A 40,883-nucleotide genomic window follows, 5' to 3' on the forward strand; every position below is an offset into this window, starting at 1 on the left:
TTTCAAGCGAGTTTCAACATGATATTTCTACAGAGAACATAAAATCTCAATTACAACAATCTTGTAAAAAGAAGACTATGAATGATATACCGTTATACTCTGATATAAATGAGAATGAACTTGCATTCATAAACAAAAACAAACCCAATAATGTAATAATTAAAGATGAATGGATTCGATATTACCCTAAACACGAAATTGGTTCACAAGTAATTGGGTATGTAGAAAATGACCTTAAGTCCAAGCATATGGCTGTTGGAAAAAGCGGGATTGAGCTGCAATATGAAAATGATTTAAAAGGAAAACCAGGCAAAACTCTTATTTTTAAATTGAATAATAAAAAGTTCTTATGGAACATTCAAAAAGTACAAAAAGGAAAAGATGTGCGACTAGCTTTAGACTCTGAGTTGCAGCAAAAGGCAGAAGAAGCATTAAAATCTCAAATTAAGAAAACACCTGATGCTAAAGCTGGTTATGCTATAGTGAGCGATGCAAAAACTGGCGCAATTTTAACTATGGCCAACTCGGTAGCTTTTAATCCAAATATATTAAATACACATGTATCTTCTAGAAAAGAAAACATTAAATCTCTTTCGCAAAATAAAGCAATTCAAAAATTAAAGTATGGTGAATCTTATGTAAATATGGCTTCTACTATAAAACCACTCACTATTTTAATTGGATTAAATGAAAAGCTTTTCCAACCAGAAGATACTTATTTAGATAAAGGTACTTTTCAGTATGATAATCAAAATAACATTACGAATGCGCCTGGAACACCAACAGGGGAGATTACACCGAGGCAGGCTATCATTAATTCATCTAACACATTTATGACAGCAAAAGTAGCTCTGCCCTTATTCAACCAAAATAATGGAAATATAAAAAAAGTGGCACATATATGGACAGATTATTTAATGCAATTCGGCCTACGTTCTAAAACTGGGATTGAATTACCCTTTGAAGAAGACGGACAATATGAATTCCATCCATCTAATAAATTTGAAAATGGGATTTCAGCTTTATTAAATGCCTCTTGGGGAGGAAATGAAGTGCATACTCCTCTTCAACTCGCTCAATATGCAGCAACTTTGGCAAGTAAAGGCGACAAATATAAACCTCAAATCGTAAGTGCGATTATTGGTCAAGATGGTAAGGAAACCAAAAAGTTTAAACCCATTTTAGAAAGTTCAAATCGTTACCCGATGAACTTTTGGAGTGTCGTGCAAGGTGGGATGAGTCAAAATATAGAGGAAATTAAAAAGTTGCCCTTTGACGTCGCAGGTAAAACAGGTATTACAGGTTTTCCAAATGAGCAAGCAAGAATGATAAATCACTCTCTTTTCATTGCATATGCTCCTACGGAAGATCCACAAATTGCCGTTTCTGTCGTTATCCCTGGTAGTAATTCAGAAAAAAACATTGCCGCTCTCGTTACATCAGAAATTTTAGAGTACTGGAATACTCTTCAAAACGAAAATAAAAATAAAGAGGAAGGTTCACTTTAATGAACCTTCCTCTTTTACCATATAGAATCTATATTTATTATTTTCCATATACCTTCATTATTCTTTTCGAACATAAATGAATATTTAATATCAGTTAAAACATACTCTTTCTGTACATATCCAGTATTACCGTTAATTGTAGATATTTTTATATATCCATTATTCTGTACTTTTTCTGGAATCCAAGCTTTTACCATTTCATTAGATACTTCATATAAAACTTGTGATTCTCGCTTTGGTTCAGCTAAAATTTTCGTTTTATTTCCAGTAACAGTTGCATATATAAAATGCGCTTGGTTTGGTTGGTTACTTTCTGTCAATCCACTTGGTACTTTATATACTTGCTTTGTATCTTTTGCAAACTCTCCTCCCATTGTAAGGGCGACTTGCAACTCATGAAAGATATCTTCATCAAACTTCAATTCATCCTTCCTATAACTCTTTCCTTTAAATAGAACTTCATCATTTAACGCTTTGTACAAGTTATTTTCATTTTTTGAGTTCGTACTTTGATATAGTTCATTCATAAATTGTTTTAATGATGGATCTTGAGCAGACTCATCTTTTGTTTTAGGCTTAATTTGAGTACTACTTTGTACCGGCGATTTATTATCATCAAGCCAAGGTTGTTGAACAATGAAAAATAACATTGTACAAACCAAAACAACTACAATAGGTAATGCTTTTTTACGAAATGGTCTTTTATGTTTTTCAAAATCCACTTCATTATTTTCATATATAGACTGCTTTATTTTAGAAATAAATTCTTCTTCATCTTTACGATTCTCCATTGGGCCTTTTTTTATTTTTCTATACCAGTCAGGATTTTGTTTATTGTTCATCACTACTACCCTCCCCTATTAATTTTGAAACCTTACTTCTCGCTCTACTTAATCTCGATTTTACAGTTCCAATGGATACTCCTAATGTTTCAGCCATTTCTTCATAAGATAATTCATATTTTGCATCCAATATAATTATTTCACGGTGCTTTTTAGGTAGTTCTAATACCACCTTCCACACATCATTCATTTCTTCTTGCTTAAAAAATTCTTGTTCTGCTGACAGGGATTGCTTATCGTCACTAAAAAATCCTATTAAAGATATCCTTTTAAAATAAGAGGATTTCAAATGGTTTATTGCCGTATTTCTTGTGATTTTTAATATCCACGTTTTAATAGATGACTCCTTTCGAAATGAATTCCAATTTTTAAACACCTTTATAAATACATCTTGCGTGATATCATCTGATAAGTGTGGATCTTTCGTAATAATAAATGAATAATTCCATACATCTTGCCAATAGTCTTTTATAACATAGTCCAGCTCATCATGATTACACTTTTCAATAAACGTCTGTTCCATTTCCACACCTCAAACTTATTTGAATAAACATAAAACTGCCCTCACTTTTTTATTATGGTTTCAATATATAGACAAAATACAAGTTTCATTTGTTCCATTGTTTATCTTTTTTCAGGGAGAATAATACTACTAAAAAACAAGTAAAGCATACAATGATAAAAATCCACTCACAATAATCTATTTTTTGAATTTAACGTAACACTCTACTTGTCCATTTCAATTTGCTATTCCCTTCTATTTACCATTAACAATGTCAACTTTTCTAGAATGACAGCAAAAAAGCATTCTCGATTAGAAAGAATGCTTTTTTGAAATTTAATTGTTCTATATTTCCCCCAATTTATATCTTTGAGTTAAGCAAACATGTAATAAATTTAGTGAAAAATTCACCTTATAATTAAGTATTATTTCTGAAATACATGTTTTATTTTTTCACCTGGAACGTTACTTCCTCCTCTTCCTTTTACATCTTCAATCATCATTGTAACAATCATGTCTGGCGCATTTGCATCGAAAGCTGCGAACCATCCCAGTTCTTTTCCGTCTGCTTCTTTCGACTCTTTCAGTTCTGCTGTACCAGTTTTACCAGCAAGCGTTACACCATCAACCTTTGCAATTCTTCCTGCGCCATCAGGGTCATTAATGACTTTAATTAATGCGCTCTTTAATATCTCTTGATTCTTTTTAGAAACCACATTTTCTTTCCAATTCCCTGCTACTTTTGCTTCTTTTAAAAGATGTGGCGACGGAATATTCCCTTCATTCACAATCGGTGCATATGTTAATGCTAAATGAAGTGGTGTCATTAGTACTTGTCCTTGTCCATAGCCCGTGTCTGCTAGTTGAATATCGTTTTTTATCCCATCTTTTGCAATGATTGAAATAGGAAGTTCGTATTCGATTGGTAATTTTTCATGAAATCCGTACTTTTTAAATTCATTTACATACTGATCTTTTCCCATTTTCAAAGCTTGTTGAGCAAAATAAATATTATCAGAGTACTTCATTGCCTTATCAAAATCAATTGGACTTGCATCCTTTACACGCGTTACATAGTAATTTCCCCAAGACGAATCTTTTGTCCACTTCGATCCTTGAATTTTAAATTCTTCCTTCGGATTTATTGTGTTTGTTTCCAAACCAATTGCACCTGTGATCGTTTTAAATACGGAACCTGGTACAAATGCTTGTGTAAAGCGATTCGTCATTGGTAGTTTCGAGTCGTTACTCCATGCTTCTCGTTGGGCTTTCGATGCTCCTCTAACTATTATATTTGGATTATAAGCAGGGCTACTTACAAGTGCGATTGTTTCACCTGTTTTAGGATTGACCGCTGCACTAGACCCTGCTTCAGTTTTCATCTCATTAAAGATTTTTTCTTGAATTGCAGCATCAATTGTTAACGTAACATTTTCTCCTTCTTTTGCTTCTTTTTTTGCTACGTTTTTAATCTCTTTCCCCTTCTCATCTTCTATAAATACGCGTCCACCCTTTTCACCACGCAATTTATTTTCTAACACTTTCTCTAAACCGGTCTTACCTACTAAATCATCTGCTTGATAACCTTGTTTTTGAAGTGATTTTAACTCCTCCGCATTCACCTTTCCTATGTATCCAGTTAAGTGTGCCGCTGCTTCACCTAATGGATACGTACGAATATTTACTGGGTGAGATGAAACTCCTTCTAATTCAATATAATCATTCTGTCTGGTTCCCTCTTTTAAAATACCAATTGGTACAAAGGAGTCTGGTTTTATCCATTTTGCTGTGAGCTTTTGTTCGACCTCTTCTATAGACATATCAAGTAATTGTGCTACTATTTCTTTCGTTTGCGCTGCTGTTTCGCCTAGTTTCTCTGGAATAATTCCAACCTCAGTCGCTTTACCATTCGTTGCAAGCCCTTTTCCATTTCGATCATATATTTCTCCGCGTTTTCCTTGCTCTATTTGCATACGTACTTTGTAATCTTTTTTCATTCCTGGAAAAATGAAGTCTGGCGTCCAATCTATTTTCCAAGACTCTTTATCTTTCACAAGTTTTGCTTCATGGATGAATGAAACTGATCCTACATCGGTATCCATCTTAACTTCAAAAAGAAAAAGCTCTTTATCTTTCGTATTCTCTCCTTTCATTTTAACTTTTAAATTCTTAGCTCCAATCCCCTCATAGATTTTTTGATATTTTTCTGTGAATTCTTTTTTAGAAATTGATTTTTTTGCATGATCTGATAAATGATCATACATATTTGTAAATTTTCTATCATTCCATAAATTGATATATTCTTCAAATGCTTGTTTTGGCGGTTCGTTTTTATTACATCCTACCAACATAACCGCGAAACAAACGAAAAGCAGCATCCATAATTTTTTCAATTCAATCTTCTCCCTTAGTTAAAAATGATGATTCCTTTCTTAATTTATTTAATAAAAAATGTTTTAACGCTTAATAGACAGTGAAAGTAAGGATATTGTTCCATATTTACAAAAAACTAAAAAAGAGTGATAAGAATTCCGTAAATTTGGAATCCTCATCACTCTCGTTTGATATTGTGCAAATCATGAATATGAAATAATAATTTCTAATTTTAAAAAATAATTTTAATTTTCCAACTAACGAGATAAAAATCATGTATTTGTTCTATTTTTAATAATTCATAAATTCGTTGAAATGTTCGCATCAAATTCATCTGATGTTTTGGTATCTATTTTTCTCCCATCAATTGTCATCTTTATTTTTTGTTTTTGGTTTGCTGTTACCACCCAAGCGTTCGGTAAATAACGATCTTCATGGGATAATGTAGACGGTGAATTTATAACCTTTCCTCCTAAATATAGCGTAGCAGAAGAACCTCCATCCATTGCCATTGCATTTATAGCTCCTTTTTCATATAAAATATCTTGACACTCTTTCAACGTAGCTCCTATACTATGTGTCTGTCTACCGTCAATAACTAGAAACATAATTGTACCATCTTCTTTTTGGGCCATAATACTTCTTGGAGCCGACCCCCAACTGCCGTCTCCTTCTGTAATCATTTTTTCTCCATTTACAATTAACTGTGGCATAAATCCAGCTGCGGAAACGACTTGTTTATCCAACAGTTGTTGGGTAGAATAATTTCCTGTTATCATTTGACCAAACTTTGTTAATCCCGTAATAATTGTAGGGGCATTTCTATCCATATTTGTATCAATAGCTTTCCCATTTTCTATCACAATTCCAGTAGCAACATTTCCTCCACCCCTTCCTGTTTCGTCAGCAAATCCACTTGCATTCACAGCAACAAGTGCATGATTACGTTTTGCCATTACACTAATTTTTTCTCCCCTGTTAGCACCCTGTGTTCCTTGATGGCTAACAAGTTTAACATTGAAAGGATTACTAATTGTTACTAACTTTCCTTCGAAAAGAAAGCGACTATCTTTATTACTTTTAATTGTTTCTACATCAATTTCTAATGGCTGATTTTTTAATTCTTCTAATCTTTTTCCTACTATTTTTTTATAAATATGCTCATCACTGTTTGACCATTTTGGATGATTAATTCTATCTTGCAGTTTATCTAGTTCCTTTTGGGATAGGAATGTATATTTCGCATATTGTGGATGCTGAGAAGTTAATATACTCCCAGCGATTGTTATACGAAGCTCTCGGCCATAGCTAGTACCAAATAGTATTCCTACGCCAATAATCATTAAAATAGAAAATAGAAGCAAAATTCGTTTGAAGATTTTTCTTAGATGTTTCATAGTTTTATCCTCCAGCATTCATTACATTCAATAAATCCATTAAAATATTATTTATCTAAAGACAAAAGTGATTGATTTCCTCATGCCTGAATTCCCCACTATGTTTTAGCAATTAAGGCAACATACTTATTCCGGATTTCGTTTTTTTAGTGTATATTTATAAATTTAATAACGTTTTTGCAACCATGAAGTAAATTATTAATCCTGTTCCGTCAACAAATGTTGTAATAAATGGACCTGAAACAACTGCAGGATCTAGTTTTAATTTTCTTAGAATTAAAGGTAAAACAGCTGCTACAAGAGAAGCCCAAATAACAATAAATAATAAAGTAATTGCTACAACTTGCGCAACTTCTGCTCCAACTCCTAACATATAAGCACGAATGAGCCCAGCTATCCCAAGTGCAAGTCCAAGAAGCATACCAATTGCAAATTCTTTTTTCATTACACGGAAAATGTCTTTAAATTTTAACTCTCCAATACCAATTGCACGAGTAATTGTTGCTACAACCTGTGTTCCTGTATTCCCTCCAGTACCTACTAATAATGGAACAAAGAAAGCAAGGGCAACTACAGTTTCAATTTCGTCTTCAAAATACTTTAATACTGTACCTGTATATGCCTCAGCAACAAAAAGAAGTAATAACCATGGTAGACGTTTTAGGAAAATGCTCCAAATACTAGCTTCAAAGTAAGATTGATTCAATGGTTCACTTCCGCCTAACTTTTGAATATCTTCTGTAGCTTCTGCTTCCATAACATTCATTACGTCATCAAATGTTATAATACCAATCATTTTATTATTTGCTGTTGTGACAGGTATTGCTGCTAAATTATAATTCAGTAGCTTTTTTACAACTTCTTGCTGGTCAACTTCAGCGTGTACTGAAATTACCTCTGGCATCATGATAGTAGATAATATCTCTTCATCTGCTGCTAGTAATAACTCATGTATGGAAACGATTCCCTCAAGATAACCATGACTATCAAGAACATAACTATAAGATATTGATTCTACATTTTCAGAATGTTCCCTAATGTACTTCAATGTCATTTTTACTGACCAATTTCCTCTAACTGCAACAAAATCACTTGTAACAAGACTTCCTGCCGTTTCAGGTTTGAAAGTCATTAATTTTTTTACGTTATGTTTTGTAATTTTATCTAGATACGCCATTAATTTAGCCTGTTCTTCCGGATGAACCGCTAGAAGTAAATCTACTAATTCATCAATCGGTTGTAAATTCAGTAACTTTTTAGCTTTATTTTCAGATAAGTGAATTAAGATATTATATTTTTCTTCTGCACTCATATATTGAAGAACTTTAGAGCTTTTTAATACAGGAATCGTATTTAGTAATATGACTTGATCTTCAATTGAAAACTGTTTTACTTCTTGCGCAATATCATACGACGGAAGACGTAAAACTTTCTCTGCATCCAAGTTATTTTTGGTTATAAGTAATTCCTTTAATAATTTCTTCATGTTAACTCCTCCTCATATTGCTAAGGGAGACTCTAGAGTTTCATGAGTGGTTTTGTTTTATTTTATCTGTCTTAAATTTTTTATTAGAGCAATAATAGTTACATTGCAATCAATTCATTAGTTAGAATTACCTCCTTTTTGAATATAGACAAGATAAAAATAAATAACATTAAACAGAAAAACCTTTACTCAAAAAGGAGTAAAGGTTTTTTCACAATACAAATAAATGATTATTAAGACAGCTCTGCCGAAATCACAGAGGTGCCTTTCTATCAAATCGTATACCACTCCCTCGTTGAGTTTTAGCACTGTATAGCATAGGTTTTTATAACCAGCTACATTAAGAAGGGCCTTAATCCGACCGTTCCTGTTGACCCATTGGCGTCTCTCGACATTTTTGGGCAGCAGCGTTTCTCTATACAGGAGCCTCACCTAACAAAGTTTATTGAATTACTTCAAAATTTAAACCAGAATTTAATATTTGTCAACTGACTTTCAATTCCATTTATAAAAAAATCTTTTATAGAAAATGAAATTATATTTTATTATAAATTTAAAATTCCCCTTAAAAAACATAGAATTCAAATAGATTTAATTCGAAGAAACGTAATAAAACATATGAAACTTATTATTTTTAATCAAATTCCAACTTTATAACAAAAGATGAATAATTAGTCATTCTGTATACAAAAAGAACATTCACAAAAAATCTTCTTTTATGATTAAAATCTTCTTTACTGTTTATCAAATTTATATGGTTAAACTACTTAATCAAACGATACACTACAAGTCAAAAATATGTACTTATACAGAATGATTACAGACATTTTTTTATATCATTTCTCAAAGGACTATAAAGCAATAAAACAAATAAAATTAGCAATATGGTTGCTTGACAAGCAAAAAAAATATATTTATGCTTGCTACACGAAACAAACACATAAAATTTATATTGCTTAACCTGTTAGGTGAGGCTCCTATGCAAACACAGGCTATTGCCCAAAAATGTCGAAAGACGCCAATGGGTAGAACAGGAATTGTCGGATTAAGGCTCTTCTTAAGATAGCTAAGTAATGAATTTTCATTACTTTACGTTGTATAGTGCCAAAGCTCTACTAGGGGGAAAAAGCCTTATTTAGTCATGCCATTTTGAATCCCTCTAGTTACATACTAGGGGGATTTTTGCGTAAAAAACAGGGAATAAGTGATAGAATCTTTCTAAACAAAAGTCATATTTAGTAATTGACGAGAACAAGATTCTATTCATTAGCAAATGTAATATTATGTTTTGTTTTAAATCAGGAGGATATTAAAATGAAAAAAATATTAAAACTCGATTATCTATTGCTCCTTCCTCTATTCATAACATGTACTTTAGGTATTATCATGATGTATAGTGCAAGCTCCATTGTCGCTGTCCAACATTACGGTTATAACAGTAGACATTTTGTTGATTCTCAATTAACAAAGCTACTTTTAGGAACAATAGGATTAATAATTTGTGCTTTACTCCCATATGAAATATGGAAAAAACGAATAGTCTCAATCTGTATTATGGTTGGGGGGATTTTTTTATTAATTATGGTTTTATGGAAAGGAAAAGTGGTAAATAATGCTCAGTCATGGATCTTTGGAATACAGCCAGCTGAATTTCTTAAATTAGGAACAATCCTTGTAACAGCCCGTTTTTTTGCATTGCGACAAGAACAAGCTAAAAATAACTGGCGTGGTATCGGAAAACTTTTATTTTTTTTAGCTACAATTTTTTTTCTTATCTTTAAACAACCAAATTTAGGATCTGCACTTTTAATATTAGGTATAGGTTTTAGCATATTTCTTTGTTCAGGAATAAATATAAATCTACTAATCAAAAGAACTACCATCGGTTCTATTTTATGGTTACCTATTTTATATTATTTGATTCAATATAGTTTATCAGCAGTTCAAAAGACACGTATTACTACGATTTTCAATCCCTTTCTTGATGCGCAAGGAAATGGATACCAGCTTGTAAACTCTTTTATTGCCATTGGCTCTGGAGGAAGCACTGGTCGTGGATTTGGAAATAGCATACAAAAAACAGGTTATCTTCCAGAACCACACACTGATTTTATAATGGCAATAGTTTCTGAAGAACTAGGATTTATTGGTGTATTTATTCTATTGGTTGGAGTTTTGACTATGGTACTTCGCTCCTTAAAAATTGCACAATTATGTGTAGATCCATTCGGCAGTTTTATAGCAATTGGTATAGGATGTATGATTGGTATGCAATCAGTTGTAAATTTAGGTGGTATTACGGGACTATTTCCTCTTACAGGTACTCCATTTCCATTTGTAAGTTTTGGTGGAAGTTCTTTAATGGTCAATTTAATAGCAATAGGAATATTGCTTAATATCTCAATTTTCAATAAAATAAGACTTTCTCCTTTTTAAAATCTATTGTACTATAGTCATTTTTGTTACATTTAGAGAGATTATACAGGCTTTCATAATGATTTGATCAAACTGTAGATTTATTAATTTTAGACGAACATTTAAAATATTTTATAGCATAGAATAGACAGTATACAGTAGACACCACTAATATCTACTAGGTGAATAAAAAAGAAGGAGAAAATAAATGACTCTAAATATAAATAGAGTATTCCCACGTAATTGGTATGCTGTGAGTTATGCAAAAGATATAAAAAAGATTCCAGTAAAAAAAAGATTTGCTGGCAAAGATTTTGTATTATATCGGGATGAAAAAGGCGAAGTTCAGGCTCTATCACCTTACTGCCCTCATCGTGGCGCTGACTTATCACTGGGACAAGTAGTAAATGGTAAACTAGTCTGTCCCTACCATGGTTGGGAGTTCGATAGTTGTGGTACTTGTGTAAGAATTCCATCCCAAGCCAATAAACCTATCCCGAAATTTGCTCATACCCTCTCATACCCTGTAAAAGAAAAGATTGGGTTGATTTGGATATATCCTGATAATGAGGAAACTCCACCTGAATGGCAAACTTTTCATGTAATGGAGAACACTCCTTTTAAACTCTCTTTCTTCCACGCCACTTGGAATGCACACCTTACTCGATCAATCGAATCTGTGCTGGATATTGCTCATCTTGCTTATGTACATAAAAAAACGATTGGTAGAAAAACAAAAGCCGAATCAACCAATTATAAGCTGGAGGGAACACTGGATCAGTTTATATTCTCAAATGGTGATGCTTACCTTGAATACAAATTCCCACATCAGTGGATGCTTCACAGTGGCAAACAGGAGAATGAGTCATTTATTCAGTACATTACGTTTACACCAATTGATGAAGAAGAGACATTAATTATGGGATATACCGGAAGGACATTTTTAAAGTACTTCCCTTTACTAGACCAAATTTTAGCTAAATTTAGTTTAAGAGTACTAAAAGAGGATCAAATTATTGTAGAAAGTCAACATCCTAGACCTATACCAGAAGCTTTAAAAATGGAGGCCCATGTTCATGCAGATATGGCTCAAGTTCAGTTTAGAAAACGTTGGTTTCAGTTTTTACAAAATGGGTCTTGTTTTTCACTTGATTAAAGGCACGTAACGCAGTATTAAATATAGGTGTAGTGATGTTGATAGACGTGGATGCTACCCCATCGCCATCAAGCTAAAATTTTATAGTACCCCCTGAACCCAATTTTGTACTAACTCTTAACAAAAAATCCCTTCAAAAAAAGAAAGGCGCCTATGCACCTTTCTTTTGTAATTCATTCTCACTCTCTTAGCATTCAGAATCCCTTATGAATCACTTTAATGCGTCATTGTACGGACCTAATTACTCTTTAAAAAAGTAATAATTTGTCTCCTTACTTTTCAGTAACATATTTCCTCTTATTATTAAAAATAAGTCGTTTCTGCTTAATATTTTTACTATAACTCTAACTAGTGCTAACCAAAGGATCATAATAAGCCAAATATAATTTATTAATCACGTTTAAAGTACATAAGTCTGCACTGATTGAAAATGCAGAACCAGCATTAATATCGTTTAGCGTATTCCTAATCCGCTAACGACTTAAATCACCTTATTTCACTCTCTTCGGTAAAGCTGAGCCTGAATGTTCAATTACTGAATGAACATAAACATTAATGTCAGCATTACTAAAATAATTTTCACCTTGATCCCAATTCTTACTTATTTTCTTCCATTCTTTATAATTATTCCGCTTATATACTTCTCCTAATGCTAATACATCCACCTTATATTTTTTTTGAACAACCTTTATTGATTTTTGAATCCTTTGATCCATCTCTTTTGAAATATCCTTCGTTAAGCGTTTTTTATCTCCATGCTCAAATGTTTTCAATTATTTTTGTTTCTCCAGATTTATTATAGAATCTTTCATCTAAAATTAGTCTGTTTTACCAGTTAACATAGAATTTGACAGACGAATAAATTCTTCTTTGCGATCTAAAAAAATGTATGTGCAATAAGAGTTATGTTTAACATTAACAAAACACTTAATATAACCAATAAACCATACACCCAAAATTTACTTCTTCATTGAAAAAACAACATTTTTAGCTAGATGTAGTAAGTTATTTTAGGATGAAAAATTTAAAATATCTATCTTTATATACAGTTCAATATATTACTACAATTTTAACAAAGGACCACAAGCAATTGTAAAAGAGAAAATGAAAAAACAACTTAAGTTTTACCCTATACAATCATTAAAATATATTAAATTTATTGTTGTATTAATTACCAATAAGAATTTCATAAAGAAAGCACAGACTTATTAAGGCACATATTTATCTAACCTACATAAAATAAAGATGTACAATTGCCTACTTTATGAATTTTTTATAATGATATATAGAAAGGATTCATTAAGTTATGTTTGTTGGGAAATAACATTTATATTTCTTCTAAAATAAACAGGGTACAAATTACACATATCAGCCTGTTTATTTTAGAGAAAAGTTGTTTATAAGTAGTTCTTTTCTTTAAAAGAAGGAACTACATTTTTTAAATTAAATTTCTACATGAATAAATTTAGCACGGGAAAGGAATTGAACTTATGTCTAATTTAAATTTCATTTCTGATCAATTTGCTGCAATTCTTAAAGGAAAGAGTAAAATAAATCAAGGTGGTTGTTCGGTGTCTTTTCACCGCAATTTTAAGGTCCTGGTTCAAGGAAAACCAAGTGCCTATGTAGTTCCCGTCGGAGTAAGTTTTGAATCGTTGGATCAAAATGGCAATGCATTAAATTTAGGAGAAATCGCGGTTCTACAAGAAGAGATCCCTGCATTTATGAAATCAATTGTACAACAAGGAATTATTGTCAGTGCTTTACATAATCACTGGTTATACATGAATCCCTTAATTATGTATATTCATATCCAATCGGTGGAGCACCCGTTACATTTTGCAAGAAAATTGGCAAATTCATTTTTATCGTTAAGCAGCTATCCTGTTACTAATAACGAAGGGCAATAATCAATGTTTTTGTTGTGTTCATTTATTATTATAGGAAGCACCACGTGTCCATTAACTTAAGTAACTTAAGTAACTTAAATACCCCTAAACAAATTTGATAAAAAATAATATTATTTTTTTATCATTTAAGATGAACTATAATCATTTGCGGAAGAATCACAACAAAATGTTCACTTGTATTTTTAGAAAAAACAGCCTATTCTTGATCCATTGGAGAAGTAATATTATCTTTATAAATATCTATATAGATATTTCCATTTACAGCACGTACAGCATATGTAACATCTTTGGAGCGAAGGTTCCTTTTTTTAGTTCATACTGTAATTCTAACTCCGTCTGATTGTTTTGTATTAAATTTTCTGTCATAATTTCCCCATCAATGATTAACTCTATAGGGAGCTTACACTCTTTTTTTGTCGGTATATTTAAATCTTGTTTTGTAACAGTACGATATTCTGGTTTTTTCAAAACAGATATTTTACCATTTGTTTCAACTACGACATAAAGAACTTCTTCAATATTAAAAATACCATTCTCTCTTAATTGTTGGTTTAAATAATCTAGAGAATAGCGCATTTTCCTCATATTATTTTCTAAATTTTTTCCATTTTCAATAATTACTGTTGGATTTCCTGCAAATATTTTTCTGCCTATTCGACTTTTCATGGATATATAACTAACCATTAAAATGATAAACAATAAAATAAGAAAAGCAATAGCTACATGATGAGTTTTTACATTTAAATTAAATGCCAAATTTGCAATAATACTTCCAATAGAGATAGCACCAATAAAATCAAAGGTATTCATTTCAGCGATAATTTGCTTTCCTAATATTTTAGCTCCGATAAATAAAATCGAGAAAGAGAACAATGTTCTCAAAATAATTTCTATATGTTCAGACACAAATAGCTTCTCCTTTTAAGATTAGGTGTTCGGATAATAACATTTTATATAAAGATAATATGTATCATTGTAAAACAATTTATTATGTTCAATACCAGTAGATAATTCATGCATATTAAAACAACGGAACTTTTTCACTTTTAAGAGAGAGAAAGGGAAAGGGAAAGGGAAAGGAAAAATAAAACTAAATATGTACAAAAATACATTAGATGAATTATGTTTTTTATTTCCATCAAGTTAAATATAACTTGACACTCCCCCTAAAGAACTAGGAGTGTCACAACATTTAAAGAACATATTTCCTTTCGAATCATTTATTTAGGATCAATATTTAACTTTTTCTTTCATTTTCAATCCCTCTGAAGCTCGATGATATTATGCATATTTTTAGATTTTCCATTTGTAGCTATATTGATTGAGACATTAAGATCTAATTCTTTATTTTGAAGTGGTATTTTCCCCTCTTTTTTATATCGTTTCCACAATTTAGAATTCTGACGATATAAGGTATGTGATAACTGATACATGTCAATCCCCTTTTCGATTCCTTTCTGGTACGTTTTTTTTATTTCTTTTTCAACTTGGCCTTCTGCAATTTTTTTTATATCCTTTACAGGCATAGGGTTTATTAATTGAAAAATATCAGCATCAAAATCGATATTCATAAGCATGCGTAACTTTCCATTTTTAATAAAATACTTTGTATCTACCTTTGGATTTTTCAATACTAGATGTCCAATGATCTTCTCGTTAAATTTTAATAGTAATGGAGCTCGTTTGGTATTTTCATCAGTCCACTGAACCCCAGCAATATCATGGTTCTTTAAATGATTTATATAGGATTTATTACTTATAAAACCATAACCACTAAATTTTAACATCGGAAATGATATATGCCCTTTTTTCCAATATGATTTAGTCGTAGCTAAGAAAGGAATACGAGTTGTCATCCCAGGTTCATAATAATTTCTTTGGAATTTATATAAAGGTAAAGGGTCTATTATTGTATATTGCTTGGTTATCTCTTTTGGTAAATTAATGATTGTATATAATTGAGAAATATTCAAAATGTTATTGTTAGATAATATGTTTTCTAAAGGTTCCTTAGTTCCAAATAACCACATAGTATCTCGAAATTGAAAAAAACGAGAAAAAAAATCATTAAATTGATTTATGTCACCATGTTTTAGAAATCTTTCTGTTACAACAATTGTTTTGAGATGCTCCCATGAAATTTCTTGCTGAGCACCCTTATAAAAATCAAATGCTGCCTCATCTAAAATAGGTCCTTTCCCCATTGCAATATAGGCCTGGCTATAATTACGGGTAGCGCTCCCTTCTTGTTTAGCTATGTTAGAAAAATTAATAAATTGCGGACGGATGATATAATTATTATCTTTAAAATCGATACCTAGACTATTTATATACAGAACGTGATGCAACTCTCTTTGATCCCAACACCCTGTTAGAAACATACACATCATAAAAAAAAATACAACTATTCTTTTATTTTTCTTCATCTGTACTCTCTCTTTTCCTTGTATTATCTTGAGTATGCAATTCTTCAGGTCTTTTTTTCATATACGTGAACGGAATTCTAAATGTGGCTGCTAACATACTTTTAAACACAGGGGGTGAGTACGGTGTAAAAAATGGAACTCCAAAAGAGCGTAAATTCACTACGTGAATTACCATCACAAGGACACAAAAGATAAATCCTACTATACCCAGTAAAGCAGATACTAGAAATACTACATATCGCAATATACTTATTATTCCTGTTACTGACTGATTAGTTAAAGCAAATGTCGAAACAACCGAGATTGCTATTATAATGACCATAGATGCTGAAACAATTCCTGCACTAATAGCAGCTTGTCCAATAATTAATCCTCCTACAACAGATAATGTTTGACCAAATACGGCAGGAACACGCAATCCTGCTTGCCTTAAAACTTCAAATAAGGTCATCATAATCAGCCCTTCTAAAGGAGCTGGAAAAGGAATCCCTTCTCTGGATAAGCTTAATGTAGCTAACAGCGTATAGGGAATCTGATCTGGATGATATGTAATTAGTGCTATCCAAATTCCTGGAAGAAACATAGAAATTGCTATCCCCAAAAGACTTACAAGCCGTACAAAGCTACCGAATATATAGAAAAAATCTTGATCTTCAGATGTATTCACAAAAAAAGGAAATGTAACTGGGGCAATAGTGGCTGTTGGTGACCCTTCGACTAATAAAATAAAACGCCCATACAACAAACAATTCACAGCATAATCAGGGCGCCCTGTATATTCAACTAATGGAAATACACTAAATTGATTATTTGTGATTAATTCTTCAATTTGTGCACTTGAAACAACCCCGTCTATTTTAATTTGTCTTAATTTTAATTGAACTTGATTAATGATATCTTGGGATGCGATATCTCTCAAATACATGAGTGCTACTTTAGTTTGTGTTCTTTCTCCAATTATAAATTCTTCATAACTAAGAGAACTCGTTTTTAGTCTTTTTCTAATTAATCCTATATTTGTGTTTAACTCTTCAACAAATCCATCCCGTCCACCTCGAATGGTCATCTCTGTATTTGTTTGTTCAACTGATCTTGTAGGTATTTTAGCAACATCAACTATATACCCTTGTTTAGATTCCTCAAAAATAATGAGGAGGTTACCTTTAAATATAATTTGAGAAATAATTTCATTCGAATTTACTATATCTAATTTCTTTACTGATAACTCAGAAATTAATCCTGTAAGGTTAAATTCTTCTATCGAATTATTTATAAGTTGTTTGCAAACATGGGATGATGTAGCTTGTTTTAATTTTGTATTGTCAATTAAGTTTTCACAATACATAAACAACACTGACCTCGTTTTTTCTTTCTCATCTAATTCACGCTTTATTATCTTTACGTCGTTGCATCCTTCAAACCACTTTAGTATTATCTTCTCGTTTAATTCTACTCTTTTGTTCATCTACGTTGTCTCCTTCAAACTCTGCAACCTTATATAAAATACATCCTCATACTCTTTCAAGGGATTTTTTTATATTTAGCAACCCATACAAACACAATTAATAAGATAGAAAACAAAAATAGCCCTAATGCTGAAACTGGTAAAACAATTTGAGATACAAACCAATAGAAACTAGAGTCACTAATAGGTAGTATACTTATTAATAAAATACATGAAAGGATTGCAACCATAACCCCATTTCTTGTTTTCCTATTTGAAATTGATAACAAATCTGGAATGAGAAATACAACAAGCGATAGACGAATAAAGATCCCTACAAGCCACTGATACACTGAGAGAAAGTCTAGATTTTCAATATACCTTCCTATTGACACAAGTCTCCATTCTTCAAATGCTGGATATCGTTGGTTTGCTGCTACGAAAGGACCAAATTCTATAATAGCTGCCATTACCGGGCCTATTGTGATACCAATAATTACAAGCCCCAAAGCAATCAGTTGATATAATTTGACTTTTGAACAAATGTGATGTTGTAAAAAAAGAATAAAAATTAACTCTAGAAATCCTGCTGCAGGATAAATCATCCCCCTTAATACTGGATTTATCCCATTTTCCATCATTGGTTGAAGTAAAGAATAGTCTTTATGCGGAACATTAGCAAACATTACAAAAAAACCAAGTAAAAATACAATAGGTAACAAAACACCTGTTGTAAGTGCAATAGATTGAATTCCTCTTGTAGCATTATAGAGACAAACCATTGAAAAAAGTATTCCTAATACAAAGTGAGGTGTTTCTGGTAAATAAAATGAGAAAAAGGTTAATGTTTCTTTTAGTGCAACGACACCAATTGTTATTAAATAAAGTACAACTATGAATATGATTGGATATATACTGAATTTCCCAAAATTATTTTTTAACCACAAAAATAAATGTTCATTTTTTATGTTTTTATAAATAATGAATATTAATGAGATCCAAATGATGTATATAAAGCTTACTACTATGATTGAAATCCACGAATCTCTACCTGAAGTATCTAATAACATAGGGATCATAATGACATGATTGATTATCCCGATACTACCAATAAGCATCATAGAAACTTGAAATAAAGTAATTGTTTGCTTAGTCATACTAACCACCATATTTTGTAATGAAGAAATATTACATATTATAACTGATACATTACATTTTTATTCCAAATGATTAGTTCTCAGAGGCGTACCATTAACATTTTAAAGAAAATAGATGCAAAGCAAAATTCTACATGAGAAAAAGTTGATTTTACTATTCTAAGTGATACGATTAGCATTAAAAATCTAATTAGTTTTGATAAAATATCTTTTGTTTACGTTGAAATGGATAGATTTTAATTTCGTCTGTATCTAAATTTTCATGAAATAGATGTATGGTAATAATATGTACCAGACTCCATGCACGTTGCGCTTGTATAAATAGTATTATCTAATGTATCTTCTTCCGTTATTACTCCTCCTTTTGGAACCTCACAATTTTACAAAATACGAAAAATAACCGATATACCCTCTTCTTCGTTATCTATACCCTGAATATTTTATTTACCATACGCTGCTCGTATAAACCTTGATGGTGGGGTGAAATCTCCATTAAGTCCCATTGAACCTGAACCTTGTCCAAAAGCACTTAATGGTATATCCCCCTCGCATGGCTGCGATTTAAGACCTATATATTGTCTTAAATTTTGTAAATGCCAATTAAACTCAGGACTATTAGTCACTACTCCTTGTCGATTCTAATACAATAGATTCACCCCATTTATCCGCTAAAATCCAATGTAATGGTGGAGTAACTCCTAAAGCAGGTAATGGTACCTCCCAAAAGGAAATACTAGCTACAAATTTCTTTAACTCTTCAACAGATTTGAATTGTGTCTTTCGAAACCAGAAGAAAAGCCAATAGATTTCTGAAAACTGGGCGTATGATTTGATATTGTAAAGCCCTCAGGCATCAATTTGTTCATCACCTATCATCATGTATCCCTTGGTTGAAACCATCAGCTTTTCTGTACCTCTTCCCAGTCGATAGCTCGAAAAGTTATGAGTGTTGAGCTCAACTTAACGACGACGAGAGCTGCTCCCCAATTAGTGATGAAACCCATTATCACATTTCGTATCATGTGGCATAGGTCCATCCAAGGAATCCAGAAAGGCAACGGCCTGTTTGAGGTTCCTCAAAAATAAATGCGCGAGATCCATAGAAAACCCGTTTCGAACCACAACGCGCATAATCGTCACTGCTTCTAGGTCTGGAGGCAATGGATATGCGGGTACTTGCCAGCCGAACACACGCAATTGTCGAGATAAATCATAAAGGTTCCAGTTTAATGTGTAACCTTTTTTCAGTTGCCAAGCGAAAACCGGAATATCCGAACCATCGGACAAAAGTTCGAACGGTTCCATCTCCTGAATTGCCTTGCTAAGAAAAAGAGCGACCTTCTGAGAAGCCCTTTGGACATCATAGTACCCACTTTTCCCCAAACGCAGGTAATTGTAATATTGTAGGAGCACTTGTGCGCCAGGACGTGAAAAATTCAGGGCAAAAGTCGGCATGTTTCCGCCTAAATAGGAGACGCGGAAGATTAAATCATCGGGGAGATCATCAGCTTCCCGCCAAATTATCCAACCCAAGCCAGGATAGACTAATCCATATTTATGTCCCGATACATTGATGGACTTCACCCTCGGCAACTGAAAATCCCAGACTAAATCTGGTTGAAGAAACGGTGCTATAAATCCGCCCGAAGCCGCATCTACATGCATAGGAATGTCGAGTCCCGTCCTCTCCTGTAAATCGTCCAACGCTTTTGCAATGGCGGCAACCGGTTCGTAAAGTCCGGTATAAGTCTCACCGAGAATCGGTACCACACCAATCGTATTTTCATCCACGGCTGCAAGGACCCCTTGAGGATCTAATCGGGGATGCTCAGGGCTAACCTTCACATAGCGTGGTTCAACCTCCCAATAGTTCGCAAATTTTTCCCAAACGACTTGAACAGCAGAACTAAACACAATATTAGGCCGATCCACCGGCTTACCCTCTCTTTTTCGTGCATTTTGCCAGCGTCTCTTTAACGCAAGCCCCCCGAGCATACAGGCTTCCGACGATCCAGTTGTTGAAACGCCCATAGTTGTAAGGGGGCTGGGGGAATGCCAGAGGTTGGCTAAAATGCGGACACACCGCTCCTCAATTTCAGCTGTCTGTGGATATTCGTCCTTATCAATTATGTTCTTATCAAATGCTTTAGCATATAAGTGCTCTGCGGTAGGTTCCATCCATGTACTAACGAATGTTGCAAGATTCAAGCGTGCATTGCCATCAAGAGTCATTTCATCATGGACGATCTGATACGCTGTTTCTGGTAACATGCCTTCATCAGGCATGTGAAAGCGCGGAACGACTGATTCTCCTTTGCGGGCAAAAAGAGGATTTATAGAAAATTCGGGAGGCAGCTCCATTTGCACGTGACGCGGTAGATATTGTGGATTATCTGGCATAACCTCTTTTCCTTCATATGTATCGTTTTGCACTTCTTCTTTTCGATCCTGCGGCATACTAGTCCCCCTTAATTAATGGTTTAACAAATATATTATTTACAAAAAAACATTTGCTAAACCAAGGGACAATTCTAATAAAAGGTGATGCCATCATTCAAAATAAAGGAGTATAGTTTTTGATTATAAAATAGAAATTGATTTATATTTTAATGAAAATATTGAATATTTTTAATATAATTATTGAGTTATGTTTTTATAGAAACTTAAGGGGTATGATTATGGAGTTTATTACTTTTAAAGTAATTTGTATCTTTTTATTTTTAATGCTTATGACTTCTATAGAAGTTTTAGGATATGGAGTTCAACTTGTTGGAGCGAAATTAGCTTTAGTTGCATCGGCTTTTGCTAAATATAATATTATGTCTTTAATTGCTCGATTTTCTAATATGTTTCAACAACCATTTACTGTTTCTTTAGTTGATAGTACAGCAAAAAATGGTAGATTAGAATTACTAATTAAACAATTAGATTTTTGTTATTAGGTTCTACTATGGGAGTAATACTTGGAGGGATTATTAGTACCATTTTTTATGAAAGTTCTTTCTAAAGCGCTAATACCATTGTCAAAAGATGGTTCGTTTTTAAACATGTTCAAATTAATATGTTCACAAAAGAATTGATGCAACGTTAAAAAGAATGAGCCCGGTACAATACCGGACTTATATTCATACAACCACTGTATTTTTCTGTTTAACTGTTGGGATTCGGTTCATAATGAAACATATTTTTACATAAAAGACTTTCGTATATAAATTTTTCAAATGATTTATTAGCGAATTGTTGACTAATATCACTTTTTTGAGTGAGTAATTTTTCAGATTGATGATGTAATGAATTTTGTTCGTTTCTTTTATGTAAAATATTCTAGTTTTGCATTAGGAAAGAACTGTTTCATATAGGAATACAGATAGTTTTTTATATCCTCTTCTTCTTCTTTTTGATAAATGTATTTTCCGATTCCATATTTCCCCCATTTATACCTTCTTTTCTCTTCATCTAATTCTAATTTTGTCATCGGGTAGTTTTTTTCAATTACTCTCTTAGCTGGCTTTGTAAAACGATGTTGAATAAATTCAAATGTAATATCATCCCGTACATCAAGAGGTAATTCAGCATTTAGGCGTTCAAACATATGATAGTATCCTTCCTTCCAGCCTTCATGCAGGTAAATAGGAGCTACAATGAAACCAAGAGGATATCCAGCTCTAGCTACTTTTCCTGCTGCCTCAATTCGTTTAGCTAAGGGAGAAGTTCCTGGTTCAAAGTTTTTAATCACATAATCAGCGTTTACACTAAAGCGAAATCTTGTTTTTCCATTATGTTTAGCATCAAGTAAATGATCTACATGGTGGAATTTCGTAACAAATCTCAATTTCCCATATTCAGATTCTCCAAAATGCTCAATGGCCCGTTTAAGGGTATGCGTTAAATAATCGATTCCTACAATATCTGAAGTACACGACGCTTCAAATCTTGTTACTTCAGGTGCACGCTCTTTCATGTATTTATCAGCAGCATCTAAAATTTCTTCAACATTTACATACGTTCGTATATAAGGCTTACTTCCCATCGTTGTTTGTAAATAACAATAATGACAATGTCCCATACATCCCGTTGCAAAAGGAATTGCATACTCTGCTGAAGGCTTGGAAGTATCGAATTTCAGTGTTTTTCTAACACCAACAACCAGCGTGGATTTTGCTACTCGATACTTTTGAAAATCGTTATCCCCTGGCAAATCTCTTACTTGATTATGGGAAGTAGTATGTCGAATTTCAACATCCATCTTTGAAAACTTCTCAAACAGCTCTTTCCCCAAAGGATAATCTAATGCTTTCGGTTCAAAATATACGAGCTTAGGCATAAATGGCTTATTCATTCTAACATCCCCTCTGAAATATCACCATAATAGTAAGTGTAAGCTTGGTTTGCTTCATCTTCGGTAGCATATATAGCCATCTCATTTGTTAGTGGATAATACGTTTCGTAAAGAAATAGTGCTAATTCATTAGGTCTTTCAGGATTATTTACAACTGCTGCAGCTTGTATGTTAGCTACGTCTTGAGTATGAGGATTTCGGTAAAAAATATAAACAATGTCACCAGCATGATACGTATTACTTTCAGAAGAAAATTCCATTCCATCACCATCTCATTTCATAAAATTCAATGCTCACAGTTTTACTTTCTAATTTTCTTGTAGTGTAACTATTTAATTACATTGATAATGATTACGCCATACAAACATATTTTGAAAAATGAATAATAAATGTACTCCCAAAAAGGCAAGCATATATCAATGCTTGCCTTTCGTTCTAACGACGATGTTCAACAAGATCGATTACACCTAAAACGACGTGTGCTAAACCAAAACCAAATACTGTATTTGCAATCATTTTATTAGTTCCACGAGTTTGTTTAAGAGCATAACCTGCTGCTGTCACTGCTGTACCTAAAGCTGTTGGAATTAATCCTTCACGAATGTCCACAGTGATGCCTCCTTGTTTCGTAGTTAGTAAATTTGTTTTAATGACTCGAAGTAAAGTATTAAAACAAGTATTAGTATTTTTCTTTTTAATAAAATTATGTGAAATTCTTATGAATAATATTTTAAATCCATAACAGCTATAAAGATTGAAAAAATTATTAATTAACAAATAAGAAAATATCTTCAAAACGTATTTTTATATGAAAATTTTATACCTCAGACAAAAAAATCTTTGCGAAAATTCTCTCCATAAAAAGTGCTCCTAAATTTATATATATAGGAGCATTTTTTATGAAACACTATTCTTTATTTGCTTATGAACCACTTTATTATAATAACCATGCTTTACAACTTGCCTAAAATCATCTACCTCGATATCCATTCTTTCCGCAATATCTACAACAATTGTATTTTGTAAAACATTCACCACAAATCCCATTAATTTCAAATTATGATTTTTACGATATGAAAATTCAACGTAATCCCCAAGTGTTACTTCTTTATTATGTTTCATTTGGCGCCCCCTAAATTATCGATAATTATACAATAGTTTCCCCCTTTTTTACTTCTACATACGGGGTCACCAGTTTATCATTTTAGCCAATTCATCTCCCACCTACTTATTTTGCGTTCCTTGAGGAAGGGGTCTTCTTGGCTAAAATGATAAAAAAAGACAAACTCTCCAATGTGAGGAGTTTGTCCAAAACCATGATTTCTTTAGTTCAACAATATAGAATTCAGTTCCGATAAGAATCTTTCTTTTTTCCATATCCCACGGTTTTTGCATCGATACTAACAATAGTGGATTAGAATAATGACTTAATACTTGCTAGGACAGTAAGAATACCTATAATAATGACAAATACATTGCTAGATTTCCCTTTGTATTTAGCAAGTACTGATACTTTATGGATTGCATACATTGGTAGTATACATAAGATAGCAGCAACTAGCGGACCGCTAAGGGCATCAATGATTCCAAGAATACTTGGATTTGTATAAGCAACATACCAACATGTTAATACGACAAAAGTAAGAATCATTGTCTTAACTGTTTTTTCTCCTATATCTTTCCCACGTTTTTTACTGGACTTGATAATCATGTCACGCATTACCTCATACGCTCCTATATAATGACCAAGGAAAGACTTTGTAATAGCCACAAATGCAATGATAGGAGCTGCAATAGTGATTACTGGCGAATTAAGCTCATTAGCAAGATATGATAGGATTGACAAGTTCTGTTCTTTTGCCACCTTAAGATCATTTGGAGTCAAACTTAAGGTACTGCTCCAAACAAAGAACATAACAACTACGAATGTCATAATATAACAAACTTTTTGTATTTGAGCACATTTAGCATCAGTAGCATCTATTCCATACGTAGCTCTCTGTTTCATAACAAATGACGAAATCATAGGCGAATGATTAAACGAGAATACTATGATTGGAAGTATCATCCATATCGTTCCTAAATATCCTGTTCCTGTTGAAGCAGTAGAAACAGCTGAAAAACTAAGCATTGACGTATTCCACTGTGGAATCAAAGATATTGCGATAAAAAGTAGAGAAGCTATAAAAGGATACACTAGCATGCTCATGATCTTTACAGTTATATCTTGACCAAAATTTAGTATACCGATAAGACCGAGTACTAAGACAAGCGATAAAATGGCCCTTGGAGGCTCCGGCATGTGCAATTGATGCACGATAAAACTACTAGCGGTATTTGTAAGTGCGACCGAGTACATCAGCACGATCGTATAAATGGAGACAAAATATACAATGTTAAAAATGATACTTGCCTTATTTCCAAAATACTCTCTTATAGTACCTGTAATCCCCTCATCGGCAGAGTTCGAAGCGTAAATCATTTTAGCGAGCGCTCTATGTGAATAATACATAACAGGATAGGCAAGTATGGTAATTAACAGCAATGATAATAAACCACCTGAACCTGCATTAATCGGTAAAAAAAGTACCCCTGCTCCAATTGCTGTTCCAAAAAGGCTCAATGCCCAGGTAGTATCCTGTTTATGCCACTTTTTAGGGTCTAGATAATTCTCATTTTGTACTGCAGTATTATCAGCTTGAAATTCTATGTTTTTTGCAGTATTCCCATCCATATAATAATTCCTCCTTGTGTCCTATTCTTAATTCTCTTTTTAAGATATAGGAATATAGACCGTTCTTGAAAAATGAATAGCTTATATAGTGCCCCACAACGAATATCCCCCTTCTAGGTTAATAAAAATCAAAAAATTAGCGAAGCACCAACCTGAAGGGTTTGTTACCACTTATAAAATATTTTAATTATATAGTAGTATATTTTATTGATAACTCCCCCAATATACAGACTCCTTAGGCGAACAATAGAGTAAAGATTGTTAAAAACTTCACAATATATTCGATAACTTATTGATTTGATTGTTTCTCCCCAAAGATTTTATTTTTAATGGAAATTCCTGTAGGTGTAGCTGCAATACCACCTAAACCTGTCTCTCTTAATTCGCGAGGCATCTGTCTTCCAACTCTATACATGGCTTCAATCACTTCGTCAGCATTGATGAGATTGTTTACGCCAGCTAATGCGATGTCCGCTGCTGCTAAAGCATTTGCCGTTCCAATGGCGTTTCTCTTTACACAAGGAATTTCTACCAAACCAGCGACCGGATCACAAACTAAACCGAGTAAATTTTGTAATGCAATCGAAAAAGCCTCAGAAGATTGCTGTGGCGTTCCACCCGCAGCTTCTACCGCAGCTGCAGCCGCCATCGCTGAGGCACTTCCTACTTCAGCTTGACATCCTCCATACGCTCCTGAAATACAAGCGTTGTTTGCGACTATCGTTCCAAATAACGCTGAAGTGAATAGAAAATGAATCATATCTTCATGACTTAACTGCAACGTATCTTTAATACTAAATAGGACTCCCGGAATCGTCCCACTCGCACCTGCTGTTGGAGTTGCACAAATAGCTCCTAATGCAGCATTTACTTCATTAACACCGATAGCACTTTGAATCCCTAACACCATCAAATCTCCAGAAAGAGTTTTCCTATTTTCTCGATAGTTTTTAATTTTTACAGCATCCCCTCCGGTCAAACCTGTTGGAGAAAATACACCGTCGCCCTCGATACTTTTATTTATTGCATGTTGCATAGTCGCTAAATTTCGTTCCATTTTACTCCATACTTCTTCATAAGAAGTTTTAGTTTGTTTGATTTCCTGTTCGATTGCTAATTCATAAATTTGCTTTTGGCTTTTATTAGCTGCATCCACAATTTCTTTTATGGCCATATACATATTTTTCACTCCTTAATGTGACTAAAGAATAATAAGATTAGCTATATTGCTTAAATCTCCTAATTCCTTCTGAGCATTACCTGGCAATATCGAATCCAAAGCGAATGCATATAAATATTTTGTTTTATCTTCCAAACTATGAAAGTTGTTAATTTCCACATCATATTGTTTAAAGATCCTGCGTAAAACAAATTCAAAGTCAGCTCTTTCTGAAATCGCAATAACAACTGGCAATGGCCCCTGCAGATTTAAGCTAAATCCATCAATTTCAACATTTTTGACTTCAATCAACCCACCACCGACCGAAATACCCATTACTCTAATACTTCGACTTTCATCCTCTGCATATACATCTGCCGTATTTGGATGACCAGCAGGACTATTACCCAATTGTTCAATAAAGGTAATGTCAATTCCCTTAGACTCTGCTATTTTAATAGCATCTGGCACTTTGCTGTCATCAGCAGCTAAGCCTAATATACCAGCAATAATTGCAAAATCAGTTCCGTGACCTTTATGGGTTTCAGCAAATGATTCATAATACTTTACCACAACTTTTTTGGGAAGACCTTGAAATAATTTATTAGCAACTGTTCCAATAGCCAAAGCACCTGCAGTATGTGAACTTGAAGGGCCTATCATTATGGGCCCAATCACATCAAAACAACTTTTGTATTTAACAATCTTTTTTTCTTTAATAGATGCTACATTCATGTTCATATAAGCACCCCCATAATTTATTATTTTTAGCTGTAGTTGAATCTAAGTTATTAGAATGATCGATTCAAAACAAGTTTTGTTTGATAACGCTTTCTTTATTGAGTTGAATAAACTTCCCTTCTAATCTGCTATCCTCCGTATAGTAATCATATCAGTATGTCCAATTTTAAAAAATTACTGGCAAGTTCTTTAGAATTTTTAATCCAAAACGAGGTTTGATATTTTCTCTAGAAGTAATAAATTGTGTCTCGACGCCCTCATTATAACTTGTATATTTATAAGTTTAATCTTTTTTTATTTTTAGAAAGATTGAATAGACAGAATTTTGAATAGGTAATAAATTATACTTAGTATGTAGCAATTGTGTCCTTTGTTTGAAGCTGTATTAGTTAGTAAAAAAGCAAAAATAACACAGAGTTCCTTTCATAAACACATTGATTATATTGAAAAATCATTATAAAGATACTTATATTGTCTTTTGTTTGAACATCTTGTTTTGAACGGGAAACCTGTTGCAATAAATAATTCATTCAGATGAAAAGGAATACATTAATAAAATTTAAAAACGTTTTAGTATATTAATTATACATTTTGTATAAATATTAATTATCAAAAAAAACTAACTTCTTATTAGGATCTTAACATAAAGGATACATTCCAAATAACAATGGAGATTCCGCTTTATCAATTTCTTTATACGTCATATTTCCCTCTTTACCTGCAACAGCAACTTGTACTTTTTCATTTGTTTTCACATCTTCTGCACCTATTGCACCACCCGCCAATAATTCTGTACTTAACAGACTATCGTGAACAAAAGTTAGAGAGTTATAGAACAAAATATAATGTGTATGTACATACATTTCTTTTAAAAGAAGTTTTGTAGTATGCAACTGAATTAAAAAAATATAGATTTTTATGACTCTTTTTAGGGGATATAGCAAAGTGAGATCTTTTATATGCACATTGCTATACCGAACTAGATTTCAGCATAGTATTTTTTTGCAACACATTGATTTTTTACCAAACACGTATAAAAACCAACAATATGAAAATAAACGACTGGCTAAAATTTTACTTTCAATAAAATAAAAAAGAACCTGCAAATTTGCAGATTCTCCTGATAATGATTTATATGAGTAAGACTCGAAAATATAATACAATGATTCAAAAATAAGTTCAAGTAAATTCAAAGAACCGGCTAGAGTTCGAGTTCTTTCAGAAGTGATGATGTTTTCTAGGCTTCGCAAAGTGAGAAAATACAAGAATATAATACATCGAGATTTAGAGAATTTCAATACTTAAATTAGAGGTTATTTTAATGTGATGTAACATCAGCATTTTGAAGGAATAGCAATGAATACCTTATACATCCCCAGTCTACATAACGTTTTATTATCAGTAGAAAGAAAAAGGAAAATCCCTACTTCCACAATAAATCCGCCTTGCTACTCTATTCATTTTTTGATACATTCCTATCCACCGTTTTAAGGTTCTCTTTTGTACTATGTTAGCCAAAAAATTGTATAAATCATAATTCGTTTTTCTTCCACCTGTTTCACCCTTTCTACACCCTAGTTTTACAAAATAAGAAGTCATCAAAACTTATATTTATTACTTTCTGTTATCTCCTCTCTCTTGTTCTATGCATAGTCTATCTAAATTTTTATTAGCTACTAAAAAAAGAATTTACAGGACGATTAAAAAAAGCCAAGTGCATTGCACTCGGCTTTATGGTCGATTAAACAATTTTACTTCAGACGTATTAAACTGATGTAGATAGTCTTTAGTAGAAGTATAACCTGAATTCATGAGTGTTTTCTTTTCTTCTTCTGTGATATCAAAATTAAACGACGACGTAAAGAATGTATTAATAAATACAGTGCGGGCAGCATCTTCTTTGGTGGTTTTTCCGCTCTCATGACCTTTGATCATGGTTTGAGACAAATTCCATGCAAAATGAATAAGAGAATGGCCAATATGATGTTCTGTTGAGGTTGCGATATGTTTTAACATGGCAACCTCCGCCTGAGATTCTAAACGGAAACCAAGTGTTTCTTTGTTGTAGACAATTTCATCTGTAGGATCAAAGAAAGATGCATTGTATTTCGTGTGTAAGCTTCTTAGTGTAGAATGATCCTCTATATTGCTTATCAGTTTATTAACCTCGTCAATCGTATCTGTGGTCGTGAAGTGTTCTTCTTTATTCACAAAACTTTTCCGATCAAATAAACGAATTGGGTAGTTATCGAGTACACCTCCGTCTACATAATAATCTTTATCCCATTCCACAGATTTAAAAAAGAATGGGATGGACATCGAAATCCGCACAGCAACTACTAACGGGACATCAGGTGTCGTTTCGCGAGAAAACGTACGAAGCTGGTGTGTAGAAACGTTCGTTCCTTGGAAAAACACGTCTTTTCCTGTTTTGTCATACAACTGCTGAAAAGTTGTGTCCTTACTCCCTGTCCACTTTTCAACGATCTTTCCTACCCACTCAGTGAAAAAATCCCCTTTATAGATACCAAAACCATCAAAAAATAAACGAATGTTATCTTGTACAATCGAAAAATCATCATCTTTAAACGCTTTGAAATTCATGTCTTTGTGGATTTTTACAAGATCTGCGAATGGAATGGAAAGACCTAAAAGTAATGCAGTAATCGCTCCTGCTGAAGTCCCTCCAAATCGTTGTATTTCTGGTAAAATCCCTTCTTCATTTAGTGCACGGATGGCACCTATATAAGCGCTTCCCTTTACCCCGCCACCTTCAAATACTAAGTTACGAAATGGATATGCCATTATATACCTCCAATAAAGAAATTTTCGATCTGTTATAGTATCGGAAGTATATTGAAATATATTCCAAATGGTATTAAGAAAGTTTCATGTCCTCCGATACGTATGGCCGAATTATCTTTATTCAATGGATGAATTGTTTGAAAGAGAAGAAATTTGCTTGGAATGGTAATTTAGTAGGATAGGAAACAGGAAACGGAGCGCATCTTTGGATGCACTGAATAATATCCGCTTTTGAAATCGTATATAACGTAACTTCTTTTCCGATGTCCAAGTAAAATCACGAGTAAGAAATCAAGGAATAATCTACATTTCATAAATCCCTCACTCTCTTTAACATACAATTCAGTAAAATAATTTGTTTCAAATACGTAGAAATATGGTTTAACCAGCAATCAATGATCAGGTCTTCTTACCCTAAGTAAACCTAAATCTATTTGTCTCCATACAGAAAGGAATAAATAGTTTTGTTCCTATTCATGAAATAGTACAATATATGCAAAATTACATATCTAATTAATTGCTTTTAATGTTATATTTTAATAGCGATGAATGCTATTATTTCATAAGTTGTCAACAAGCGTTATGTATGTATGAGAAAAAGGAAGGAGCCAAATAGTCTCCTTCCTTTTTCTACTAATTAACTAAATTACTCTCTGGTAAAAATTTAAATAGTAATGCTCATTTACAGGCGTCTGATTATGCATTAAACATGCTAGCTTTGCTTGCTGTCGGAAAAATTAAAGACGATAGTCAAATATGTCCTTTCATTACTTTATATTGAAATAAATAATGATTCAAAGTTATTTTTTGAAAATTATACAAAAAGTACTAATTCGTCGTTTACCTAACAATAGATAATATAGATAAAGAAAAAATACTAGAGGATATCACAATGTAGTAGTCTCTAGTATCTTTTCATAGTATTTTAGCGGCTATACAATACGGAGGGATAAAAAAAGGACCTCTTACGGAAAGATAAGAGGTCATCAAAAAGATAAAAATGTTGTATTTGAAACACGCGAGTTTCTAATTCACATCATAACACAATATATTTATATATTCAATATATACATTAAAGATAAGTAATGTATGTTCAAAAAACACATGGAATATTAATTTGTAACAGTATATATTTTCCTCTTTTATTCTATTTCTTCTACAATGCCGTGATTGTAACAAATATCCCTCTTTCTTTTTTGGATGATTACGAATAAAAATACTACATGTTTTCTGTCTCACTTGGAATAAAGCATCATGGTAAAAATACAATGCTGACAAGTAAAATACTTAATACAATCAACCCTATCCCTAACATCATCCATTCACCCTTTTTAGAATTTTAAAATTTAGCCCTTCACTTTCATATACTTCTCTTTTACATGAGCCAGTAAGTCCCTCAGCTTATTCTCTGCAGGGTGTTCTTGATTTTCTAGAACTTCTCTGCCATAGGATGAAAAGTTTTGTGAGCATGCACTAGTTGTTACTTTCAATTTCGCGTATGAGGATGTATGCTCATCATAACTGGATTACGTCTTCTTGGGGATAAAGGGGACAGGAAAGCTGCTAAGCTAGCGTAAGGTGCTAAATTCCCTCAAAGTATCTCAAAAGCTGGATAATCATTTAATATTTCTGTACTCTCCAACTTACAACAAAACACATCGCAAAATATGTTTACGATGTGTTTTAAAAAGGAGTTTTACCATTGAGGATAAACGCCTTCATTTGTATACGATATGTCTCACACATATAGTATACAAATTATTACACTTACTTTTCTTCACCGCTTGCTTGCATGGAGTTAAAAGTCCAATTTAATTTCAACGCATCTCCTTGAAATACATTTTGTTCTTCACCGTTATCTACGAATGTAAACATTACATAAAATGTATCATCATCACCTGGAGCAAATCCATTTCCTTCTCGATCTACAATACCGTTCTTTACAAGATTAGGAATATTTCCATTTTGCGTAGCTACCTTTAATTCAGATAATGTAGTAGACCAAATTGGAACCTCATTTTTATCCAAGTTCCACAAGAAATCAACACGGATATGATCACCAAAATCAGCATTTCCATTATCCCCTTTCGCATCGATTACACTGTAATCTGTCAGGAGTTTCACATCTCCTATTGCTAAGGTTCCTTTGTTTACTAATTGAAAACCACGTTCCATTTCATCACCTGGTTTCAGATTGTCGACATTAATAACAACTTCTGGATTCACACTCAAATCTAAAGTACCCGCTGCAAACGTGTTTTGTGATACTTCCTTATCACTAAAATATGCATATGTTCCCCCGCCAATTAAGGATAAGCCAAGCACTGCAGTTACAACACCCATACCAAGTTTTTTCTTCATACCCATTTCACAAGTCCCCCTATTGTTAAAGTTTAAACTACAAACCTTATTTCCATCCCACAAACAACAATAATAATTAAGCAACTTCCTTGTCCCATAATGAAAGCGAACTTACTTTAAACTAGTTACTTCATGTACCCAAACGACTATGACTCTTAAAATGACCGGTAATGTTACCGTAAATCATTACCGGTCATTTGTTAACCAATCCATTTCATTTAATATCCATTGTCTGATGCCTTTATTTACTCTAGAAGTTTGTCCACTTATTTTTTTGGTTCTAAACCGATAGAGCGTAAAATTTTCTCTAACGTCACTGGCCCTACATTTTCTTTCGGTTTCTCGTTTCCTTTAGCATCTGGGCCCTTTTTCAAGAAGTTTTTCTCAATTAAACGAACATCCGTTTCATCTACAACACCATCTTGATTTATATCTCCATCTTTTACAGATACTTTTCCTTTTCCATACGATAAAGCTGCTATTCTAGCATCTTGAATATCTACCATTTTATCGCCGTTTACATCACCTGCAAGGTTATCATCCATGTCAGCTCTAAAGTTTTGTCCCACTAATTCTCCATCCTGCATTTTCCCTATTTTTGTTGTTAATTTACTATTTAAATGACCTGGCATTTCTACGAAAATATCATATTCTTTATCGCTTACTGGAACACTATGAATTTCAAATTGTCCGTTATCACCAATCGTTCCTGTATATTTCTTTCCATCCTTGCCAACTGCGTACACTTTTGCTCCTAGTTTTGTATAGTCTTTCTTACCTAAATACCCCTCTTCATTCAAGAAAGCTTCCGGGCCAATATATCCTGTAACCGTTGAATGTTTCGAAACAATAGCAAAAGATCTATCTTTAAACGCGGGAATCTCAATGCCTTCTGATGCACCAACTTTTGTATAGGAGAACTTATCTACTCCAAATGCAGTCAAACCATTAAAGTATTCATCGTTCGTCATCTCGAATGTAACATCTAAAAATGGTTTATCTCCATCTAATCCTTTAAATTCTTTTCCCTCCAATGATGCGCCAACTTTCACCTTGTTTTCCCAAGCTCCTGCTTCACTTATCTTCGGATCTTCTAATTTAAGGTTCAATCCATGTTGTTCTACATATTCCGTAAGTGCTGGATTTGGTTTCACATCTGTAAATTTAAATAGCTGCTTGTAATAAGGAATTTCAAATGTACCTGACATAAGCTGTTTTACATTATTAAGATTCAAAGTTAATGTAATTTTCTCTCCTAATTTGATTTTATCTTTGTCATAACTTGGAACAGCGTATTCTGTCCCTTCTTTTACAAAGACGTAATCTTTATATCCAGTTGCCATATTCCCTGCAGTTGCAAGATCATATCCAAATAATTTTAAATTTAACGGCTCATTTATTTCTTCTGGAAGTACTCCAAATTTAAAATCACCATTTGCTTGAATTGTATTCAACCATCCTGATGGGAAGGCTGAGTTTTGATAATATACAATTTGATTCGCTTTTTGATCATATTGCAAGCCTTTTGCCTTTAATGCATCTACTGTAGAATCATAAATATTACCATGCACCCATAATGCACGCTGGCCGTCTTCTTCTTTAAACATAGAATCATTGACTTCGTGTATACCAGGTTGTACATCCTTAAATTTCATTTCAGGTATTACATTATCAATGATAATGCTATCGCCTTTTGTATAAGATTTTCCTTCTTTATCATATCCAACGAAGTTCAATTCGTAATCTCCATCAGGCAACATAACAGGTTTATCCGCAATTGGATGAGCTGGATCTCCTGTGAATGGAAGTACATACCCTCCCATACCAGAAAACATCATATATTCAACATTCGGTGTTAGACTACTTGCATTAAGTGTACCAACGACTCCTAATGCCTTCCCTGTCGTTCGGTCCTTTACAATTGCATCAATGGTTTCGAGAGGACTATTTAATTTAAATGTCAACGGCGAACTTGGTCTTTCCATAAATGGATGGAATTTAGAAGCATCTGTTGCCATTGCATCTCTCAGTAAATCTACAGACGCAATCCCTTTTTCTGTGAATTTAACTGCAAATGGTACTTGATATACTTCTTTTTCATTGTTTTTATTTGAAATATGAATATAGCCCTCATATCTACCAAATTCAGCGTTTTCTGGAATGGTAATTTCAGGGCTAATTTCCTCTGATGCACCAGGAGCTACTTTAATAGAATCTGGTACGTTTAGCTTCACACCATTCTTCGCTGCATCTTGCACACCTACACTTGTAGGTGAAAATTTCACCTCTAATTTAAACTCTTTCCCATCTGTTTTACTGCTGTTCTTAATTAAAACTTTTCGACTATCTTTAATAGGCCCATTTTCAATTTGATTTTTATACCCAAATGCAATAGAACCTGTTTTTTCTTCAATTTCTACTTCTTCATCACCTACAACGTTTGATGTTTTATCAACAACCTCGATTGATGTATCTGCATGAACTGCACGGTATGCATCAATTCGTCCTGAGCCCACCTCAAATACAGAACGCTCTTCTTTTAAGTCAACTGCGGTATTCATGAGTGCTTCTTTTACTTCAAATGGACTATAATTTGGATGTTCTTGTAAAATGAGTGCCGCTACCCCTGTAGTATGAGGAGTTGCCATAGAGGTACCTGACATACGTCCATACGCTATCGGATAATTTTCTCCATCTTTTGGATCATTAATATATTCAGGAACAGTTGAGAAAATAGACACACCTGGTGCTACAATATCTGGCTTAATATCATCTGTCTTAGTTGCAGGACCACGGGAGCTGAAATCAGCTAAGTGATCTCCCTCTGTTTTTATATTACTTAGTTCCCCAAACGCTAACGACACATCTCCTTGTACAGCTTTTGCTTGTAATTTCTCACCATCTACTTTTGTTAAGCGGAACGATGGAATAGATGCAGTACTTTCCCCAAGATAACTTGTAATTTCACCATCTACATTGTTATATACGATTACCGCCTTTGCGCCTGCTTCCTTAGCATGCTTAATTTTCTCATCAAATGTAATCTCACCGCGTTGGATAAGAGCTAATTTTCCTTTTACATCTTTTCCTGTAAAATCATCTGATTTCCCGAGCCCTGCATATACAACTGATACGGATTGACCTTTCAAATCTTCAATCTTATCAGTAAAGCTTTTTCCAAGTAGCATCATCTTATCCACATGTAAATCACCTGCATCGACGGAAAACGTTGGGATTTTCATTGCAGCGTTACTGGCTCCAACTGTAATCGGAAGTGCCGCTGCACTAGGTGATCCAATGGTACCTTCTTCCGGACCACTATTACCTGCTGCTACAACTGTAACAACACCAGCTAACATCGCATTGTTCACTGCGACAGAAGTAGGATATAAAGGATCATTAATAGACGCACCTAGTGATAAATTGATAACATCCATATTGTCTTTCACTGCTTTATCAATCGCAGCAAGAATACCGCTTGTTTGTCCACTTCCATATGGGCCTAATACGCGATATGAATATAAATCTACATCTGGAGCAACACCCTTCACTGCATAATCCACACTATTCTGTTTGTCTGCAGCAATTGTCCCAGCTACATGCGTACCATGGGATGTATAATATGCACTCCCCTCATAAATCTCTGGATATCCTCCAGAATTTTGCCAATCCTTATACGTTGTCTCCATTGGATCAGCATCATTATTAACAAAGTCCCATCCTTTTATGGAGTTCGGATCTATTTTACTTGGATCTTCACCTTGTTTTGCACGATATCCTTTATATGCATCTTTCAAATCCGGGTGGTTGTAATCAATACCTGTGTCCAGTACACCTACCTTAATTCCTTTCCCTGTTATTTTTTCATCATGCAGCTTGTCCACACCAATTTGCGGTACACTATCCGCCATTTTCAGTTCAACAACAGTCTTAGTTGTTTCTTTCGGCAAATCAATTTTAACCTCATGATCTTCCCATACGCGCTTAACGATACCGGTACGAACTAAGTCTTCGATCATATTTGCTGGTAAAGAAATCGCTACACCATTAAAAGCATTCTTATATTCTCTTGTTATTTTTGCAGATTTTACATTTGTCCCTTTCTCTTTATTCTTTTGAAGCTGCTCAAGCTCTGCTTTAAATCCTTTATGTGATGCCTCTACCTTTTGTTCCGCATTTGAAAGAGCTAATTTTTTCCCTTTAGCCGCTTGTTTTAATACCTCTATTTTGCTAGGCGCTTGCTTAAATTCTATAATCACATTCACATTATTAGGACTTGTTGTATTGATACCTGGCGAAATAACAAAACCTGGTTTTGTATCTAACGTTTTTAAGGCATTACGTTGTTCCTTTGTAAGACCTTTTAAGATAGCATTTGCATCATCAATTCCAGTTAAAGTAGATGTATTTACCTCTTCCGCTAATACGTTATATGGAATTCCTTGAGACAATAACATTCCAACTGTTAACGTTCCAATAAGAATCTTTCCAAATTTCCCTCGTTTCATATTACATCTCCCCATTATTAATATTATTTTTTGAAACAAATTGATTCTTAAATTCCCATGTAGCATTGGAAACTCTATTAATCTTAATCTTTTGTATCATGAAAGATTTCCAACACTACTACCATCCCCATACCTCACATAGCTAACCACTCACTTTACTCTTTCTATAAGAGCCCTCCGTAATTTATTTCCAACAAAAGATTTTCACAAAATGAATTATTAACAAGATTAAAATGTAATTCTATTTTTATTATTTCACATTTCGATTATTCTGAAAATTAAACAAAAGGAGTATCTTTTCTCTAAGGATTCTATGCCTACATAGTACAAAAGAACTACCTTGTCCTTTATTCTTTGTAATACAGAATAAAGCGACACGATAGTTCTTTGATAGATTTCTTATTTAATCTAGCGGAACTAATTGATTTCGGACTGCATAAATCACTGCTTGCGATCGACTTTTCACATTTAGCTTTTTAAAAATTTTATTGATGTGAATTTTAACTGTTTTATCACTAATATATAAAACTTCAGCAATTTCTTTATTACTAAGTCCTTTTACTAGTTCAAAGAGAATTTCCTTTTCACGTTCCGTCAGTTCATTTTCATTTGATTCTACTTTCATTTTTTGCTGATGATATGTAATTAATTTTTTAGTCATACGCGGATGAATGACTGAATCGCCTCGATATAACATTCGAATTGCTGCTACTACCTGATTTGATGATGAATCCTTCAATAAATAACCATCAGCACCGGCCTGGAGTGCATCCATTAAATACTCGTCATGTTCATACATTGTAAACACAAGTACACGGCAACTCGGATATTTTTTTTTCACTAACTCTGTAGCTTCAATCCCATTTTTCTCTGGAAGATTAATATCCATCAAAATACAATCTGGTCGGCATTCTTCTACTTTTCCCAATACTCCATCCCCAGAGCTAGCTTCTCCAACCACTTTCATATCAGATTCATCCTCTAGTATGCTCCGAATTGCATCCCGTAAAAAAGCATGATCATCTACTACTAATATTTTAATCATTTTACGCACCCCTTGTTTGTGAATCTGGAATTAACAGTGTAATTTCTGTCCCTTTTCCTACAGAACTATCAATCTGTAAAGTAGCCCCTAATTGGTCAGCTTGTTCATTCATATGTAATATACCATAATGTGGCTCATTCTTCGTTTTAACCATAGACTCAAATAGTGAAAAGCCAACTCCGTTATCCTTAACCCTTAAAAGCACGTGTTCACTTTGATAGCTGAGTAAAACATCAGCCTTTTTTGCCTGTGCATGTTTTACAATGTTTTGCAAACTCTCTTGTAATGTATCAAATATAACTCTTTCTTTTGAAAAACTAAGCGCACGTGCATGACCTCTTTCATGATATGTAATGTCTAGTTCATATTCTTGTCTTAAAGATTTTATTTTACTTGCTATCGCCTGCTTAAGTCCCAATTGTTGTGTCGGATATGGTTTTAAAGCATAAATAGAATAGCGAACTTCTCCTAGGCTTTCTCTTAAATCTTTTATGCTTTTCTCTACTACTTGCTGCATGTCTTTTGGTTTATCACGGTATTTTTTCTGCGCGGATTCTAGTTGGAATATCACCCCGGCTAATGTTTGCGCAATACCATCGTGAATTTCTCGAGCAATTCTATTTCTTTCTTCTAAAATCATTCTTTTTTCCTGTTCAGAAATTAATATCCTTGTTTTAACTACGTTAGCTAATTGGTTAGAAAATGTAGCTAACGACTGTACATCTTCTGGAAAGAAGCCCGCATTTCTACTTTTCCCTGCAACAAACATTCCGACTAGTTCATCATTAACAATAAGAGGAAAATATACAAGTGAGCGTATGACACTTTCAAATATTTCATCTCCAGGAGCCGTACCAATTTTCCAATCATTAAATACAAGATTTTTAGAAAGTCCCTCAAACGCATCGTAATTTTCTAAATGATCAGAAATATCAAGGCGAACTTTCCCATCTTTTAATAGAATATTCCAGTTTCCATCATCTTTTGTCCATATTACATATGCTTGTATGCCAAAAAAACCTTTAAGTGCTTGTTTAATATGCTTCAAGTTTCCTCCAGTTAATCCTCGACTAATTTCGGTCGTAATAAGAAATAACTCATATAATCGTTCTTTCTCCATCCTTATCCGTACAGAAAAAGAACTAATAACGGAAGTTGCTACAAGTGGAAAAAAGAAAAACAGCACTGTAACTTCGTTTACTTCCACACTATATGTACTAATTAGTACATGCATCAGTGCCGCATAAGAGAAACCAAAAGTTTCGCAAAGAAATACCGTAATAGTTTTTTTATACCATTGATAAATTGAATATGGCTGCGGAAGAAGTATCATTAACAAATCGTAAAAGCGATTGTTGAAAAAACAAAAAAACATGCAAAATAATAACAAAGATATTAAATTCTCATACAGAACTGACATACCTATCTTATTAATTATTAAGGACATACATTTGTCTGAAAACCATTTGGCAAAGATCAAACTAAGTGCATGTTGAGTACTATTAAATAACATTCTTTGTATCGGTGAACGACGATGCAGGTGAATAATTAGCGTCACAAGTACAATAGCAACAATAGTTATATGGATTCCAAACTGCCAACTCATAGCGTAAATTATCGGAAAGGTAAGCGAACTAGTTCCTCTCCAAAATCTTACAGGAAAATACTCTGCAATCCCCATAAAAAGTAACAACAATATTAGTATTGTTAGATGAGAAGGGATTTTAATTTCAAGTAAAGATATAGTTATAGTAACCAAACCAAGAAAAGAAATAAAATAAAGATAAAAACTAGCAATCTTTTCTCTCATAAAGATAGAATTTACATCTTTCAAAACAACCCCTTCTTTCCTTATAAAAAATTCATTTTCTCTATTATCCAACAAAAAACCGGCACTGGCAAAATGGAAGGACATCCACTAGCCAATCACCGGCTGTGTACTACACCTAAAAAGGCAAGACACAATACTAGTATATATCAGTTTGTGAAGTTTACCCATTAGTCAAATGGTCTAATTGTACATACTTTTAGACTTAGGTCTACTAGTACAAAAGATGTATACGCAATTTAAATTTTGATTCACTAAAAAAATTCTAAGAAAAATAGGAAGGCAATCGTAGTAAATACTTATCTATATTAATTTCATCTAAATCTTTAGGTTATGTATGTGTCAAATACTCCCCATCTAATATTTATAAATAACCCATGAGATAATCTCCTTATATACTATATATGAAGTTTATCACTTAATATTTATTGAAGAAAAGGCGATGCATACAATAATCAAATCTAATTAACATATTATTTAATTATCGGTAGCGAGATTAAAGAGACTCCCTACTCTCAGGAAGGAACCTCCAATTCATATTATTCCCCCTATTTCTATGTTTCTTATTTGATTCTAATTAACTAACTGATTAGGGTTATTGCAAATCAAAATAATAAAACCACATCTCCAATTATTAGATAACTATCTAATACATTGGAGGTGCGGTTCACTTAGATCATTGATGTTTCAGCTATTCTCTTTATTTGAAAATTACATCTACCATATTAATTTAATATTATATTCCTC

At 33.2% G+C, this 40,883-nt stretch carries 27 protein-coding genes, 4 pseudogenes and 2 riboswitches; of the genes and pseudogenes, 5 read left to right on the plus strand and 26 right to left on the minus strand.

Annotated elements, in window-relative coordinates; all coding sequences use genetic code 11:
- Window positions 1-1,508, plus strand: a 1,508-nt coding sequence (locus QO049_RS27175; RefSeq protein ID WP_284489668.1) for a peptidoglycan D,D-transpeptidase FtsI family protein, incomplete at its 5' end; no start/stop codon positions are given.
- A 14-nt stretch (window positions 1,509-1,522) separates the two neighbouring features.
- Here QO049_RS27175 and QO049_RS27180 read toward each other — a convergent pair.
- The 5 genes from QO049_RS27180 to mgtE all read right to left on the minus strand — a co-directional run bounded on the left by QO049_RS27180 (window position 1,523) and on the right by mgtE (window position 8,108).
- Entirely contained in the window at window positions 1,523-2,350 is an 828-nt protein-coding gene (locus tag QO049_RS27180) for an SH3 domain-containing protein (RefSeq protein ID WP_001060751.1), read from the minus strand.
- Window positions 2,340-2,873, minus strand: coding sequence for an RNA polymerase sigma factor (locus tag QO049_RS27185; RefSeq protein WP_284489669.1), 534 nt, complete (start codon window positions 2,871-2,873; stop codon window positions 2,340-2,342). Before QO049_RS27185 ends, QO049_RS27180 begins: the two co-directional genes overlap by 11 nt.
- A gap of 404 nt (window positions 2,874-3,277) precedes the next feature.
- Complete coding sequence (locus QO049_RS27190; RefSeq protein ID WP_246962798.1) at window positions 3,278-5,245, minus strand: penicillin-binding transpeptidase domain-containing protein; 1,968 nt, start codon at window positions 5,243-5,245, stop codon at window positions 3,278-3,280.
- Between the two features lie 279 nt (window positions 5,246-5,524).
- Window positions 5,525-6,622 carry a phosphodiester glycosidase family protein gene (locus tag QO049_RS27195; protein ID WP_246962796.1) on the minus strand — a complete coding sequence of 366 codons (1,098 nt, stop codon included), beginning with the start codon at window positions 6,620-6,622 and terminating at the stop codon, window positions 5,525-5,527.
- A 157-nt stretch (window positions 6,623-6,779) separates the two neighbouring features.
- Window positions 6,780-8,108 carry a magnesium transporter gene (gene mgtE, locus QO049_RS27200; protein WP_000734820.1) on the minus strand — a complete coding sequence of 443 codons (1,329 nt, stop codon included), beginning with the start codon at window positions 8,106-8,108 and terminating at the stop codon, window positions 6,780-6,782.
- 281 nt (window positions 8,109-8,389) lie between these two features.
- Window positions 8,390-8,555: riboswitch (M-box (ykoK) riboswitch) on the minus strand.
- A gap of 506 nt (window positions 8,556-9,061) precedes the next feature.
- Window positions 9,062-9,238, plus strand: a riboswitch (M-box (ykoK) riboswitch).
- Window positions 9,239-9,422: 184 nt separating this feature from the next.
- Between mgtE and QO049_RS27205 the strand changes: the two genes are divergently transcribed.
- Together QO049_RS27205 and QO049_RS27210 are read left to right on the plus strand one after the other, a co-directional pair.
- On the plus strand, window positions 9,423-10,544 hold the full coding sequence (locus tag QO049_RS27205) for an FtsW/RodA/SpoVE family cell cycle protein (protein ID WP_246962794.1): 1,122 nt from the start codon (window positions 9,423-9,425) through the stop codon (window positions 10,542-10,544).
- A gap of 187 nt (window positions 10,545-10,731) precedes the next feature.
- Window positions 10,732-11,679: an aromatic ring-hydroxylating oxygenase subunit alpha gene (locus tag QO049_RS27210; RefSeq protein ID WP_246962792.1), complete on the plus strand. Its 948-nt coding sequence runs from the start codon at window positions 10,732-10,734 to the stop codon at window positions 11,677-11,679.
- A 241-nt stretch (window positions 11,680-11,920) separates the two neighbouring features.
- Here the strand turns inward: QO049_RS27210 and QO049_RS27215 are convergent.
- Both QO049_RS27215 and QO049_RS27220 read right to left on the minus strand, forming a co-directional pair.
- Window positions 11,921-11,989, minus strand: a pseudogene (locus QO049_RS27215) (HXXEE domain-containing protein); the annotation flags it as partial.
- Window positions 11,990-12,170: 181 nt separating this feature from the next.
- Window positions 12,171-12,431, minus strand: a pseudogene (locus QO049_RS27220) (Ger(x)C family spore germination C-terminal domain-containing protein); the annotation flags it as partial.
- Between the two features lie 738 nt (window positions 12,432-13,169).
- Between QO049_RS27220 and QO049_RS27225 the strand changes: the two are divergent.
- Complete coding sequence (locus tag QO049_RS27225) at window positions 13,170-13,589, plus strand: DUF1259 domain-containing protein (RefSeq protein ID WP_000067578.1); 420 nt, start codon at window positions 13,170-13,172, stop codon at window positions 13,587-13,589.
- Window positions 13,590-13,785: 196 nt separating this feature from the next.
- Here the strand turns inward: QO049_RS27225 and QO049_RS27230 are convergent.
- From QO049_RS27230 to gad, 6 genes and pseudogenes are all read right to left on the minus strand, one after another.
- Window positions 13,786-14,495: pseudogene (locus QO049_RS27230) on the minus strand (DUF421 domain-containing protein).
- 350 nt (window positions 14,496-14,845) lie between these two features.
- Window positions 14,846-16,015, minus strand: coding sequence for a spore germination protein GerXC (gerXC, locus tag QO049_RS27235; protein ID WP_098785620.1), 1,170 nt, complete (start codon window positions 16,013-16,015; stop codon window positions 14,846-14,848).
- Window positions 16,002-17,480 (minus strand): spore germination protein GerXA, encoded by a 1,479-nt coding sequence (gene gerXA, locus QO049_RS27240; RefSeq protein ID WP_246962790.1) that lies wholly within the window; start codon window positions 17,478-17,480, stop codon window positions 16,002-16,004. Before gerXA ends, gerXC begins: the two co-directional genes overlap by 14 nt.
- A 56-nt stretch (window positions 17,481-17,536) precedes the next feature.
- Window positions 17,537-18,616, minus strand: coding sequence for a spore germination protein GerXB (gene gerXB, locus QO049_RS27245; RefSeq protein WP_016110011.1), 1,080 nt, complete (start codon window positions 18,614-18,616; stop codon window positions 17,537-17,539).
- Window positions 18,617-18,806: 190 nt separating this feature from the next.
- Window positions 18,807-19,453: pseudogene (locus tag QO049_RS27250) on the minus strand (linear amide C-N hydrolase); the annotation flags it as partial.
- Window positions 19,454-19,603: 150 nt separating this feature from the next.
- On the minus strand, window positions 19,604-21,073 hold the full coding sequence (gad, locus tag QO049_RS27255) for a glutamate decarboxylase (RefSeq protein ID WP_061139279.1): 1,470 nt from the start codon (window positions 21,071-21,073) through the stop codon (window positions 19,604-19,606).
- 221 nt (window positions 21,074-21,294) lie between these two features.
- Here gad and QO049_RS27260 point away from each other — a divergent pair, with 221 nt between their 5' ends.
- The gene (locus tag QO049_RS27260) at window positions 21,295-21,558 is read left to right on the plus strand and encodes a lipid II flippase family protein (RefSeq protein WP_000394421.1); all 264 of its coding nucleotides are present in this window, start codon (window positions 21,295-21,297) and stop codon (window positions 21,556-21,558) included.
- A gap of 368 nt (window positions 21,559-21,926) precedes the next feature.
- On the opposite strand, the gene splB is transcribed toward QO049_RS27260, so the two are convergent.
- From splB to QO049_RS27325, 13 genes are all read right to left on the minus strand, one after another.
- Window positions 21,927-22,955 (minus strand): spore photoproduct lyase, encoded by a 1,029-nt coding sequence (splB, locus tag QO049_RS27265; RefSeq protein ID WP_048656294.1) that lies wholly within the window; start codon window positions 22,953-22,955, stop codon window positions 21,927-21,929.
- Window positions 22,952-23,215 carry a transcriptional regulator SplA gene (locus QO049_RS27270; protein ID WP_000396091.1) on the minus strand — a complete coding sequence of 88 codons (264 nt, stop codon included), beginning with the start codon at window positions 23,213-23,215 and terminating at the stop codon, window positions 22,952-22,954. The genes splB and QO049_RS27270 overlap by 4 nt, the downstream gene beginning before the upstream one ends.
- Before the next feature lie 175 nt (window positions 23,216-23,390).
- On the minus strand, window positions 23,391-23,564 hold the full coding sequence (locus tag QO049_RS27275; protein ID WP_000354585.1) for a hypothetical protein: 174 nt from the start codon (window positions 23,562-23,564) through the stop codon (window positions 23,391-23,393).
- 288 nt (window positions 23,565-23,852) lie between these two features.
- Window positions 23,853-24,077 carry a DUF2187 domain-containing protein gene (locus tag QO049_RS27280; RefSeq protein WP_000682213.1) on the minus strand — a complete coding sequence of 75 codons (225 nt, stop codon included), beginning with the start codon at window positions 24,075-24,077 and terminating at the stop codon, window positions 23,853-23,855.
- A 292-nt stretch (window positions 24,078-24,369) separates the two neighbouring features.
- Window positions 24,370-25,689 carry an aromatic amino acid transport family protein gene (locus QO049_RS27285; RefSeq protein WP_246962788.1) on the minus strand — a complete coding sequence of 440 codons (1,320 nt, stop codon included), beginning with the start codon at window positions 25,687-25,689 and terminating at the stop codon, window positions 24,370-24,372.
- A 289-nt stretch (window positions 25,690-25,978) separates the two neighbouring features.
- The gene (gene sdaAA, locus QO049_RS27290; RefSeq protein ID WP_000281779.1) at window positions 25,979-26,869 is read right to left on the minus strand and encodes an L-serine ammonia-lyase, iron-sulfur-dependent, subunit alpha; all 891 of its coding nucleotides are present in this window, start codon (window positions 26,867-26,869) and stop codon (window positions 25,979-25,981) included.
- A 21-nt stretch (window positions 26,870-26,890) separates the two neighbouring features.
- Complete coding sequence (locus QO049_RS27295; protein ID WP_001056999.1) at window positions 26,891-27,589, minus strand: serine dehydratase beta chain; 699 nt, start codon at window positions 27,587-27,589, stop codon at window positions 26,891-26,893.
- Between the two features lie 638 nt (window positions 27,590-28,227).
- On the minus strand, window positions 28,228-28,452 hold the full coding sequence (locus QO049_RS27300) for a hypothetical protein (protein ID WP_246962786.1): 225 nt from the start codon (window positions 28,450-28,452) through the stop codon (window positions 28,228-28,230).
- A gap of 868 nt (window positions 28,453-29,320) precedes the next feature.
- Window positions 29,321-30,394 carry a patatin-like phospholipase family protein gene (locus tag QO049_RS27305; RefSeq protein ID WP_000331137.1) on the minus strand — a complete coding sequence of 358 codons (1,074 nt, stop codon included), beginning with the start codon at window positions 30,392-30,394 and terminating at the stop codon, window positions 29,321-29,323.
- A gap of 1,767 nt (window positions 30,395-32,161) precedes the next feature.
- Window positions 32,162-32,761 carry a TasA family protein gene (locus QO049_RS27310; RefSeq protein WP_246962784.1) on the minus strand — a complete coding sequence of 200 codons (600 nt, stop codon included), beginning with the start codon at window positions 32,759-32,761 and terminating at the stop codon, window positions 32,162-32,164.
- A 260-nt stretch (window positions 32,762-33,021) separates the two neighbouring features.
- The gene (locus QO049_RS27315; RefSeq protein ID WP_246962782.1) at window positions 33,022-37,263 is read right to left on the minus strand and encodes a S8 family serine peptidase; all 4,242 of its coding nucleotides are present in this window, start codon (window positions 37,261-37,263) and stop codon (window positions 33,022-33,024) included.
- A gap of 403 nt (window positions 37,264-37,666) precedes the next feature.
- Complete coding sequence (locus tag QO049_RS27320; protein ID WP_087947587.1) at window positions 37,667-38,308, minus strand: response regulator; 642 nt, start codon at window positions 38,306-38,308, stop codon at window positions 37,667-37,669.
- Between the two features lies 1 nt (window position 38,309).
- Complete coding sequence (locus tag QO049_RS27325; protein ID WP_098963310.1) at window positions 38,310-40,142, minus strand: GAF domain-containing sensor histidine kinase; 1,833 nt, start codon at window positions 40,140-40,142, stop codon at window positions 38,310-38,312.
- Window positions 40,143-40,883 lie beyond the last annotated feature (741 nt).

Source organism: Bacillus sp. RB3 (genome assembly GCF_030164735.1).
Taxonomy (GTDB): Bacteria; Bacillota; Bacilli; order Bacillales; family Bacillaceae_G; genus Bacillus_A; species Bacillus_A cereus.

What these genes read in the sequence shown, in the direction of transcription:
- QO049_RS27180 (WP_001060751.1), bottom strand. Translation starts at nt 2,350, where the DNA reads ATGAACAATAAACAAAATCCTGACTGGTATAGAAAAATAAAAAAAGGC.
- QO049_RS27185 (WP_284489669.1), bottom strand. Translation starts at nt 2,873, where the DNA reads ATGGAACAGACGTTTATTGAAAAGTGTAATCATGATGAGCTGGACTAT.
- QO049_RS27195 (WP_246962796.1), bottom strand. Translation starts at nt 6,622, where the DNA reads ATGAAACATCTAAGAAAAATCTTCAAACGAATTTTGCTTCTATTTTCT.
- mgtE (WP_000734820.1), bottom strand. Translation starts at nt 8,108, where the DNA reads ATGAAGAAATTATTAAAGGAATTACTTATAACCAAAAATAACTTGGAT.
- QO049_RS27205 (WP_246962794.1), top strand. Translation starts at nt 9,423, where the DNA reads ATGAAAAAAATATTAAAACTCGATTATCTATTGCTCCTTCCTCTATTC.
- QO049_RS27210 (WP_246962792.1), top strand. Translation starts at nt 10,732, where the DNA reads ATGACTCTAAATATAAATAGAGTATTCCCACGTAATTGGTATGCTGTG.
- QO049_RS27225 (WP_000067578.1), top strand. Translation starts at nt 13,170, where the DNA reads ATGTCTAATTTAAATTTCATTTCTGATCAATTTGCTGCAATTCTTAAA.
- gerXC (WP_098785620.1), bottom strand. Translation starts at nt 16,015, where the DNA reads ATGAAGAAAAATAAAAGAATAGTTGTATTTTTTTTTATGATGTGTATG.
- gerXA (WP_246962790.1), bottom strand. Translation starts at nt 17,480, where the DNA reads ATGAACAAAAGAGTAGAATTAAACGAGAAGATAATACTAAAGTGGTTT.
- gerXB (WP_016110011.1), bottom strand. Translation starts at nt 18,616, where the DNA reads ATGACTAAGCAAACAATTACTTTATTTCAAGTTTCTATGATGCTTATT.
- gad (WP_061139279.1), bottom strand. Translation starts at nt 21,073, where the DNA reads ATGCCGCAGGATCGAAAAGAAGAAGTGCAAAACGATACATATGAAGGA.
- QO049_RS27260 (WP_000394421.1), top strand. Translation starts at nt 21,295, where the DNA reads ATGGAGTTTATTACTTTTAAAGTAATTTGTATCTTTTTATTTTTAATG.
- splB (WP_048656294.1), bottom strand. Translation starts at nt 22,955, where the DNA reads ATGAATAAGCCATTTATGCCTAAGCTCGTATATTTTGAACCGAAAGCA.
- QO049_RS27270 (WP_000396091.1), bottom strand. Translation starts at nt 23,215, where the DNA reads ATGGAATTTTCTTCTGAAAGTAATACGTATCATGCTGGTGACATTGTT.
- QO049_RS27280 (WP_000682213.1), bottom strand. Translation starts at nt 24,077, where the DNA reads ATGAAACATAATAAAGAAGTAACACTTGGGGATTACGTTGAATTTTCA.
- QO049_RS27285 (WP_246962788.1), bottom strand. Translation starts at nt 25,689, where the DNA reads ATGGATGGGAATACTGCAAAAAACATAGAATTTCAAGCTGATAATACT.
- sdaAA (WP_000281779.1), bottom strand. Translation starts at nt 26,869, where the DNA reads ATGTATATGGCCATAAAAGAAATTGTGGATGCAGCTAATAAAAGCCAA.
- QO049_RS27295 (WP_001056999.1), bottom strand. Translation starts at nt 27,589, where the DNA reads ATGAACATGAATGTAGCATCTATTAAAGAAAAAAAGATTGTTAAATAC.
- QO049_RS27300 (WP_246962786.1), bottom strand. Translation starts at nt 28,452, where the DNA reads ATGTATGTACATACACATTATATTTTGTTCTATAACTCTCTAACTTTT.
- QO049_RS27305 (WP_000331137.1), bottom strand. Translation starts at nt 30,394, where the DNA reads ATGGCATATCCATTTCGTAACTTAGTATTTGAAGGTGGCGGGGTAAAG.
- QO049_RS27310 (WP_246962784.1), bottom strand. Translation starts at nt 32,761, where the DNA reads ATGGGTATGAAGAAAAAACTTGGTATGGGTGTTGTAACTGCAGTGCTT.
- QO049_RS27315 (WP_246962782.1), bottom strand. Translation starts at nt 37,263, where the DNA reads ATGAAACGAGGGAAATTTGGAAAGATTCTTATTGGAACGTTAACAGTT.
- QO049_RS27320 (WP_087947587.1), bottom strand. Translation starts at nt 38,308, where the DNA reads ATGATTAAAATATTAGTAGTAGATGATCATGCTTTTTTACGGGATGCA.